Below are 55,843 nucleotides of genomic sequence, written 5' to 3'. Positions count from 1 at the left end.
ATTGCGCTGTCCTTCCCGACTGCATGAGACCTCGTCCATGAGCTTCCAGATGATGAGCAGTCCGAATCCCCCTTCCGGATATTCAGTGATTTCGGGTTCAGGAGGGTGGATGTTGAACGGGGCGTTCATGTCTGTCACGCTGGCCGTCAGTGCGTTGCTTTCCTCCTCAAAGCCGATTGTCACGGTAATGTCTTTGATGCTCGGATCCCTGTAGTTGACGGAGTTGGTGAACGCTTCGCTTACGGCGAGTTCAAAGGTGTGGCCGAACTCCTGGACATTTCCGGAAAAGTGGCGCTCTTCGGCAAAAACTTCAGCGGTTGAGCGGGCGATATTTGCGGCGATCCGGCTGTTTTTAAGTTCAGCTTTGAGGGTTGCCGAAAGAATTTGAGTCATACTATGGTCTCCGGTATTAGTTGCCGGCAGCTGCCTGAATGTCATCATATATGTCGAAGAGGCTGTGTGCCTGAGTAATCTCGAACACGCGCTTCACCCGGTCATTCATCTTTGCCAGCTTCAGGGCTTCATTGGCCGATTTTTTCTGTCTGGCAAGCCTAACCAGCAGCCCCAGCCCGCTGCTGTCAATGAACTCGACCTGCTCCAGATTGATGATCATGGGTCCGGAGTGATCTGCCGTTTCAAGATAGGCTTTGAACTTTGGCGATGAAGCTGCGTTGAGTACTCCCTCCAGTGAGAGTACCTTTATGCCGTTGATGGTGGATTCTGCAATATTCATGTTTCCTCCCGTGTTACATGTGTTTTTTGTTCAGTAAAGCCTTCAGAAGCAGGCCGATGTCGTTAAGCGAGCCGCTATGAAGAAGATGATAATGGTCGACCATCAGTTCATCGCGCTCATTTTCGGGCCACTCTTCAGTTTCTGCATAACCGAAAACGGCAGGGTTCATGGCGATACAGCCTGAAGAGATTGTTGATGTATCCGAAGATACTGCCGGACGGTGCCCGATCAGCCGGAGTTTTCCGCCGAGTACCTGGAAAAGCGAGGGATATCGATCGATGGATAGTGCAATGGCGAGTCTGCCGTCTGCTCCCTCGGGTCTGATCACGACCTGTTCAATGGTGAGTTTTTTTGCTGTTGCTCCCGGCGGGAAGAGGCGTTTCTTCGTATGCCAGTTCCTGCGCAATCCGAGCAGGGGACGGAGAACGAGGAACGGGAGGGCAAGGACGATGAGCAGGGCGAGGGCTGCAAGGGCGTGGATAAGGCGGCGGATGATCTGCTTTGTCGATGCACCGGGCTGGATGACGCTCATCAGATGAGGGTCTTCCATCTGCAGCGTCGCTCCGCTTTCAGGATCAATGAGGAGGCTGCCGTCAGCAATCCTCCCTTTGACTTCAAGCTGCTCGCCAATGAAGGTGTTGTCCATGAGGATGCTTCCGGAAACAACGCTTTCCCTGTCGATGATGATGTTGCTGCCGATGATGGCCCCGGGGCCGATGATCGAGCCTGCCGAGATCTGTACATTGTTGCCGATCATGACGGGCTTGCGGATCTCTGCCCCTTTCTGGATGACCACATTTCTTCCAAGAAAACAGTCGGGCTCGCTGCTGTAGCCAGGGAGGATGTAGCGATCTGCGTTCTTCAGTGTGTCGTCAGCAAGGCGGTAGTATTCCCCTATGGTGAGGAGCATTGGAAGAGATGGCCCGGGACCGGGTCCCGGTATGGCGTTCTCTTGTTTGTTACCCAGGATGGTGATTGATCCGCTCGTGCCGGAAACCGCGACTCCTTCCGGACAGGCCCTGAGCCATAGTCTGTAGTCGTTTTTTTTGTCGTAGGCCACAAATAGCGTTTTTTCAATCAGCATCGTCTTGCCTCTGGAGCAGAACTGTCGGTTCTTTTCGAGGAGCCGTTCCTGGTCATCTTCGGGAAGAATATGTGCATAGTCGATGGTGATGCCCCAACGGCTTCCGTTCCTGCAGTAGTTTTCCAGATCGGTGATCGGGCTGTCGCTTGCGATCCTTAAGGCTTCGCTGCCGGAAAGAATGGCAAAGTCGATAAGATACTCTATGAAGGGCTTGTTGCAGAGTGTCACCAGCATCGGGTGGCGGCTTCTGAACAGGTCCTGGAGCCATGCGTGTTCCTCTTCCCGCAGCACGATGAGGGTCTGCACTGATCCTGTGTTCATTGCCGCACTCCTCCATGGAAGGCCGCTATGGCAGATACGGCATCAGGATGGATTGAAAAGAGCCGTTTTGCCTTGGTGAGCTCCATCAGCATGGAGGCTTTCATGCCGAGGCAGGCAAGTTTGAGATCCCCATCTTGCTCAATGGTCTTTCTTAGGGTCGAAACCAGAACACCGAGGCCGCTGCTGTCGATGAAGTCGAGGCCGGAGCAGTCAAATACCAGGTTTGCCGTCTGTTTCAGCCACCCCGCAGCCGCTGCCTGAAGCTCTGCACAGCTGGCAGCGTCGATGCGTTCGGGAAGGATGGCCACTCCTACCCGTACTCCAGCTGATGTGTCGACAGTGAATTCCATAGCGGCTCTCGTTGTCAATATGCGCCCCTTCCAGTAAGCACTGCAGGAACTGTCCTGAGAAGCAGGGCGATGTCGTTGGTGATGCTGGAACTTTGAATATACTGCATGTCAAGCAGGACCTGTTCGTTGAACGGGATGTCGCTTCTTCCGCTTACCTGCCAGAGACAGGTGATGCCTGGCATGACATGCAGCCGTTTGCGTTCTTCGAGGGTGTATTCCGCGACTTCCCGTGGAAGCGGAGGCCTCGGGCCCACCAGACTCATGTCACCTTTCAGCACATTAAGCAGCTGAGGGAGTTCATCGATGCTCAACTTACGGATTATACGCCCTACTTTCGTAATCCTTGGGTCTTTTTTCATCTTGAAAATCACTCCGGCCGCTGATTCATTCATTGCGGCAAGCTGATCTTTCATGCAGTCGGCATTGACTACCATGGAGCGGAACTTGAAGAACCTGAAGTGCCTGCCGTTCCGACCCACCCTGGTTTGGGCAAAGAGTACCGGTCCGGGGTTCTCGATCCAGATTGCTGCCGCCGTGATGAGGAAAACCGGCATGAGCAGGATGGTCGCAGCAACCGATACGGTGATGTCGAGCAGCCGTTTCAGTCTATAGGAGACCCGGACTGTCGCTTCCCAGATGTATACCCGCATTGCCCTGTGTCTCTGGGCTGCAGGGCTGATGGTCTCGCTGATTTTCTCGATCAGCTCTTTTCTGACGGTCGGGTCGAGTTCCATGGTGTTCCTATTGCAAGTCACGTATCAGCGCATTCCACTGCATTACGCTGTTGTGGTCAGGCGGATTCGTATCAATGATTGAGAGTTTCCCCAAAAGAATCAGGACTGCGAGCGGAATGTCGCGAAAAGCATGTCCGGTGGAATGGAACCGGTAGGCTTTCACTGCCGTTCCTGTTGATGTCCGTATTGAAACGGTATCGAGTACCGGCGTTCCCTTGAGAAGCTTTCTTGCCGCCAGCACCAGCAGGACAGGCAATCCTGTCAGGGTAAGGAGCGTCAGTGCCATAAGTACTTCCATTGAGCGACCCGCTATTGTAACTGCACCAGTTCTCACGGCGTGTATTTGGCGCCTGAGGCTGTTCAAAGTGAATGGTGGGGGGGTAAGAAGTCGTTGCTCAAGCATTTTTGCCGATGCCGCCCTCTTGTCGCTTGCTCTTGATCCGGATGCGGCCAATGACGATTGGATGATCCGGTCAGCCTCTGCAATGAAACTTTCGCAGCTGCCATAGAAAACCGGGCCTGATGACCGGATCAGGCGCTCCGTTTCAGGGCTGTCCCCACTGCAGAGGCAGATGATGTTGCCGGGCTGGCAGGACATTCTGATAGTGGTCAGCAGCGAGCTATTGAGTGCATCATCGAAGCTGTCGGTCAGTATGGTTATCTCGTAGGGGGGCTTTGCTTCGATGGCTTCTATATATGCAGCATGGTTTCCGGCAACCGATACCATATGGCCTTTTTTTCCGAGCAGGTCCTGCAGCTGCACGGTTTTGTGTGAGCATCCCAGTATCATGATGTGTCCTGTTCGGGTCATGGTCATGTTGAGCTGTTCGTTAGCCATCCGTATTGTTTCGGTTTAAAGGAAATGGGCTCGTTCTTATCTTGAAAAATATAGCAAGAACAGTGCCAAATTGAGGGGAGGGCTTCAGAGCCTTTGTCTGCGTGCTGTTCGGGTGACTTATGTCTTCTTTGATGCGGACCTTCGCTTTCAGAATGCAAGTCAAAGTGGATACTATCTCTCATCGAGAGAGGTGCTTGTGCGTGTGTGGAGAGGGGGGAGCGGAGCGGGTCAGATGCTGTAGGTCTTGAGTCTGCGGTACAGGGTCGCTTCGCTGATGCCGAGAAGGTCGGCGGCGGCACGTCTGTTCCCCGAGGTTTTCTGCAGGGCTTTCTGGATAGCCTCTTTTTCATGTGAAGCCATGCTTCCGGGATTGACATCGCAGGCTTCAAGGGCAAGCATGTGGCCAGATTCAAAGGACAGTACATCTGTATCAATGGTGTCGCCATTGGTGAGCATGGTGGCCCGGCGCATCACATTTTCGAGTTCCCTGACATTGCCGGGCCATCCGTAGGCCGAGAGCATGGTCAATGCCCGTTCTGAAATAGTTTTTTGTGTAAATCCCTCGTTCTCTAGGCGATTGAGGATGTGGCGGCAGATCAGCGGGATGTCTGAAGCTCTTTCGCGCAGGGGGGGGGCATAGATGGTGATGGCATTGAGCCGGTAGTAAAGGTCTTCACGGAACTCCCCGTTCTTGACCCCTTCGGCGAGGTTTCGATTTGTTGCTGCGATAATGCGGATGTCGACGGGGTAGATCCTGCTTTCGCCTACCGGCTTGACGGCTCTTTCCTGAAGAGTCCTTAGGAGTTTGGCCTGCATGTTCATCGGGAGTTCCCCGATTTCGTCAAGGAATAATGTTCCCTTGTCGGCTGAGCGGATCATGCCGAGCGTGCTGCGGTCCGCTCCGGTGAACGCTCCTTTAGCATGGCCGAACAACTCGCTTTCGATAATCGTGCCGCTGATTGCTGCGCAGTCAACAGGGATGAACGGCCTGTCGCTGCGTGCGCTGCTGCGGTGGATGGCTCTGGCAAGAACCTCCTTCCCTGTACCGCTTTCCCCCTGCAGCAGAATAGTCGTGCCCGTCGGCGCGATTTTTTCTATCAGGGTCTTTACCTTCTTCATTTCCGGCGACTCCCCGATGAGGCCTTCGAAGCGGGACGGGAGTGCACTCGTAACCGTTTTTTCTTTCTCCGGCAGAGGCGCGGTGCTGCGGGTAAAGCTGTTGATGTCCCCGGGAGTGAGTCCTGCAAGCCAGGAAAGTATCTCCTGCAGTTCGTCATCACCAGCAACTAACATTACTTTTGCCGGTGGGGTGGCTTCCAGCAGGCTGTTGCATAAGGGGAGAACGGCGGGCCCGGTTTTGCTGAGGGTGATGATGGCAAGCTGGAATATTTCGTCGTCTCTGACCAATGCCGCAGCATCCCCGGCATCATCCACATAGGTGACTTTGAAGGGGGGCCGGGCGGTTTGGCGGAAGGTTCCGGGCTTGCCGCCGATGATGAGGATGGAGGATATGCCCATAGTCGATTCAGCTGATGCGGATGACAATGCACGAGGCATCGTCTTCAAAGGTAGTTCCGCCTGTTGCGGAAGAGAGCTCCTGGCGGATAGCGAGCAGTATATCGTCTGTGCAGGCCTTTTGGTGCCGGGTAACGAGTTCGATGAGGCGATCTTCTCCGAAAAACGAGCGATCGGGCAGCTGGGCTTCTGTGATCCCGTCGGAGTAAATGACGATGGTATCACCGTGCTCGATCGGCACATCGACGCAGGCGAAGTCCTGCTCCTCAACCATTCCAATCGGAAGGTTCGATCCTTTCAGAAGGGAACATGTGGCGTCAGCTGCATGGACATGAATGGTTGAAGTATGCCCGCAGTCAATCATCGAAAGTCTCTTGTGTTTCAGGTCAAGCCTGAAGAAGAGCATGGTCGCATAGATTTCTATGTCCAGCAGGTCATGAATGCACTCCCTGTGGAGATCGGTGACGATTTCTTGTAGTTCAGGAACGGTTGTTCTGAAGCTTTTCCTCGCAATCGTCCTCAGGTAGAGTGATTTCATGCCCGATCCCACCAGGGCCGACAGGATACCATGGCCCATGACATCGCCGAGCAGGATATCAGCCAGCTGTTGTTCATAGACGATGAAGTCTGAAAAATCACCGTTCAGGTGTCCCGAGGAGAGCATGAAGTGGCTGATAGAGGCGCCCTCAAGCGTAATCGGGACATGTCGCTGCAGGAGTCGTCGTTCAATCTGGGATTCAAGCGTCTTCTGTACTTTTTCCAGTTCAAGCCGGCTTTTCTCTTCCTGGGCCCGGAGCGTGTTGTCTCTGGCAATCATGATGATATGCGGAACCGAGAGGATCTTGGCCGTGTTAACTGAAATCCCGATGTTTACATCGGTTCCATCTTTTTTAAGGCAGTCTATCTCCAGTTCCTTCGGTGCCGTGTTCAGCGACGTAAGCAGTTTTTCAATTATTCCTGCTTTGATATTTTCCGGAGTCATCAAATCGCCAACCAGGAGCGACAGAAATTCTTTGCGGGTATACCCGAAAATGGTTTCGGCCGCCACATTCGCATAGACGATACGGCCGGCTGCATCAAGAAGGAAAATAGGGTCGAATGCCGCATCGTTCATGGCCCGGAAGCGCTGTTCGCTGTCCTGAAGCCGTGTTGTCATGAGTCGCAGCTCATCATTGATCTGCGTAAGATACCGGTTCTGCTTTTCGGCCAGGGCAGACATCTCCCGGTGTTCCAGCTGCATCCGGTAGAATGCTATGGCATCCCTGATGATTGCCTTCATGCGTTCCGGCTCCATTGGCTTCGGGATGAAGCGGAAGATCACTCCTGAATTGATCGAGTCGATGATCATACCGATATCCTCGGTGCCACTGATGATGATGCGCACGATCAACGGGTGCCGCTCTTGGAGAGCGTCAAGCAGTTCTTTGCCGGACATGCCCGGCATACGGAGGTCGGTGACAACAACGGCGATATTGATTGTATCGCATGTCTCTAAGGCCTGCTCTGCGCTTTTTGCGAAATGGGTTGTATAGGGCTCAAGCCGCAGATATCGCTTCAGGGCAAAAAGAGTGTCCTGCTCGTCGTCGACTATCAGGATATTGGCATCGGTATTCATGTCCATGAGGGGCGTGGTCTGGCTAAATACAGCGGTTAGTAATAAGCTGGTTCATAGCGCTCCGCGCGTTTTTGCCTCGTAAGTATACGATAATAAATGGAACCATTTAAGCCAGGGCATTCTTTCGTACTTTCTTGGCAATGAGAAAGTTTCCTGCCATATTTTAATTCAAATTTTTTGAGCACCCCGGATGTGCGCAAATCAGATCAAACGATAGATCTCTGTAATCCCCACCCCCTTATGAGACACGCACTTGTACAGTCAGCTGAGCTCCTGTTGCAGAATATCGCAGAATTACACTCCCAACTTGCTATGGCAGGCCTCAGCTCTGATGCGATTCAGCCTCTTATGGAGTCGTTGGCGCGGGTTGAAACGCAGTCAGCCGCGATCTGCCGCCCGTTTATGGATGAACGAAAGACAGCTGAATATTTTCAGACACTTGAAAAATCGGTATTGCATGAAACCCTAAGTGACTGGCTCTGGCAGGTTGATGTGCAGGGTAACTATATCAGTGTTGGCTCTAAGGTCAAAGAGTCTCTGGGATATGAGCCGGAGGAACTGCTCGGAAAGCCACCCTTTGCATTCATGCCTCCAGAAGAGGCGGTACGCGTCAGCGGGATTTTTGGATCGCTTGTCGAGAGCCGGCAGCCGATTCATGCCATTGAAAACATCAATATCCACAAGGACGGCCGGCTGATAACCCTGCTTACCACCGGTATTCCGATCTATGACGACAACGGGGCCTTTGCCGGGTACTCAGGACTGGATCGCGATATCACAGAAGAGCGGATGATGGCCCGCGACCTTGAACGACTAGATAATGAAAACCGGGAACTGTCCAGCCGCATGAAGGCTGCCGTTGACAGTGCAGGAATAGGAATCTGGGAATATGACATCGCCGGCAGTTTGCTCGTATGGGACGACTGGATGTACCGGCTTTACGGCATTGAGCCTGATCGATTTTCCGGGGCATATGAGGCTTGGGAGCAGGGCCTTCATCCTGATGACATGGATCGTTCGGTTGGTGAACTCCGTGATGCGATTGGGGGTGGAAAGCCTTTTGACACTGAGTTCCGGGTCGTCCATCCATCAGGAGATGTCCATCATATCAAAGCCAGCGCGGTTGTCCTGTATGATGAAGCAGGAACGCCGCTGAAGATGATTGGCGCCAACTATGACATCACGAAGCGCAGGCACCTTGAAGATGAACTGGCCGCCAGCGTAGCGCAGCTTAATGCACTGTATGAGGGCATTCCCGACGCCATCGTGGTTGCTGATGTGGAAACGAAGAGAATCGTGCATTGTAACCATGCGGCAGAGGAGATGACGGGTGTCGGTGTTGCTGACCTCAAGCTTCGTACGCTTCATTCCCTTCATCCTGCCGATGTGCTTGATGAGACGCTGCAGGGATTTGAGCGGCAGTCGAGAGGAGTGCAGCGGGTGGTCGAGTCGGAGGTCATTACCGCAGCGGGAAGCCGCATCCCTGTCAGCATTGTAGCATCAGGAGTTCTCTTCGGTGACAGACCCTGTCTGATGGGGGTATTCCGTGATATCACTGAAAGTAAGGAGGCTGAGCAGGCAATCCGCCTCGCAAACCAGCAGCTGCAGGCCAGTGAGCAGCAGTTGATGGCGGCAAACCAGCAGCTGCAGGCCAGTGAGCAGCAGTTGATGGCGGCAAACCAGCAGCTGCAGGCCAGTGAGCAGCAGTTGATGGCAACCAACCAGCAACTGATGGCAAAGCATGGTGTTCAGGGCCTGCTAGCCAATGTCTCAGCGTATCTCATGACCCCGGTTGGTGAAGTGCTGGATGAGAGTATTGAGCATGTTCTGGGACTTGTCGGATCATTTACCAAGGCTGACCGTTGCTATATCTTCCAGTTCACGGATGACGGGATGATGGTCAGCAATACTTACGAGTGGTGTGCGGCAGGTGTGGCGGCGAAGAAACACGGGTTGCAGCAGCTTGCTGTTGACGAGTTTCCGTGGTGGATGGAGCGCATCAAAAGGCATGAACCGATTTTTATCCCGGATGTTTCGGCTCTTCCCGTGGAGGCGAAGCTGGAAAAGGAATCCCTTGAGCACCAAGACATCCGCTCTCTCGTTGCCGTGCCGGTTTCGACCGCCGGTTTCTCAGGAGGATTTCTGGGGCTGGACTGGGTCAATAGTTCAGTTCTAAACATTCATGAAGATCATATACCCCTCCTGCAACTAGCAAGTGATATTATTTTCGGATCCCTGAACCGTGAAAAGTCAGCGCAGCAGATTCGGGAACGGGAAGCAAAGTACCGTGCGATTTTCGAGAGCATTCAGGATGTCTATGTTGAAGTAAATCTTGCCACGGGTACGATTGAGGAGATCAGCCCCTCCATCAGTTCTTTCGGCTATACAAGAGACGAAATCCTGCACCGCCAGTCGCTCGATTATTATGTTAATCCGGAAGAAAGGGACCGCTTGATCAGCGCATTGGTTGATAGGGGCAGCCTCAGGGACTTCGAGGCCCATTTCCTCACGAAGAGCGGTGAGTCAATTACCGTATCACTGGCAATCAGCCTCATCAAGGGTGTACCTGACGGCTTGATGAAAATAGTCGGCACCATGCGCGATATCAGTGAGCAGAAAAAACATGAATGTCAGATCCAGGAAAACATCCGCCTCAAAAACGATTTTATTTCCAGCGTCTCTCATGAGCTCAGGACTCCGCTGTTTTCCATCCTTGGCTTTTCCAGCACATTGCTCAAAGAAAGCGGCTCGCTGGACCCTGCAACCCGTCTTGAGTTCACCTCAATCATCCATGACGAGAGCGTCCGGCTTTCAAGTCTTATCGAGGATATTCTCACCATTTCGCGCATTGACAGCGGCAAGGCGAAGTACAGCAGTCAAATCTTTGACCCCGTAAAGCCTGTTTCGGCCGTTGTTGCCATCCTGAGACGGCAGGCTGAGGAGAAAGGGATTGAGCTTGTTGAAGAGAAACCGGACAGGGAACACCGTGTCGTTTTTGACCAGGACTCCTTCAAGCAGGTCATGATGAATCTTCTTGGCAACGCGTTGAAGTTCACTCCGAAGGGTGGTCGGGTGAAGGTCAGTATCTCGGGGGCGGAAGAGATGGTTTCTATTACGGTTGATGATACGGGCATTGGTATAGCCGCATCGGATCACGAAAAGATCTTCGATCGATTCTACCGGAGCGTTCCTAGTGCTTTGCAAATCGAGGGCACCGGACTCGGTCTGGCCATTGTCAAGGATATTGTCGAAATGCAGGAGGGGAGCATCGGAGTGCAGAGCGAACTGGACCGGGGGAGTCAGTTTACCGTATTGCTGAAGAGAGCGGAAGAAGCGGCTGACGAGGTCGTCGTCCAGTCTCGGGTTACTGAATGAAGATATGCACAGGCCATCACATTTTCTGTGATTGAGCTTCTGAACATCTTGGATGGTTGTGCTGACCTACTCCTCATATCTCAGAGATCGACTAGTGGAAGATGCGATATTGGATTGATTTTCAACCGCAGTTTCCTTTCTGATTATTGCTGTTCTGTCTTTACTCGGACAGCCTTTGTCTGAGTGCCGGGCATACATTGAGTATGGTAAGGGTTGTACGATGCAATGTTGTCGCCCTGCCCCGTCCCCGCCTTCATGGCAAGGATGGCTTGATGAATTGAACTGATGAAGGAGTCCATGCCCATGACATTTGAACACAAACGCATCCAGAATCCTCCTCAAATTAATTGTTACGATGAAGCCGAACGGCGTGCTGATTATGAGGCCCATTCTGGACGGCACTACATATGGCCGTCTTCGGTTCCTCCCAAAGAAACGAGGGTTCCGCTCTATCGTTTTTATGTGTCGGACGACGACGAACTCTACTTCGTGAATGATTCGGAGGAGGTCATCGACAGGGTGAGTTATGCAACAGGGGGGTTCCAGACCTGCGATGACGATGTTGTTACTGTCGATTCTCCTGAAGACGGCGGGCATGTCTATCTGAATGTCCTTCCGCATGAGGGGGTGAAAATCGACGAGTACGACATGATCCTTGATTCCGATTTCCTTCTCCAACCGCAGGTGACCATTTACTCTGCATCCATGGGCGAACGATTGTTCCTTGGAAGTGCCTCAAAAGGAGGGTTCAGCGGCGAAGTACTGTTGTGGTCGGGGGAGGAACAGCACTGATGGGAGCGACAACGGATCCGCTCTCACTGTTGCGCGAACATGGTGAACCATGCTGATATTCGATGTTACATGCAGCAGCTGCCTTTTCAGCCCCGGAACCTTTGCCCGTGAAGGGTCGATGTATGTCGTCGATGATGACGGAACGAGGGTACGGTGCATGCATCCTTTGGAGCATAAGGCGATTGAGGCGGTGCTCGGAAAGGATGCCGGTGTGGATATAGTAAAACGCCGGACGGGCCGGCAGCACCAGTGGCTCTGTTTCAGGTGTTCCGGCGTGTCGGAGCTTGATTCTCAGGTTGATCGTGTCGGATGTGCCTTGTGCGGTTCTTCCGTGGGGAGATTTTTTTACGATCTGGACGGTCGGCCCTGCCCGTCCTGCGGAGAGGGACCGATGAAGGTGGTTGAGACGGGGCTGGTCTCTTGAATCATGCCACTTTTTCAACAACTCATTCTGCTATGTATATGAAGAAAGTTCTCTATCTGGATCTTGATGGAACCCTTGTGGATTTCCAGTCCGGCATCGACCGCCTGCCCATCGGCAAGCGGGAGGCATACAGGGATAATTATGACGATACGCCAGGGATATTTTCACTGATGGACCCGATGCCGGGGGGAGTGGAGGCGTTCCGCCAGCTTGCTGAAGTTTTTGATACCTACATCCTGTCCACTGCGCCGTGGAACAACCCTTCAGCGTGGTCCGACAAACTGCTGTGGGTGAAGGAGCATCTGGGCAAGCCGGTAGAAAAGCGGCTGATTCTGAGCCACCACAAGAACCTGAACCATGGGGACTATCTTGTGGATGACAGGCCCACAAAAAGAGGGGTCGAGAGGTTCAATGGCGAGGTGATTCATTTCAGGAGTTCGTTGTATCCCGATTGGGAGTCCGTGGTGCGGTATCTGCTTCCGGGTTGACTCCATATGTTGCTTTTGCAGTACAGTCGCTGATTTAACCACTACAACTTGCGGGCGACTTTAAAGAACATCGCTAAAGCGTCGTAGTCCCTGGTTTCCTCCATGGCCTGCAACGCAGGCCATACCACCAATCCACAGGAGGAAAACACAATGGGAAACAATGAAGAAAACACGGACGGGATTTTCTCAGGCAGTGATGTGCCCGGGAGGCGCGAGGCGCTTCATAAGGTCGTGAGCATTGCCCGAAGGCTGGCAGCTGAGGGAGCTCCTTACAGAACTTATGGGCGTCCGGCGCTCTACGGGTTTGCGAAAACTGTTCTGGAGATGGAGGAGATACTTGGCCGCTCCCGGAATCCCGAACAGAACGGGTTCTACTACCGGAAAGGGTGCGGCTGCTCAAAGGATCTTACGGCATATGATGATGCTCTCAAGAGTTTCGGGAAGATCCGGGAAATGGTGAATGTTGTGGCGGAGGGCGCCGTGCGTGAAGAACTTCAGGCACTGCAGGGTGAATACGATGCCCATGCCGTTGCGATGAAGGAGAATATGTCGATGGGGCGCGGGTTCATGATGAATTCCCTTTCAGCGCGGATGGGCTACCTCAAGTATATTCTCGAGCTCAGGTCTGAGCTTGGCCATATTGAGAAATTGGAATGCTATGTGGCGGCTGTGCGCTCTCGTTACAGGATCATCTAATTGATTTTAGCATTCGGGCAACATGTCCTCCCCTTCAGGAGTGATTGCAGTGACATGCAAAAAGGAGCCCGAAGGCTCCTTTTTGATGCACATCGGCCCACAGGGTTACATCTGCTTGAGTTCGCCGATCTTTTCCCAGGACTGATCCGGAGTCCGTGTGAGGGCAACAACAATGGTGTTATCCTGCACCGTGACAGAAGCACGATCAGACTTGCGGAGTTCAGCATTGAGCTGCTCCGGGTTCAGCTTGTACATCGAGCCGCTGATGGCGTCCACAGCCAATCCGACCAATCCGCCGAAGACGATATTGCCCCATACCCATCCGTTTGATTTTTTCGTGATGGTCATTTCATACGGATAATGACCGGCAAGCGCAATCTTTACCGTATGGTTGTCCTTTCTCTTCAAATCAACGGTAAGGGGAGTCGTGCCGATATTTCTGCCGTCAACCGTAACACCTGCTCCGGTCGGCGTGCTGGAAATGCTGAGATTCTGCGAAGAACCATCCATGATGGTTGCGCATCCCGAAAAACACGGTGCGATAAAGCCCAGCAGTAATGCTGTAATGATTGTTCTTTTCATGATGATGGTGGTTATGAGTTTAAAAAGCGCAGCCAACCGAAGAAGGCTGCGTACGCAAAGAACGGCACAGCTGACACATGTGTTATTGATGGAATAGTAGGGGGGTGGATGGGACAACGGCTGTCCTATACATTAAATAAATGCATCAATTCTCAAATGAGCCCGCCACCGCCAAACCGCCTACTGCTCTTGGGGGGGCGAGCCCTGCCGTGGCGCCCGATTTTTAGACAGCGGTTTAAGTTGGTAACTGTTCAGTTGCGTATATCCCCTTAATCGGTCACTTCAAAAGCCGGACGGCGCCTATCCGCTGCATAATCAGCTGGTTACCAGCTTAAACTCTGTCCCTGTTCTGTCTCCTTGGTGGGGTCCACTTCAGCGAGGAAAAAATCAAGCGGATTTCCGGAAAGGAGAGATGGTGCGGCTTGAAATCGCAGGGAAAACGGCATGATGGGTTCGTGTATTTCTCCTTTAGTCGGAGAGTGGCGAAAACTCCATTCCGGCCCGGGATGGGGAACCGTTTGCGGGATGTATTGATTATGCCTCGGCATTTTCAATGTCGAGGGTCAATGATGCATGCTGTCGATTGATACATGCTCCAGCAGTCGCTGCATCAGTGCTCTTGTGGCGGTGATGTCGGCTAGTGCGTCGTGGGCGTTTTCCAGCTTTACTCCGAAGTGGTCGCAGGCGGTCTGGAGGCGGTGGTTGGGGAGCGATATTCTTCCCATGTAGTCCATCAGGTTCAGGATTGGCTGTGGGTCAAGCATTCTCCAGTTGGTGAAGGAGCCAAGGCCGTATTGGTCGAAGCGTTTGAACATCCGGCTGAGGAATTCCAGGTCGAAGCGGACATTGTAGCCTGCGGGGTAGAATTTGTCGTTCCGGTCGAAGCGGGATACATGGCGTGCAAGAAAGTCATCGATCTGGCGGTAGGCTTCGGCGTGCGGGGTGAAGGTGCGTATTGCCTCCCTGGTGAAGCCGGTGACTTCAAGGGCTTCGTCGTCTATCTGTGCCCCTTCGTGCGGCTGCATCTTGATTTCGAAGGACTCAACTACTGCTCCGTCAATTTCAGCGAGGCCGGCGAATTGGATGATGCCGTTACGCTCGGGGTCTATGCCGGTTGTTTCGAGGTCAAACCATAGGACTTTTTTCATGCTGGTGGCGTCGTTTAGATTGCTGGAGGTGTTAGAGGATGGCTTTTTCCATCATGATATATTCGGCGGCAGTGATTAGCTGAAGGTCGGGCTGCGTTTCCGGCAGGTACCGCGGGGTGGTTGAGCGGTTGCTGGTGACTGGCGTGAGTTCATTCTTTTCTATCATCTCATTGATGGTTTCCTGTATCGCATGTTCTAGTTCAGGGCGGCTTGTGTGGGTGAGTCTGGATATTGTGTGACCGTAGGCTTCACGGTGGAGGCGGTCGGCAGTCAGGATTGTGTCTGCAATGCGCCTGTCGTCCATTTCGGGGTTTCCGGCGGTGCGCTGGAGGATGAAGAGCAGCATTGTGCGGAGCCGGGTGTTTGATGCTTTGTATTCCTCGCTGCTTTCAGAGGTCATCATGAATGAGTTGTCCATGAAGGTGCTGCTCATGCACATGACAGATGCGGGGCTTTCGTGCGGCTTTTCTACCAGTTCACTGATCGGGGTGCCGAGCGCTTCGGCAAACTTTTCCAGTTCGCGGAAGCGCAGCTCCTGGCTCCCCGACTCAATTTTTGTGACAGCGGTTCTCGGCAGCTCTACCCTCCTGGCGAGCTCTTCCTGCGACAGCCCTTTCTGGCTGCGGAGTTCTTTTATCCTGAGTCCGATTTGTTCGTTTGTCATTTGCTTTATTATACGATATGTTCTATAATAGAACAAGTGATGTTCTGAATGCGAACCGTCTGTTTCAGCCCGGGTTCTGGCTGGTTCGGCGGTAAGGCGGAGTATTCCTCTAAAATAACAACAATGGAGGAGTTATGGGCGGGTTGATTGCGGATGGGGAGATTTCAATGAAACCAACAGGAGAGGCAATGAAAAAGGGATATACGCACATTACGGTCATTCTTGACCGCTCGGGCTCAATGGCGAGCATTCGTGACGACACAATTGGCGGAGTGAATGCTTTTCTGGAAAAGCAGAGGGAGGCGCCGGGGGAGGCTACCCTTACGCTTGTGCAGTTCGATTCGGGTAATCCTTATGAGGTTCTTCGGGTGTTTATGGCAATCGGGGATGTTCCTCCGCTTGGCCGTGAGACCTATGTTCCCCGTGGTGGCACTCCTTTGCTCGATGCGCTGGGCAGGGGGATCAATGATATTGATGCGAGCATCGGAAAGCTTGAAGAGGGTGAGCGGCCGGAGAGGGTTGTTGTTGCGGTTGTGACTGACGGGCAGGAAAACTCAAGCGAAGAGTTCAGCAAAGAGCAGGTGGAGAAGATGATAAAAGAGAAGAGTGATGCGGGGTGGGCGTTCATTTTCCTCAGTGCAGATCTTGCTGCTATTGATGAGGCGGTAAGGCTGGGGTTTCATCAGGATTCCGCTCTTTCGTATGAGAAGAGTCCGGAGGGGATGGCGTGCTGTATGGACATGCTGTCGGAGAGGGTGATGGAGCAGCGGGTACATCCGAAAAAAATGTGAGCCGGGTTCATGCTGTTCTGCGGAAAGTTTTGGTGCTACGGGGAGCGGGGCGAATGAAGTGTTATATTTGATCTGACAGGTGCTGCCCGGGTGGGCGGGGTAGATTGATTAATTCTTATGACGGGGAAAAAATAGTATGGAGCTGACAGGGAAATTGGTTGCGGTGCTGCCGGAGCAGACGGGGAACGGGAAAAACGGTGTATGGAAGAAGCAGGATGTTGTGGTGGAGATGGATGGAAAGTTTCCCAAAAAAGTGTGTGTCTCCATTTGGGGGGATAAGGTTGACCGGTCGCTGCTGCAGATGGGAACGCAGTTACGGGTCTCTTTTGACCTTGAGAGCAGGGAGTTTAATGGCCGGTGGTATACCGATGTGAAGGCGTGGAAGGTGGAGTCTGCCGGTGGAACGGGTGGCGGCGGTGAGCGCTATAGTGCGGCTGAAGAGGGTTATGAACCGGGTCCTTCGGGTTATGACGACGGAGATGCTCCGTTCTGAGGGAAAAAGCCGAGAGTGGGGAGTGAAGCAGAGGCAGGGGTGACACCCTGCCTTTTTTTTGGCCGTATGCAGTAGGCTGAGGTGGGATGGTATGAATTTTTATTGTATTATTTATTGACTCAGGCGCCGAAGGATGCGCTGCAGTGCTTTCAGATACTATTCAGAACCCCATTCTAAAGACCTGGCTGATGCTTGAAAAGTTCACGCTCATCAACAATCCGCTTACCATCATCGGTGTTTTTGCGGCAGTGACCGAACTGGGGGCAACAATGGTGCTGCCTGTCCTGTCGCTTGAAAATCAGGGGATCTATCTCTGGTTTCTTATGGCGTTTCCCGTCCTGCTGGTTGTTTTGTTTTTTACTACCCTGCTTTTCAATCACCGGGTGATGTATGCCCCGTCGGATTTTGAGGATGAGTCGGATTTTTTCCGTTCGTTCCGACCGGCGTCGCAGGAGGCAAGAGAGCGGAAATTACTGGTGCAGCTCGGCCATCACGCAAAAGGACAGGAGGCGGGTGCTTCACCTTCCTGCAGTGGTGGCGTTGAGGGAATTTTGGGCGGGAATATTCGTGCCCGGTATTCATTGGCTGAAGAGCGGGCGATGAACCAGATTGCCATGGAGCTTCGGGTACCGGTAATGCGCAATATGAGTTGTTCGACGGGGGATGGTTCGTATGTATTCGACGGCCTGGTGAGGGCGCCGGAGCGGACTATTGCGGTTGAGGTTCAATATTTCGGGTATGGTGAGGCCGTTGCAGCGCGTTTCAAGAGGGAGTTTTCCCGCATTCTGGATTTGGCAGAACGATTTCCTGAAGCTATTCGCGGCAACTTTTCCCTGATTCTTGCGGTGGTGGTTGATGGGCCGGAGGATGATGTCGGGGAGCTTGCCTTGCGGCTGCGGGAGGGGTTGGGCGAAGTTCCTTTTCCGGTTGATGTGAAGGTGTTCAGTATGGCGGAGCTTCGGGGGAGCTCTTGGGACAGCAGTTCAGCAGATGCAGTAAAGGCAGGATAGATATTTTTGTATATTTATATGATGACGCAGTTGCCGTGTTTCCCCCATGACTGGCGCAACATTTTATGGGAACCAAACGCATACTGCCATGAAAAACGCTTTTCGCCTTCTCCTCCTTGCCCTTCTTCCCCTTTTCTTCTTTTCTGCCTGCAAAGGCGGTGGTGACATGAAAGAGCCGGTTGCTGCTGTTGATGCTCTTCATCCCTTCGAGGGGGTGATGCGGATGACAACGACCATGCCGGGAACCGGTTCGGCTGCCATGACCATCCATATCGGCAAGGAGGGTATTCTCACGGAAACGGAAACGACTCTTGCGGGTCTTTCGGGTCATATGCCGGTGAGGGTTCTTTCCCTGAATTCAGCTCCCGACCGTATCTATATGCTCAATGATGCGGCGAAGACCTATATGGAATTTGATACTGCGGCAGTTCCGGCAGCGGATTCAGCTGATGCTGCTGTTCCTTTCAGGGATGCTGTTGTGGAGCAGCTGGGAACGGAAACGGTCAATGGCTACCGGTGCAGCCATATCCGAATCAGCAGCATCGGCAGCGAGGAGGCTGTGGAAATGTGGCTGAATCCTGATCTGCTCGGTTATTTCACCTATGCCCGGATGCAGGCTTCGGGTCGCGAGTCGGTTGCTGCGCTTGCCGCAAAGCTGAAGGCTGAAGGCATTGATGGCTTTCCCGTAAGAACGCTGCATGTCAGGTCGGGTATTGTGACTGATCTTGTGAGTGTGGACAGGACGGTCCCTGATCCTGCGATGTTCGCCATACCTGCGGGGTACACGAAAACTGAGATGCCGGATATGGGCAAGGGAGTGCTTTCCGGTGAGAACCTTGAGAAGATGAAAGAGGCGGCCGAACAGATGCAGCAGCAGCTCATGAAGCGCTGAAGTGGGGGCTGGTTGCTCTCTGGTGTGTTGTTCCTTAGAGCTCGCCGAGATATGTTTTTATTGACTGGTGGAGCTTGAGGCCGAGTTTTTTGTGCATGCGGTAACGGATGCTTTCCATGCCTCTGGTGCTTATGCCGACCGATCGCGCTATTTCAATGGTGCTGTAGTTGAGCTTGATGAAGAGGGCTATTTTCAGCTCACGGCGGTTCAGACCGGTATGTTTTTCCTGCAGCCGCAGAATGAATGCATAGTCTGAGCGGGTGAGATCAACGCCAAGATGCTCTTCAAGTTTCTGCTGATCGGCCAGCTGCAGGCAGATTGAGGTCATGGACCTTCTTTTTTCCGGGTCAATGGGGAGTGCGTGCAACTGGTCGAGCAGCACAAGGAGTGCTGATCGACTGTTGCCCCGGGCGCCGGCGACCCGTTCCAGTTCAGCATCATTGTTTTTTACGGTCTGTCGGAGGCGGGCAACCTCATTCTGCAGGTCTGCTGCGTTCCGTGTGTTTGCCATGGTAGTTCCGGTTGGTTGTGGTTCACTCGCCTACCCCATATACTCTATGCATAATACAGAAAAGTTTTCAGATTTTCGTCCATCCGACAGCTTTTTTACTGTTTTTTGATTTGTTTGGGGGATTTGAGCCCCCTTTCCGTTTCCGCGCTGTGATGTGCTATATTTGTTCAGGAGATTTTGTTCATGTAACCCTGGAGAAGCTGCTATGGCGATGAAGGTGGAGATACGGGATGGGAAGCTGTGTATTGAGATTGATCTTGAGAAGCCGACTCTTTCCTCGTCAGGGAAGACGCTTGTGGTTGCCAGCACCCGGGGCAATGCGGTGACTGATGTGCTGGTGGATGGCAAGCCGGTAACAATCGGGCTGAATGCTTATATCAGCAAGAAGGGGTAAGGCCTATGATTATGCTTTCACGGGTTCGTTCAGGGTCGCCATTGGACTTTTATGTGCCTGATTTTTCAGTGCCTCTGCCGCTTCCGGTGGCGGGTTCGGCTGTTGCTGCGGGGTTTCCTTCGCCGGCTGAAGACCATGAGGAGATGTCGCTCGACTTGAACAAGGCGCTTATCCGTCATCCTGCGGCTACTTTTTATGCGCGGGTGAAGGGGAGCTCAATGATGGATGCGGGCATTGAGGATGGGGATCTGCTGATTATCGACAAGGCTCTTGAGCCTAAAGATGGCGATGTGGCGGTCTGTTTCATTGACGGAGAGTTTACGGTGAAGCGCATTCGTCTGGAGGACGGGGATCTGTTCCTGGTGCCGGCAAATCCTCTGTTCCAGCCTGTGCGGGTGACGGAGGAGAATGAGTTTCTGGTGTGGGGGATTGTGAGCTATATCATCCATAAGCCGCGGTAGGGGTGGGAACTATGTTTGCCCTTGCGGACTGCAATAATTTTTATGCTTCGTGCGAGCGGGTGTTCAACCCGGCTCTTGAGGGCGTTCCGGTGGTTGTGCTTTCCAACAACGACGGGTGCGTGATTGCCCGTTCGGCTGAGGCCAAGGCGCTTGGCATACAAATGGGTGAGCCGGAGTTCAAGTGTCGCGAGAGGCTTCGGCGGGGAGGGGTGGAGGTGTTCTCCTCGAACTATGCGCTTTATGGGGATATGTCGTCACGGGTAATGACTACCCTGACGGGACTGGTGCCGGAGATAGAGGTCTATTCCATTGATGAGGCGTTTCTGGATATGAGCGGGTTCGGCCGGTTTGATCTTCCTTCGTATGCGGAAGAGATGCGTCGGACGGTGAGGCGGCATACGGGCATTCCCATAAGCATTGGCATTGGGCCCACCAAAACGCTGGCGAAGGTTGCCAACCGGATGGCCAAGAAGAACCCTGCCTCTGGCGGGGTTGTGGTGCTGTCTTCGCCGGAGGATATTGCGGCGGCTCTTCGTGCAATGCCTGTGGAAGATGTGTGGGGTATTGGCAGGAAGTGGAGCCGTCGGCTGCAGGAGCGGGGAATTATGACGGCCGGGGATTTTGCGGCGGCTTCAGCTTCATGGGTCAGGATGCAGATGCATGTGGTGGGAGCGCGGGTGCAGGCGGAGTTACAGGGGGCCTCGTGCCTGCCTCTTGAGCTGGTACGGCCGGTGAAGCAGAGCATCTGTACTTCGCGTTCGTTCGGGCGGAGCGTTGTGCTTCTTGAAGAACTGCATCAGGCGGTGGCAACTTTTTCGGGGCGTTGCGCCGTGAAGCTCAGAGCAGAAGGGCAGCTGGCGTCAATGGTGACGGTGTTTATTGGAAGCAGCCCGTTTGCCGGTGAGGGTGGGCGGTGCTGGTTGAGCCGGACGGCTGCCCTCGGGGCGCCTTCAATGGATTCGTCGGTGATTCTGAAAACAGCGGCAGGAATGCTGGAGGGGCTGTTCCGGGAGGGGATTGAGTATCGCAAAGCCGGGGTGATGCTGAGCGGAATGGTATCGCGGAACCAGCCGGAAACGACTATGTCGCTCTTTGAAGAGAGGGCGGACGAGGATCGCGGCACGAGGCTGATGGCGGTGATGGATGAGGTCAACAGGCGTTATGGAAAGTCGTCGATACGGTTGGCGGCGGAGGATATGAATGCGTGGAGGCCGGTGCAGCAGCGTCTTTCACCGCGGTGCAGCACGCAGTGGGATGAAATTCTGACGGTGCGGTGAGCTTTTCTTCCTGGTGTGGTGTTGAGGCATAAACCAGAAAACGGCCTTTCGGCCGTTTTCTGGTGAGCATGCTTCCCCCATTACGCATGCTCCACCTCATTTGCATGAGGCTTTTTCCTTTTCCGCTTTAGCGGCGATTATCCATTATCTGCATCCTCGTCTTCTATGAGTTCAACAGGGCAGCAACGGTACTCCTGAGCTTGGTCGAGCAGTTCAATTTTGCGTTTCAGGAGTTCATTTTCAAGCTGGCGCCGCTCAAGGTCGAGTTCAATCTCTTTTTTAAGCGAAGCCTCACAGGTATCGCACTCATCAAGGCACCCTTTCACGATGATTCCCGGAGTGGGAAGAATTTCCGTCCGTTCCCATGAGAGTTCAGCAATTATTTTTTCTGACACCAGTCCGGTTTTGCGGTCAATCAGCCCTGCTTCCATAAGCTCGTTATCAACAGCTTTGATTGCGGCGTCGCGGGTTACTATGCTGTATGTCGGTTCGCTGAGGTCTGCTGTAACAGGTGTTGCCGTTGCTGCCGCGTAAGCGAAGGACTTATTGGATGATAAGCCCAGTCCCGATTTTGCTGCCTGCTGATGCTCAGCTGCGCTGGTATAGGCTACATGCTCAATCTGCAGGCGATCTTTGTTGGCTGCAGTAATATACTGGGGTTTGACCATAATGCGGCCGGTTGTATCAGGGACCACTTTCTGGTATGCCCCCGTGGGTACTTTGGGGTCGTCAACGCGGCGTTCTATGGCTTTGAGCCTGAACGACACGGTCTGGGTTTTGTTGATTTTGTGGAACAGGTAGGTTACTGCATGACACCGGTTCGGGTTACGGAAGCTGCGTGAGGAGGATTCATAGTGCGCTTCCGATTCTCCTTCAGCGTGTGTCCGCTGCTCAACTTCTCCAATTGCCGTGGAGCTTGCTGCTCTGACACCGGCTGCCGCATAGCTTGATGCAGCGTGGGCATGCTGTGATATGTTTCGGCTGAAGTCATAGGTTGATTTGGAGTCATAGCTGCCTCCGCCTCCTCCACCACCAATTTTGACGATTCCAAGGTTGAGGCTGGCGCCTCCGCCCCCTTTTGCCCATGAACTTTCAAAGGATGAATCAGCCTGAACTTCGTCGCTTGCCGTGATGTCGCTTATGGCCTCGGCCATGGCGTGCGTGTAGTATGACTCTTCTGATGTTGTTTCATGGCGGTAAGAGAGCTGCGATTCAGAGTCATATGACCACCGCGTGTGGCGGTCGCTGGTGAAGAGCCGTACCTGTTCGCCGGGGAGAAGGGTCGTGGAGTATATGGGGTCGCTAATGGTCAGGGGACCGGTGCACCGCGTCAATTCAAAATGAAGCACAACTTCCACTGGCACCCGCTGTGTGTCTTTTCCTGCTTTAGCCTGAAATGGCAGGCGGTAACGGAATGAGAGTGTGTCGCATACTGGTTTTTCCTGCAGTTCCGGGCAGCATTTGATTGCAGCTGCGCTTGTCCCTATGGTGCTCGTGGCCATAATCGTATCCCCCTCTTTTGGTTGATAGAGCTGCAATAGCTCCTTGCAGGGCCATTGAACAGTAACTGAAACCTTTACGACTGCTTGTTTAGATGGTATGGGGATGCAGGGGTTTTTGTGCGCAGGAAACGGGGGTTATTCCTGAAGAGCTGTCTGCATCTTGACTTCAAGTGTATTGTATATATTTTTTTGTCTTCTGTCAAGACATATAGATATAAAAAATTCATTTTTATTCCTGGCGGCACAAAAGCTTTGCTTGGTTTCATGATTACGGGTTCTTATATTACCGCATAGTAATATAGCGATTAAGTTATCTTTCGGGTGCTCTGTCGCGTCAACATTCATTTTGGCAGTCGCTTTGGCTGCAAAACAGGAGGCTTTCAGCATGGCAAAGAACATTGTTGTTTTGGGTGGTGGAACGGCAGGAACCATTATTTCCAATAATCTGCGAAGGCATCTGCCTGATGAGTGGACGATAACTGTCATCGATCGTGATGACCGGCATATTTATCAGCCGGGTCTGTTGTTTGTGCCTTTTGGGCTACAGAAATCAAAAACGCTGGTAAAGCCCCGCCAGAAGTATTTTCTGCCCGGTGTAACATTTGTGATGGACGAAATCACCCGTATTGATCCCGAGAAGAAGAGTGTGAAGACGAAGAAGCATGAGTTTGTGTATGATTTTCTTGTCATCAGCACCGGCTGCAAGGTTGTGCCGGAGGAGAATGATGGCTTGCTTGATGCATGGGGCAAGAATGCGTTTACCTTTTATTATCTGGAGGCGGCCGACATTCTCCACGAGAAACTCAAGGAGTTTGATGGCGGAAAGCTGGTGATGGATATTGCCGAGCTGCCTTTCAAGTGTCCGGTTGCGCCTATTGAGTTTGTTTTTATGGCGGACTGGTATTTCAAGAAGAGAGGGATCCGCAAAAAGGTGGAGATTGAGCTGGTGACTCCGCTTCAGGGTGCGTTTACCAAGCCGAAGGCATCGGCTGTGTTCAGCCGGTCGGCAAAAGAGAAGAATATCAAGATTACGACTGGTTTTGAGCTGAACCGGGTGGATGGCAAGGGGAAGTACATTGAGTCGGTTCAGGGCGCAAAGGTTGATTATGATATGCTGGTGGTTGTGCCTACCACAATTGGCGACAAGGTGATCAGTGATTCGGGGATGGATGACGGCATTGGCTATGTACCCACCCACCAGAACACGCTGCAGGCGCTGAAGCACGATGGGGTCTATGTGATTGGCGACGCTACCAATGTGCCGACTTCAAAGGCGGGTTCGGTTGCGCATTATGAAGCCGATGTGGTGGTGTTCAATATTATGGCGGAAATTCACGGGGTAAAGCCTGAGGAGATTTACGACGGCCATTCCACCTGTTTCATTGTGTATTCAAAAGGAACTTCCTCCCTTATCGACTTCAACTACAAGATTGAGCCTCTGCCGGGCAAGTTTCCCGCTCCCCATCTTGGCCCTTTCAGTCTGTTGAAGGAGACCAAGGCAAACTGGTACGGCAAGTTGGCGTTTGAGCCGCTTTACTGGAATGTGCTTCTGGGGGGCCGCCATCTGGGCATGCCTCCCACGCTTGTGATGGCAGGCAAAGAGGTGGGGTGAGAAAAACGGCAGTTCGGTTTGCATTAACATGAGCATATGCTTATATAGAAGTTCATGTTGAGTGGCGTACAGGAGGCGAAGAAAGCGGGTGTCGGGAATTATTCAGCACTTTTCCGTGTACTTGTACTTGTGGTTGCTCAAAGACCGTGTCTTCCATAATAATTGAAAAGAGAGTCCGTCTATGGCAAAGGTTGTCGTTTTAGGCGCTGGCGTTTCAGGACATACCTGCGCTTCATTCCTCAAGAAAAAGCTTGGGAAGAAGCATGAGGTTGTCGTAGTGACGCCCAACAGCTATTATCAGTGGATACCGTCAAACATCTGGGTTGGAGTGGGGCAGATGACGATTGACGATGTTCGTTTTGAACTCAAGAAAGTGTATGATCGGTGGGGTATTGTCTACAAGCAGGCAAAAGCCCTTGAAATTCATCCTGAAGGTGATGCTTCCACCGGGAGGGGGTTCGTTACCATAGAATATACAGATGCTGATAATGCCGGCACTCGGGAGAATGTTGAGTATGATTATCTGGTGAATGCCACCGGCCCGAAGCTGAACTTTGAGGCTACCGAGGGGTTGGGTCCTGATCAGAACAGTTACTCTGTCTGCACCTATTCGCATGCGGCCCACGCATGGGAGCATCTGCAGGAGAGCATTAAAAAAATGCAGGCGGGGGAGAAGCAGCGTTTCCTCATTGGTACAGGTCACGCAATGGCTACCTGCCAGGGTGCGGCGTTCGAGTATATCCTGAACATTGCGCATGAAATTTCTACCAGGGGGCTCAGCAAAATGGCTCAGATCACCTGGATTTCCAATGAGTACGAGCTTGGTGATTTTGGAATGGGCGGCGCGTTTATCAAACGCGGTGGCTACATTACTCCCACCAAGGTGTTTACCGAGTCGCTCCTTGCAGAGTACGGGATCAACTGGATCCGCAGGGCGGGCGTCTACAAGGTTGAAGAGGGCAAGGCCCATTACGAGACCCTGGATGGTGAAGACCATGTGCAGGAGTTCGATTTTGCAATGCTCATTCCTGCGTTTTCCGGCGTCGGCATGACGGCATTCGACCGCGAAGGCAATGACATTACCGATACGCTGTTCGCGCCCAACAAGTTCATGAAGGTTGATGGAGATTACTCCCAGAAGCCCTTTGAAGACTGGTCTGCTGATGACTGGCCGAGCACTTATCAGAACCCGACTTACGGTAATATCTATGCGGTTGGCATTGCATTCGCTCCTCCGCATGCCATTTCCAAACCGATGACAAGCGAGAAGGGCCGCGCGATTTTCCCGACTCCTCCCCGTACCGGTATGCCTTCGGGTGTTATGGGTAAGATTACGGCGCTCAATATTGCCGAGCGGATCCATGGCGCAACAGAGCATGCGCATAAGGCCTCAATGAGCCGTATGGGCGCAGCCTGCATTGTGTCGGGCGGGTTCGGTTCGTTTACCGGTCTGGGTGCGTCAATGACTGTGTTCCCTGTGGTTCCCGACTGGGACAAGTATCCTGAATGGGGCCGCGACATGAAATATTCTGTTGGCGAGGCGGGTCTTGCGGGCCATTGGCTGAAGGTGCTGCTTCATTACCTCTTCTTCCATAAGGCGAAGGGCTATCCGTTCTGGTGGCTTATTCCGGAGTAGTGTGACTGCGGGATACAGAGACAGAAACATATAACCATTCAGACAGAGACAATCATGAATAAATATCACATAAAGGCATATTTCGATGAGGCATATCCTCCCGTGCCCGAAAAGTCGACGCTGTTCTGGCGGAAGTTTGTGCCGTGGCAGTTCATTCGCTTCATCATTCTTAATGTCAAGATGATGCGCATTGTTGTAGGCGGCCACTCCTGATTTTGGTGTAGGGGAGCCTTTTCAGGCTTCCCTCCTGAAGAAAAGAGATAATGGGATCAGAGCAGGCGGGCAGGAGATGCCGTTTCAGCCTGTAGGGCCGGTTACCGGTAGGTTGTCATTTCGCTGAGCGACTTGCGGTTTTTTGGTACGGGAGTGAAGTCTTTCGTGGGGTAGCCGAGGGGGGTGAAGGCGAAAATTTCTTCTTTTTCATCCATCCCGAGAGCGTTTTTCAGAACCTGAAGGTCGAATGCGCCTATCCAGCAGGTGCCGACGCCTTCTTCTGCTGCGGCCAGAATCATGTGGTCGAGCGTTATGGCCAGGTCGGTTTCAAGTGAGTTATAGCTGTCGGCTGGACGGACCCAGGCGTTTTCATACCGTCCACTGACAATGAGAATGGCGGGGGCTGTATGGAACCAGTTGCGGGAGTAGCATGCGTGTACTTTTTCAAGCATGGCGGGTGTCTGCACAAGGGTAAAGTGCCATGGCTGAAGGTTTTTTGCTGAGGGGGCAAGCCGACCTGCTTCAAGAATGCGGCCTATTACCTCATCGGGGATTGGGTCTGTTCTGAAGCTGCGGGTGCTGCAGCGCTCTGCTGCAAGTTGAAGGAAGCTCATGGCTTTCGTCTGTTTGCTTTTCATGCGTGGTGGATACCACCGAAATCTTTTGATATGCTGTGAAACATCTTGTTCGTTGCCGTCTGCATGATCATCGACATGCCGGCATTGGTCATTGTCCGGATGATTGGCTCTGGCAGAATCCGGAACGCAGGATAGAGGACGAAGCTGACATCTATTCTGAGATCAAAGTGGACTTTGGTTTTTTCGGGTTCCATGGCCTCCATCACCATATCGGCAAATGCTTTGCCTTCAAAAACATGGTTTTTCGGGTCATCCACGGGGTTGGAAAGCTGGTGGTGGTTCCATTTGATTTTTCGGCCGACTGTGTGGCGGCTGATTGTGTCGTCGTCAAGTTCCGCAGGATCAAGAGTCTGGAGCTCTTCAGGCAAAGCTACGAGCAGTTCATGTGACTGATGGACATAAAAAAGGACATCAAACGGGTTGTTCTGGGGGTCGGTGACGCGGAAGTGCCACCGGTAGACATCCTCTTCGTCGGTGAGCTCTACATTGTGGCAGAAGGGGTTGAATCCCAGGATTTTTTTCTGGTCTGAGAGGTAGTCAACCGTGCGCTCGAAGGGAGCGGGAAAAATCCATTCACCTTTGCTTTTGCCTGTGGCTTCCATTTCCATTCTCTTGTGCGCCCTCTCTTCCTTCTAGGTTAATGGTTGTCTTGCGGGTGTTACTGCTGGGCGGCCTGAAGCCGCTCGGTCTGGTCGTGCATTTTCAGGGCGTCGATGAGCTCGCCGATCTCCCCCTGCATGAACTGCGGAAGTGCGTGCGTGGTGAATCCTATGCGGTGGTCGGTCACGCGTGACTGGGGGTAGTTGTATGTCCTGATTTTTGCGCTGCGGTCTCCTGTTGCCACCATGGTGCGGCGAAGGTCGGCCCGTGCCTGCTGCTGCTCGGCAAGCTGAATGTCGAACAGCTTTGCTCTGAGCATTTTCATGGCTCTTTCCTTGTTCTGGAGCTGTGAGCGCTCTTCCTGGCATGCAGCCACCATGCCAGTGGGCATATGGGTGATGCGTACGGCGGTTTCCACCTTGTTGACATTCTGCCCCCCCTTGCCTCCGCTGCGGTAGGTATCTAAGCGCAAATCCTCTTTTCGGATTTCCACATCAACCTCTTCGGCCTCAGGCAGCACTGCAACGCTTGCGGCTGAGGTGTGGATTCTCCCCTGGGTTTCTGTGTCGGGTACGCGCTGTACGCGGTGCACACCGCTTTCGTATTTCATTGTGCCGAATACATCGTGGCCGGTAATGGAGATGGTTGCTTCACGAAATCCCCCGGGTACGGAGCTTTCATTATAGTCAAGCATCTGGAAGTTCCATCCCTGTTTTTCAGCATAGCGCTGGTACATGCGAAAAAGGTCGGTTGTGAAAAGTGCGGCCTCTTCGCCTCCGGTACCTGCCCGGATTTCCAGAATGACATTGCGTGAGTCGGCTTCGTCCTTGGGAAGCAGTAGTACTTTGATTTCCTGCTCAAGAGCGGGTATCTGGCGCTGCAGTTCCTCGATTTCCTCCTCCACAAGCGCTTTCATCTCCTGATCCTGTTCGTTCTTCAGGAGCTGGCGGGAGTCTTCGAGCTGCTTTTTAATATGGGAGTAGCGATCATAGGTTTCAACAATTTCCCGCAGGTCGCTGTACTCTTTGTTGAGTTTTCTGAATCGCGTCTGGTCACCGGCTGCATCGGGGTCGGCGAGCAGACGCTCAAGGTCGAGGTGGCGCTCTTTTATGGACTGAAGGTTGTCGAACATGTGTTCAGCCGGCGGCTCAGGGGTTCAGGATGTCGTTGATGAGAATGTAGGCGAACAGTGTCAGGAGAAGCACCATGCCGATCTGCTGGATGCGCATTTTCACTGCAAAGGGGATTTCACGACGGATAATGCCTTCCACGGCATTGATTGCGAACTGGCCGCCGTCAAGTGCTGGGATAGGGAGCATGTTGATGATGGCCAGCGATATGGAGAGAACGGCAAGGAAGAAGAGGAAGCTGACTGGCCCCTGCTCTGCGCTGCGGTTGGCAATTTTGGCGATTTTGATGGGGCCGCCAACTGATTTGCGGAAGTCTTCCTGCCCGGAAAAAATTTTGCCGAATCCCTGGACGGTAAGGGCACTCATTTTCCATGTTTGAGTAAAGCCACTGGCAACGGCAGCAGGAAAGGAGAGTTTGACGCGCTCTGTGGTTGCAGGCTGGCGGAGCATGATGCCGATTTTGCCGTCTTTTCCGGGGGTGATTGCGGCGGAGAGGGTGGCTGCACTGTCTTTCCAGGTGAAGTTCAGTGCTTTGCCGGGGTGCGATGAAATAATGCCGACAACCTCAGTCCAGTCTGAAACAGCGTCGCCCCCAATTGCCGTAATGAGGTCACCCGGCTTCAGTCCACCCTGTTCAGCGGGGTTTCCTGCCATGACCTGGTCAATGACAGGAGGGACAATCGGGCGAATGCCAAATCCTTCTGCTTCGTTGAGTTTTGTGAGAATGTTCTTGGGGGCACTGATGGTGAATGTTGTGCCGTTGCGAAGAATGGTGTAGGTAAGGGCACCGGCAGTGAACCGTTCGGGATCAAGTGCGTCTTCCCATGTGGCAACGGGGGTTCCGTTGGCTTCCACAAAGCGGTCGCCGGTTTTGAGACCCATCTGGTCAAAAATGGATCCGGTTTCCACGAAGGCCGGGGTAGCCGTGCTGGTGCGTGATTCACCGAGGGTGTAGGTGACGCCAATGAATATTGCGGCGGCAAGCAGAAGGTTCATGGTGACACCTCCTGCCAGCACGATGAGGCGCTGCCATACCGGTTTGGCGCGGAACTCCCATGGCTGGGGCGCGGAGGCTTCAAAATCGGTGTCGAGGCTTTCGTCAACCATGCCGGCTATTTTTACATAGCCCCCAAGCGGAAAAACGCCGAGGCCGTACTCTGTATCACCGATCTTCTTTTTCCACAGCCGCATGTTATAGAAGTCGAACCCGATGTAGAACTTGTCGACCCTCATGCCGAAGAGCTTGGCTGTCAGAAAGTGGCCGAGCTCGTGGACGGTGACGAGAATGAATATGGCTACAATGAAAAAGAATATCGTGCTCAGAAAGTCCATGATTGTTGTCGTTTATCGTATCAGTGGTTCATCAATGCTTCAGGAAGAAATAAAGGTGCTGGCAGTTTGACGGGCCCATCGGTCGGCATGGATGTATTCGTCAAGCTCCATCGGGGTGTAGGCTTCGTGCGCCTGCATGGTTTTGTCGACGGTGTCGGCAATGTCGGTGAACCCGATTTGTTTGTTGAGGAATGCGGCAACGGCTATTTCGTTGGCTGCGTTGAGGACTGCCGGGTAGGTTTTGCCGGCCTTGAGGGCGTCGAATGCAAGCTGGAGCGCGGGAAAGCGAACCATGTCGGGCTCTTCAAAGGTGAGGGTGCCGATTTCTGCAAGGTTGAGTTTTTTGACGCCGCTTTCGCTCCGCTCGGGATAGGAGAGGGCGTAAGCAATCGGGGCGCGCATGTCGGGGGATCCAAGCTGGGCGATGACGCATCCGTCTCGATATTCAACCATGGAGTGGACAATGCTCTGGGGGTGGACAACAACGCCTATTCTGTCGGCGGGCATGTTGAAGAGCCAGTGGGCTTCAATGACTTCAAGCCCCTTGTTCATCATGGTTGCTGAATCAATGGTGATTTTTGCTCCCATAGTCCACTGCGGGTGCTTCAGGGCCTGCTCGGGACCGGCTTTTTTCATCTCTTCCAGCGGCGTGTTGCGGAAGGGGCCACCTGAGGCTGTAAGGATGATGCGCTCCACATCTTCAGCACGGTGGCCGAGGAGCGACTGAAAGATTGCTGAGTGTTCGCTGTCTACCGGAAGGAGCTCGACGCCGTTCTGCTTGACCAGGTCGGAAACCAGCTGGCCGGCTACAACAAGGGTTTCCTTGTTTGCAAGGGCTATGTCTTTTCCTGCCTTGATCGCCTTGATGGTGGGTGTGAGGCCTGCAGCGCCCACAATGGCCGACACCACCATGTCCGACCCTTCGGCGGCGGCAACGGTTCCTGCTCCTTTAATGCCGTGGACGATTTCGGGGCGGTCGGCTGGGCCGAGAAGGGTTTTCAGTTCGTCGGCAGCGTTCTCGTCCCTTACGGAGACTATTGTGGGCCGGAACTCTTTGATCTGTTCGGCAAGCGCATGCACATCGTGGCCTTCTGCAAGACCGACAACACTGAAACTCTCTTTATGCCGGCGGACGACATCGAGGGTGCTGAGGCCGATTGAGCCTGTACTGCCGAGAATGGAGAGAGCTCTCATAATGGTGGAGACAAAAGGTTGCAGGGTTTACTTGCCGTAAAAAGCTGAATTTAGCCTTTTTCAGCAAGGCTTACAAGAAGCAGGCCGTTCCCGGTGGAGGAACGGCTTTTTCTTTTTGTTTTTCTCGGAAATTAAGGTATAATAAGCCCCCTCAAGGGTCTCTAGCTCAGTTGGTTAGAGCAACTGGTTTACACCCAGTAGGTCGGGGGTTCGAATCCCTCGGGACCCACCAGTCTCAATTCTCAGAAGCATTTCTCGACTCCTTCAGCCGCTCTGCGGCTGCCTGGAGCTCCAGCAGTTCCTCTTCACTGATTTCCGGATCCTTTCCGTTCGAGTCTGCTGCAGGTATTTCCGGCTTCTCTTCTTCGGGTTTTTCGCTGCAGTCCACTTCGTGTTCGGAGTTTCCTCCGCCGGGACGCTTTCCGAGTATTTCCTCTATCTGGCAGTACTGAAGCATCTCTTTGGCAAGCAGTTCTCCGGCAAGCCGTTCAAGTTTGTCGCGGTTTTCTTCCAGCAGCGCCCTGACGCTTGCAGCAGCACTTCCCACAATCTCTTTTACCTCCTGGTCAATCAGGTGGGCGGTCTCTTCTCCGTACTTCTTCTCCATGCCCGGCGCCCCATAGTAGGGGTTGTTGCTTTCGTAGAAGGAGAGGTTGCCGAGTTTTTCGCTCATGCCGTACACGGTGACCATGTTGTAGGCTATGCCGGTGATTTTTTCAAGGTCGTTCTGGGCACCGGTTGAAATTTCTCCAAACACGGCCTCTTCTGCCAGTCTTCCGCCAAGGAGCCCGCAGATTCTTGCCCAGAGCTCTTTTTTGGTCATCAGGTAGCGGTCTTCCAGCGGTATGTTCATGGTGTAGCCGAGCGCGCTCATTCCGCGGGGAACAATGGATATTTTCTGCACCGGATCGTTTTCTGCCATCATCCAGCTTACAATTGCATGGCCTGCTTCATGGTAGGCGACAATCCGTTTTTCTTTGGGGTTGATGACCTTGTTCTTTTTCTCAAGGCCGGCAACAACCCGCTCAATTGCGTCTTCGAAGTCTTTCATTTCAATGCTCTCCTTGTTCCGGCGTGAGGCCAGAAGAGCAGCTTCGTTGGCAGCATTGGCAATTTCAGCACCGGCAAATCCCGGGGTTTGCGAGGCAAGGGCCTTCAGGTTCACATCGGGCGAGAGCGAAAGCTTGTTGGTGTGCACCCTGAAGGTGTCCATGCGCCCTTTCAGGTCGGGTTTGTCGACCATGATCTGGCGGTCGAAACGGCCGGGGCGCAGCAGGGCGGGATCAAGCACATCGGGGCGGTTGGTGGCGGCCATGAGGATAACCCCCTTGTCGGTGGCAAACCCGTCCATTTCAACCAGCAGCTGGTTCAGGGTGTTTTCGCGTTCGTCGTTGCCTCCCATCATGGCCCCTTTTCCGCGGCTGCGGCCAACAGCATCAATTTCATCAATGAAGATGATGCAGGGGGCTTTTTCCTTTGCCTGTTTGAAGAGGTCGCGGACTCGTGCTGCGCCAACGCCGACAAACATTTCAACGAAGTCGGAACCGCTGATGCTGAAGAAAGGGACATCGGCTTCTCCGGCAACGGCTTTTGCAAGAAGGGTTTTCCCTGTTCCGGGAGGGCCGACGAGCAGCACTCCTTTGGGAAGTTTTCCGCCAAGTCGGGTGTATTTTTTCGGATCCTTGAGGAAGTCGACTACCTCCATCACCTCAGCCTTTGCTTCATCAAGCCCGGCTACATCGGTAAAGGTGATACGGGTGTGTTCGTCAAGGTTTTCGTAGAGGGCCGCCTTGTTTTTGCTGATGTTCATGAACTGGGCTCCGGGGCCGCCGGCTCCACCCATGCGTCTGAAAATAAAGAAGTAGAGGCCGAGGAGCAGGGCGAAAGGGAGAATCCACTGAATGAGTTCGCCTATCCAGGTGGTGCCGGGAGTCCCCTCATATGTGACGCCGTGTTCTTCAAGCAGCGCTGTGAGCCCTTCGTCGCGCACGGGGTTGACCTCAACCTCGTTCGGGTTCTTTTTTCCGGTCGGCAGAAACTGGCGGGTTGGCTCGTTTTTTTCTTCAACCACGGGCAGGCCGCTGTCCACACCGGGCTTGAGGGTGACATAGAGTTTTTCCGGTGCAATCTTTACCGATTCCACCTTATTTTCAACTACAAATGTCCGGAACGAGCTGTAGGGAATTTCGCGGGTTGACCCTGACCAGAAAAAAGCAAGCTGTACGCCGATGAGAAGCAGAATTACCGCCACATAGTACATCATGGGGAGTTTCGGCCGCTTTTCGGTGTTTTCGGGTTCTGAATTATAGGGATTTGAGGGCTTCAGAGAATTTTTTGGCATCGATTCTGACAGTCATTATTATAATTGCATCGTATCATCTCCACCGAACGCTGATTCGGGGCAGTTTCCAATTTACTGGAATCTTCCATTAAATGAAGCATATCGTTGGAAAACATATCATATATTAGTTGATGAATCAATGCTTTCGGGTGGTTATTAGTTGCACCCCCGGTGGAGGGTGGTCTTGAGTCTTTTGTTGTAACGATCATGAAGAAAAAGAGTTATGAGTGCAGCCCGTAACAAGGCAAACCAGCGGATTGCAGCGCTGAAATCACTGCTGTGTGTTGGTCTCGATACTGACCCGGGGAAGATTCCTGAGGTTTTTTCATCCTGCCCGAATCCTGTTTTGGAGTTCAATCGCTCAGTCATCAGGGCTACCTGCGATTCAGCGGTATCATATAAAATCAATACGGCATTCTACGAGTCGCGGGGCATTGAGGGTTTGCGCGACATGGAGGCGACCCTTCGGGAGATTCCCGGGGAGTGCCTTACCATTGCAGATGCCAAGCGGGCCGACATCGGCAATACCAGCCGGATGTATGCCCGTGCTTTTTTTGAGCATTGGTCTTTTGATGCAATTACGGTTGCTCCGTATATGGGAGAGGATTCGCTTGAGCCGTTTTTCTCCTACAGCGACAAGCTGGTGTTTGTGCTCTGCCTCACCTCCAATGCCGGTTCGGCTGATTTTGAGGAGCAGCAGCTCGAGGGCGGAGAGATGCTTTACCACAGGGTTCTCGACAGGGTTTCGGGTTGGAGTTGCGGCGGCAATGGGGGCGTGGTTGTGGGCGCGACGAAAAGCGCAATGCTTGCCGATATCCGGAGCAGGGCTCCGGGGCTGTTTTTTCTGATACCGGGTGTGGGTGCGCAGGGCGGGTCGCTGGAGGAGGCGGCTGAAGCGGGCGTTGACGCCGACCGGTGCAGCGCGCTCATCAACATCAGCCGGAGTCTTATCTATCCGGCCGGCACTTTTGGCTCCATAGGGGAGTATGAGGAGGCAGTTGCCCTTGAAGCCCGCCGTGTGCACGAGGCTGTCAGGAAGGTACTGTAGATTTTTTCAGGCAGCGGATAGCTGCCGGGTCATCTAAATGATTGGAATGCCATGTGTGGAATTGTTGGATACATTGGAATGCGCGAAGCTGCACCGATTCTTCTTGCCGGTCTGCAGCGGCTTGAGTACAGAGGGTATGATTCTGCAGGAATAGCGCTGCAGAACGGGGGGCTCCCGTTCATGAAGCAGAAGGGCAGCGTTGGCGCTCTGCAGGCGGCTTATGAAGAGTCGCCCGCAAAGATGGCGGGAGCGACGCTTGGCATCGGCCATACCCGTTGGGCAACCCACGGCGACCCCAGCGACCGCAACGCCCATCCACACATGAACACCGATGAAGATATTGCTCTCATTCACAACGGCATTGTGGAGAACTATTCCCTGCTTCGCAAGGAGCTGATCAGCGAGGGGTATGTATTCCGCAGCGATACGGATTCAGAGGTTCTGGTCCATCTGGTGGACCGCATCTGGAAAACCGACCCTTCCCTCGGCCTTGAGTCTGTGGTGCGTGCAGCGCTGCGCCATGTTGAGGGAGCGTACGGGCTCTGTGTAATTTCTCCCCGTGACCCCGATAAAATAATTGTTGCCCGCAAGGGCAGCCCTCTGGTCATCGGCATTGGTGAAGGTGAGTATTTCATTGCTTCCGATGCTGCTCCCATTGTGGAGCATACCAATAAGGTGGTTTATCTGTCTGATGGTGAAATGGCAGTGGTTACCCGTGAGGGTTATCAGGTCAAAACCATTGAGAATATTGAGACTGAGAAGGTTGTTACCGAGCTCGACTTCTCGCTTGAAAAAATTGAGAAGGGTGGCTTTGAGCATTTTATGCTGAAAGAAATTTTTGAGCAGCCCGAGGTCATGCGCGATGTGATGCGCGGCCGGGTAAGAATTGAAGAGGGACGGATAGTGCTGGGCGGTATTGAGGATTATCTCGACCGGCTCAAGCAGGCAAAGCGGATTGTCATCTGCGCCTGCGGCACCAGCTGGCATGCGGGTCTTATCGGCGAGTATCTCATTGAGGACTTTGCCCGAATTCCGGTTGAGGTTGATTATGCCTCGGAGTTCCGGTACCGGAACCCTATCATTGGTCCTGACGATGTGGTGATTGTCATATCGCAGTCGGGTGAAACCGCCGACACTCTTGCTGCTCTTCGTGCGGCAAAAGAGAGGGGTGCCATGGTGATGGGCATCTGCAATGTGGTTGGCTCCACCATCCCCCGCGAAACCATGTGTGGCATCTACACCCATGCAGGTCCGGAGGTTGGTGTTGCGTCAACCAAGGCCTTTACCGCGCAGGTGATTGTGCTCTATATGCTTGCTCTTGCGCTGAGCAAAGGGAGGACCATTTCGCATGATGAAATGCGTCTCAATCTGAAGGAACTGTCGCAGGTTCCCGGGCATGCGGCAAAAATTCTGGAGCTGGACGCCCAGATTCAGACGATTGCTGAAAGCTTCAAGGATGCGCGGAACTTTCTCTACCTCGGTCGCGGCTACAACTTCCCTGTGGCTCTTGAGGGTGCACTGAAACTCAAGGAAATCTCCTATATCCATGCCGAGGGGTATCCTGCGGCGGAGATGAAACATGGACCGATTGCCCTGATTGACGAGGACATGCCGGTTATCTTCATTGCCACGCGCGACAGCTCATACAACAAAATTCTCAGCAACATTGAAGAGGTCCGGAGCCGCAAGGGCCGTGTGATTGCCATTGCCAGCGAGGGCGACACCGAGGTTGCCCGTCTTGCCGAACATGTCATCTACATTCCCCAGGCCTCTGCACAGATTATGCCGCTGCTCACGGTCATTCCTTTGCAGCTGCTCTCTTACCACATTGCCGCCCTCCGCGGCTGCAATGTGGACAGGCCGCGCAATCTCGCTAAATCGGTGACAGTGGAGTAATGGCAAAACGCATCAAGATGGATGAAGACGAGCGCTTCTCAGGCGTTCTTGCCGACCTGGAGGCAATCAGGCAGGATATTCTGGAGAGCGGCCGCCTGGTAGAGCTTACCGGTACAGAGGATTGTGATTTTGCTGTTGCCTTCGACCGTTATGGCCGTGGAAACACGGCTGAGCCTGCGATTTTCATCAAAATCCAGTCAGCCGGGGATTTTGATGTCGATGACGGAAGACTGGACGATTTTGAGGATTTTGTTGTCAGCCGGATTTCGGACGCTTCGCTTGAGTGGACGATGGAGGTGAAGGAGCTGCTGGGCGACGACAGGCTGGTTGTTCTTCTCATCAATGGCGAGGAGTGTTGAAGAGTACTGCTAAATTCCTTTCGTTTTTCCCTTCCGGGGTGCTATCTTCAGTATGAAGCCCCTTTGCAACCCCCAACATTTCAACGGATGCGGAATATTCGCCTGTATGCCGGCCTGATTGTCTGTCTGGTGCTCAGTGCCCCGCTGCTGCATTGCGGTGAGCTTGCGGCCGGCCAGAAGAAGGATATCCTGAAGTTCAACAAAATGTATGAGCGGGGGGAGTATGCTGAGGCTGCTGACTTTGAGCTTGATCGCATTGGCGACGACCGTTCGGACAAGGCGAAGCTGCTGCAGTCGCTGCAGGCAGCGGCAGCCTTGCGTTATGACAGCCGGCTGGAGCTGAGTTCCCGGCTGTTCGACGAGTCGGATGCCATTTTGAGGGAGCATGAGGAAAAACTTCTGGCCTCGACTGCCTCTTCCTCCGCAGGCGCCGTTCTGCTCAATGACAGCTCTTTGGATTACAAGGGAACGGTGTACGACGGGGTGATGCTCAATACCTATAACGCCCTGAATTTCTGGGAGGCAGGCAAGACTGATTTGGCTCGTATAGAATTCAACCGTGCGCTTGAGCGCCAGCGCAGGGCCGTTGAGCGGTTTGCTTCAGAAATTGAGAAAACGCGCCGCGCGCTTGCTGAAAAGCAGGCATCGGGTTCGGTTCCCCTCGATGTTGAGCGCAGGGCCGATTCGCCCGAGGTTGATGCCCTCATCCAGCAGAATTATTCCAACATCTTTGCGTTCGAGGCCTATCCTGATTTCGCCAACCCGTTTGCGAACTATGCGGCGGGGCTGTTTTTTCTTTCCCAGAAAGACTACCCAAGGGCTGAGGAGCAGCTGAAGCGGGTGGTGGGCATGAGCGGCATGGATTCCCCTGCAAAGGGCGATCTGGCGCTTGTTGTTGAGGCTCTTGGGGGTAAGGAAGATGTTGGCGCGTATACCTGGGTGATTTTTGAAAACGGATCGGGGCCGGTTCGTGAGGAGATTCGTCTTGACCTTCCGCTTTTCATTGTGAGCCGGACGGTGAAGTATACGGGCATTGCCCTGCCGACACTCGCATTTCGGGAAAAAGGGTGTGAGTATCTGAACCTGAAAACGGGCGACGAGACGGTGGGCCGCACTGCGGTGCTTTCAAGCATGGACCGCGTGGTGCAGACGGAGTTCAAAAAGAGATATCCGGCGGTGCTTCGTCGTGCCATTGCATCGGCAGCGGTGAAAACGGTTGCGCAGGCGCAGGTGCAGAAGCAGCTTGGCGATATTGGTGGTCTGCTCGGAGGCCTTGTGCAGCGGGCAACGACCATAGCCGATACCCGCATGTGGACAGCCCTCCCGAAAGAGTTTCAGGTGGCGAGAATCAAAACCCCTGAAGATGGCCGGCTGGAGATAGTCTCTTCCGAAGGCCGATCGTTTGCTGTGACTGTCCCGCCGGGCGCCAGATCAATAGTCTATATCAAAATCCCGTCCATGGAGGCCCGTCCCTATTGCAGTGTTACGGCTATGGATGCTTTACCTGCCAGAGATGCTGCGGTTTCCGTTTCGTCTGGCAAGGCCCTTTCAACCACAGAACAGTCATTGCCATGATCAAAAAAACCCCCGTGATTTTTCTTCTTCTCCTTCTTGTTCTTGGAGGGTGCGGCAGCTCAAAACTCAACGACCGCCGCGCGAGCATTATAGACGGCTCAATCAAGGGCAAGATTGTGCTGCAGGAACTTTCTTCGGTCATCAGTTCCGACGGGCTGATGTCTGTTCAGGTGACGGGAAAAAATACCACCGGCAGGTACAGACTTCTTGAATACCGGATGGAATGGTTCGGTATGGACGGGATGCTTGTTCCCACCGTCATGACGAGGTGGGTGAAGTTTCCGGCTTTTGAAAAATCCAGCTTCAGTTTCCGGGCTGTAGCTCCGAAGGCACCGGTCAAGGATTTCAGGGTCATTATCAGAAAAGCTCAACAGTAACAGTAAAACAGAGAGGAGAATGATATGAAAAAGCTTTCCGCAATACTTGCGCTGCTTTTTTTCAGCGGATGCGCCACACCGGTGACTCATATTGATACGAATAATGATAAGGGCAAAGCGGTTATGGGGCTTGATTACCGCGATTTCCAGACAGCAGCCGGTGAGGCTGTCAGCTCCATGCTTCAGTCCGGCGCGGTTGCCAAGCCGGGCGGGGGGCGCTATGTGCTGGCCATTTCGCGTATTGTCAATGATACCATGCAGCGGATTGATACCGACCAGCTTGTCAAGAAAATACGGGTTGATCTTCTGCAGAGCGGCAAGGTTGTGGTGACCACAGCTGTCGGACTTACGGGTCCTGAAGATCCGATGGCGATGAAGAGCCGCCAGCTTCGCCAGTCGGCTGAATTCAACCAGAGCACGGTTGCTGGTACCGGACAGATGATTGCGCCGGATCTCAGCCTCTCGGGAAAGCTTCTTCAGCGAAATATCCGCGTTTCAAGCGGTACCCAGCAGGTTGAATATTATTTCCAGCTTACTCTTACCGACATCAGTACCGGCCTGGCGCTCTGGGAGGGCGAGAGCTTTATCGGCAAGCGGGGAAGCAGCAAAAGCGTTTCCTGGTAACCGATGATGCACCGTGTGGCTATAGGCGCAGGGCTGCTGATGTTCAGCCTCTCTGCGCTCCCGTTCTGTTCGGGCGAAGTGATGGTTGTCGATTATCTTGATTCGGGTACCCGGCCTGACAGCCTTTTTCAATTCCCTCTTCCCCAGGGAGCTCTTGATGTTGAGCCTGCAGACTCTTTGGCAGTGACCCCGTTGCCGGTTCTGGCTGAACTGCAGAAGGTGCTGGCGGAAGCCCCGGTTGATTCGTCGGTAGCTATGCCTGACTCTTTGTCCGCCTCGTCTTCAGTTTCCGTCGGGGACTCTCTGGCAGTTTCTTTGCCCGACACGCTCTCTGTGCCGCCCCCTCCCCCGCCTGCTCCAGAGTATGATTTTTAATATCCTATCCCCCATATGGCCATGAGAAAATATATTCCATTCATTATTGCTCTGCTGTTTCTGCCCGGTATGGCCGGTGCAGCGGGTGCTGTGACGCAGGTTGAAATAACGGGTTACGGTGCCACCCGTCAGGAGGCTATACGCGACGGTCTGACTGAAGCCATACGCCAGAATAACGGCGTTCGCATCAGCTCCGGGAAAGAGTATCAAAAGAATGATGTTCCCCTGCCCTGGCCGGGTGATACCCTGGCTGTGAGGCCTGTTGGGGAAATGCAGCTTGTGGGCAGCGATGTGAGAGAGACAAGCAAGGGAACCGTCCGCCAGTACAGGGTGATGGATGAGCGCCAGCTGGAGGATGGCCAGTGGGCGGCGCGCCTTCTTGTTGCCTTTACCCATTACAGAAGCCCGGGAGTTGCCTCGCAAAACCGCCGTCGGATTGCTGTTCTGCCTTTTCAGGCTTCGCAGTTCTCTTTTATGTTTGGGGGCCGGGAAGTGCTTTCGGACGAGATTTCTTCGCGACTGTCGCAGCGTCTGGTTGCAGAGCTGACACAGAGCCGGCGGTTTTCGGTTCTTGACAGGGAGTACCTTTCTGCCTACCTGCAGGAGAAACATCTCATCCTTTCAGAGGATGCGGCCGATGATGAACTGCTCAAAATGGGGGCAGTGCTGGGTGTTGACTACATGCTTGTGGGCACCATTGCTGAGGCGGGGGAGCGTTCCTCTGGCGTTCTTATTCCTATGACCGGAGAACAGGTACAGGAGAGCAGTGCATCCCTTGTGGTTGACTACCGGATTATTGTTATGGCGACCCGGGAAATAAAATGGGCCGGGACGGAGACTGTTGCTCTTGACAAACCGACTGGCGGCCCCGATGCTCTTTGCCGTGAAGCTGCCCGGATGGTGGTTCAGCATGCAATGGCAAATATCTATCCGCTTCAGATTGTGGGAAGCAATGCTGCAGGAGAGGTGCTGATAAATCAGGGTGGCATTACCCTGCAGGTGGGCGAATTGCTGGATGTGTTCGCTGCCGGAGAGAAGGTTTTTGATCCCTATACGAAAGAGTCGCTGGGCGCTTCTGAGTCACGGATCGGCAGGGTCCGGGTGGTACGCGTCTCAGCGAAAAAGTCTTACGCTGAAGTTGTTGAAGGGGAGCTTGAGGCGATGGCCAGCGGCAGTATCTGCCGGAGGGGCGGGGAGACGGCCGCACTTCCTCCTGAAGGTGGCAAACCCTCCTCCATCCGTTTTTCGGGAAGCGGTGGAGTTCTTCTGCCCTTTGACCGGTAGGTTAGAATACTTCATCGGGAATTTTTCCCATTTCTTGCTGGTTAGCACATATTCCTGCCTCTTGTCCATACCTGGCACAGGGGGCGTCTTTTTTTCATACAAAAGAGAGTGTGGTTATGCAGGGTCAGGTTGTCATTACAGGCGCTACCGGTGTTATCGGGGCGGAGATTGTTGCAAAGCTTGCCGCAAGGGGAGAGGCTGTGGTGGTGCTGGCCCGGTCGCCCGAGTCGGCTGAACGGAATGTTCCGGGTGCACGGAAGTATGTCAGGTGGGATTCGGATATGCAGGACGGGGAGTGGCGGGAATATATCGATGGGGCCAAAGCTGTGATTCATCTGGCGGGAAAGCCTCTGCTCGAAACCCGCTGGACCCCGGAGCATAAAAAAGAGTGTTATGATTCCCGGATTCTGGGTACCCGTCATATCGTTGACGCCATTGCTCATGCGGCCGTGAAACCCGGCGTGCTCATTTCTGCCTCGGCCGTGGGCTATTATGGTTCGTTTGATCGGTGTGACGATACTCCCGGTATTACGGAGTCGGGCAAGCAGGGCCGCGACTTTCTTGCTGAAATATGTGTTGACTGGGAGCGGGAGGCGCTGAAGGCAGAGGGTGTGCGTCTGGTGCTTTTGAGAACCGGTATTGTCCTGTCATCAAAAGGGGGAATGCTTGAAAAGCTGCTTGGGCCATTCAACATGTTTGTTGGAGGCCCTGTGGGGTCCGGCAATCAGTGCATTTCATGGATACATCTTGATGATGAGATTGATGTGATTCTTGCGGCTCTTGATCATGATGGCTGGCACGGCCCGATAAATCTCGTTTCGCCGCGTCCTGTGTCGATGAGGGAGTTTGCTGATACACTGGGCAGTGTTCTTGGCCGGCCGGCTCTGCTTGCGGTGCCGAAGCTTGCCGTGAAACTGCTGCTTGGAGAGGGTGGTGAGTATGCCGCTTCGGGTCAGAAGGTTGTCCCTGCATTTCTACAGGAGAAGGGGTATGCCTTTCATTTCACGGATCTTTCCGTTGCACTGAAAGATCTTATTGACACTGGCAGATAGGCGGGAAGGAGGAAATAAAAAAGCCAGGCGGACAAGTGCTGTTCCGTCTGGCTGTAGACTTTGGTCCTTATGAAAGGATCAGTAATCTCTTCTTGCAGGGCGTTCTTCACGGGGTCTTGCTTCGTTGACCGTGATGGTGCGTCCGCTGAGCTCTTTCTCGTGCATTGACTCTATTGCTTCGCGTGCTTCACTGTCGTTAGGCATGTCAACAAAACCGAAGCCTTTTGAACGGCCTGAGAATTTGTCGGTGATGATGTTTGCGCTGTCGACCTGACCGAAAGCGGAAAAGGTGTCGCGAAGATCATCTTCGGTGATGGAATAAGGCAGGTTACCTACATAAATATTCATTGTTTGGTCTCGGTATACTCGTGCATTTGTAGAAAAAAGAAACGCTCAACAGGTAACCAAAGCACATATAACCTGTCAGCGATCAGCCAACCATTGGATGATTTCTAATCGTTAATTTACCGTTTTCCGTAATTTTTACCAAGAGGAAAATACACCCCCCCCCCTCTCGCCGGGCTTTATCATGGCGCAGGAATGAGCAGGCGCTTTCCTGTGCAATTGCTTTTGGTTGCCGGCAGGAATACGCGCTTATCTCCTGTTTGCCAAAACATCGCCCTTCTCTTTGTTTTTGGTTAGAAAAATAGCTATTTAAGGTCATTCGCCTTAAAATTTTAAGCAAACAGCAACTTCTTTATCTGCTTCTGGTTATGAAGAATAGACTGATTTCTGCCTTTCTGCTGCTCCCTCTTCTCCTGCATTCCGGCACCCCCCTCTATGGTGCTGAAGAGGTCTATACCGATTCGGGGACAACATCCTGGATGCTGACTTCCACGGCTCTCGTGCTTCTCATGATCCCCGGCCTTGCCATGTTCTACGGCGGTCTGGTGCGGACAAAGAATGTGATTGGCACCATGATGCACAGTTTCGGGGCAATGGTCATCATCGGTGTGCTCTGGCCGATGGTCGGCTACGCCCTGAGTTTCGGGCCCGGTGTGCTCGGTGGTTTTGTTGGATGGGATCCGCAGTTGTTCATGCTGCAGGGTATTGACGACACCATCATGGAGTCGCACATTCCCGAGTATGTGTTCGCCATGTTCCAGGGCAAGTTCGCAATCATCACCCCGGCGCTTATTGCGGGCGCGTTTGCTGAGCGGGTGAACTTCCGTGGGTATGCTGTCTTCATAGCGCTTTGGAGTATCATTGTCTACAGCCCCATCTGCCACTGGGTTTGGGCTTCCGATGGTTTCCTCTTCAATCTTGGTGCAGCGGGTGCGATTGACTTTGCCGGCGGTACGGTTGTGCATATCTCTTCAGGTGTCACCGCTCTGGTGGCCGCTCTCTATCTTGGTTGCCGCAGGGGTTATCCGCGTAATGTCATGCATCCCAACAATCTGGTGATGACCCTTACCGGGGCTGGCCTGCTCTGGGTTGGCTGGTTCGGATTCAACGCGGGAAGTGCCATATCGAGCGACCTTGCAACTGCCAGAGCTCTTACGGTAACCCAGCTTTCAGCGGCTGCAGGAGCGTTTACCTGGATGGTCATTGAAATGGTGCACCATGGCAAGGCGACCAGCCTTGGTGTTGCATCGGGCATTCTGGCGGGGCTTGTTGCCATAACCCCTGCTGCGGGTGTTGTACAGCCTGTCGGGGCTTTTGCGCTCGGTGCGCTTGCTTCTCTTGTCTGTTATGGTGCCATATTGCTGAAGAACCGTATGGGGTATGATGACAGTCTTGATGCATTCGGTGTGCATGGCGTGGGTGGTATTGTGGGGGCTCTTGCCCTTGTCTTTTTCATCCGTCCCTCATGGATGGCCGAGGCGGCAGAGCTTGCCGGAGGAAGCTGGAGCGTTTGGCAGCAGTTGGGCGTGCAGGCGACGGCTGTGGGTATTACGGTGCTCTATGCGTCAGTGGTGTCGCTGATTCTGCTTGTGCTTATTGAAAAAACCATCGGTCTGCGCATCAGCGAAAACGATGAAATGTCGGGTCTCGACCACAGCATGCACGGCGAGCATGGCTACGGCCTCATCAACCTAAACTGAACTTGATCCATGAAGCTGATTACCGCAATCATCAATCCCGACCGGCTCGACCATGTGCGTGAGGCCCTGATTCAGGCAGATATAACCCGAATCACCGTCAGCAGGGTGACCGGCCATGGTCGCCAGGAGGATATTGATATTTATCGTGGCCAGAAGATTGCGCCGAATCTGATTCCGAAAATCAGGATCGACATTGCCGTGAATGAGGAGTTTGTTGAAAAGACCATTGATGCCATCATCGATTCGGCAAGCCACGATCCTGTTGCCATTGGTGATGGTAAAATTTTCATTACCCCGCTTGAGGACTGCATCCGCATCCGTACGCGCGAACGGGGAGGCTCTGCTGTATAGGGTAAAGTGATCTTTATTGTGTAGTTTTCCTGTGGCGCGCATATACTTGCGTTTGTTCTTGCCCTCAACCAGATACAGGGAGACTGCCATGTACGCAATGAAGAAAACCGTGTCACTTTCAGGAAGTTCTCTGGCTGCCGTTGGCACGGGTTGGCTGATGCCTTTACCGGATATGCGCGACTACAGCGCTCTTCATCCCGAAGTTGCTCTCTTGAGGCAGCATCTTGATCTGCCGAAAACGAAAAAATCAGGGAGCGTTTCCCTTCCTCCCAAAGCTGACCTCAGAGAGTGGTGTTCCCCTGTTGAAACGCAGGGTGCCATCGGTTCCTGCACGGCGCATGCCGCCTCGGGGTTGGTTGAGTATTTTGAACGGCGAGCCTTCGGCCGCCACATTGACTGCTCCCGCCTTTTCATTTACAAAACCACCCGCAACCTCATGGGCACCACCGGCGACACTGGTGCGTGGCTCCGCAATACGATGGGCGCTCTTGCGCTCTGCGGCGTGCCTCCTGAAAAGTACTGGGCCTACACCGACAAAGATCCGGGTTTTGATGAAGAGCCAAGCGGGTTTGCCTATGCCGTTGCCGACAATTTCGAGGCACTCCGTTACTTCTGCCACGATCCTATTGCCTCAAGCGTCAAGAGGGAAGAGGTTCTTGTGGGGGTGAAAAAGTTCATCGCTTCGGGGATCCCTTCGGTGTTCGGGTTTTTCGGGTTCAGCTCTTTTGAGGACGGGGATGCCCGGGGACACATTCCGATGCCCTGCCCCAGCGAACAGGCGGAGTGGGGCCATGCTATTCTTGCTGTTGGCTATGACGATAAAAAAGTGGTTGAAAATACCCGGTGCGCTGCCAGGTCGCGCGGGGCGCTTCTTATCAGGAACTCCTGGGGAGCAGAGTGGGGTGAGGGGGGATATGGGTGGATGCCTTATGACTATGTGCTGAAAGGGCTTGCTCTGGATTTCTGGTCGCTTTTCAGTATGGGGTGGATTGATACGGGACAGTTCGGTTCCTGAGGTTCAGGAGCGTCCGGCAGTCCTGGCGGCATCTTTCCAGCCGGGGCAGTAGGTGTTGAGCCAGCTTTCAGCGGTACTGTCGCCAAGGCGTGCGGCCGCCTGAAAATCGGCCTGCCGTCCGGAAATATCTCCGCTTTTGCTTCGTGCTATGCCACGGTGGAAAAACGCCGGGGCCATTTTCCTGTCGAGTGCAATTGCTTCTGAAAAGTCTGAGGTTGCGCCGGTGAAGTCGCCGGTCAGGTTTTTGATGATCCCTCTGTTGTAATAACCGACAGCCCTGAAGTTGTTCTCGCCGCAGGTGATGCACATGGAGTAGTCCTGCATCGCCTTTTTGTATTTTTTCAGTTTCTGGTTTGCAGCTCCGCGCATCTGGTAGGCCATTGCAAAGACGGGGTCAATTTCAATGGCTTTTGTGTAAAAGTCAATGGCTGATTCTATATCGCCCTGCATCTGGTGGTTGAGGCCAAGGTCAAACCAGTTGTTGGCCGATTCAGCAGCCGCCGGTGAGGTGGTGCTCATGGCCAATGCGGCGGTAAGTGCAAGTGAAAGCAGCGTCTTTTTCATCGGTTCAGGGGCCCGGAAAATTGTTTCGGGAAAGTCGCGATTCGCCGGGTACTGTGCGCAATCGGACATATAAATAAATGTACGAATAGTTACGGGGGAATGAAAAAAATGCCCCACTTCATTTGCAGTCTTTTCCGTGCTGCAATTTTTTCAGGAGGTGTGGCATTTCACCCCACTTTGTCTATCTTGATGCAGAGCTTTCTCCAACGCTTCCCTGCAATCAATGTTCCGGATCAGCCTTGAGGAATTTGAAGGACCGCTTGATCTGCTCCTCTTCTTTATCAAGAGGGACGAACTTGACATCTACAATATCCCCATTTCGAAAATAACGACTGATTTTGTCAGCTACATCCATGATGCGCGGCGTTTCAAGCTTGAGGTTGCGGCGGAGTTCATTTATATGGCTTCTCTTTTGATGAGCATCAAGGCCTCTATGCTGCTTCCGCGTCAGACGGCAAACGATGAGGATACGGATGAGTTTGATCCGCGCACTGAGCTGGTGCAGCGGCTGCTTGAGTATAAGCAGATCAAGGAGGCGAGCGAAATTCTTGACCAGTGTGCCTTTGAGCGGGAACAGCTGTTTGCGAGGGGGCTGTTTGAGGAGTTTATGCCGGAGGTGGTTGATGAGCTTGATGAGCAGGTGAACCGCCCGACACTCTATCATCTTATGAGCGCTTACCGGGCTGTTCTGGACAATATCCCCAAGCCGATGAGCCGCAATGTCATGGACGCTCCGGTGACGGTGAAGGAGCAGATTGAGCTGATTATTTCAAAGCTTCAGGACCGGGTGCAGGTGTCGTTCAGTGATGTGCTTGAGGGGGTCAGTCAGCGGATTATTCTGGTTGTGACTTTTCTTGCGGTGCTGGAGATGTGTAAAAATGGCAGGATCCTTGTTCTGGTGAAGGAGGGTCATGATGATTTCTGGATTGCTCTTAAAGGTCCTGATCCCAGGAGCCAGTTGCTTTTATAATAATTATACCATAGTTGTATGCCTGAAATTGCGCCTTTTGAAGCTCTTCGTTACAGTGATGAACTGCTGCGCGATGCTTCCAGCCTTATCTGCCCTCCGTATGATGTGATAACTCCTCCTTATCAGAAGGAGCTGTATGCGGCTTCTTCATGCAATGCGGTGCGCCTTGAGCTTCCGTGTGAGGAGAGTCCGTATGAAGCAGCAGCTGCCCGTTTGCGCGAATGGCTGCTTGAGGGGGAGCTGGTGCGGGATCCGCGGCCGGCACTCTACCCCTATTTTCAGACTTTTGCGGACCCTGAGGGGAACCGGGTGACGCGGTGTGGTTTTTTTGCGGCGATGCGTCTGAGTGAACCTTCCGAGAAAAAGGTGCTGCCGCATGAAAAAACCTTGTCGGGGCCGAAGGCCGACAGACTGAATCTGTTCCGGCAGACGAGGGCAAACATCAGTCCGGTGTTTGGTATTTATGCCGATGAGTCGGGCAGGGGCGATAGATTGCTGAAGGAGTATGCGGCGACGCATGAGCCGGTTCTTGAGGCTGAGCTTCAGGGGGTGGAGAACAGGATGTGGCGGATTACGGAACCGGAGCTGCTGGCCGAACTCCGGGAGGTGCTGCTGGAGAGGACAGTGTACATAGCTGATGGTCACCACCGGTATGCAACCGGTCTGAATTACCGCAATGAGCGGGCTGATGGCAATTCCTGCCATACGGGCGAGGAACCCTACAATTTTATTCTGACCTATCTGGCGAACATGTATGACGAGGGGCTTCTGATTTTTCCGATTCACAGGGTTGTGCACGGGCTTGCGCATTTTGATGCCGAGGCTTTTCTTGGTAAGCTCGGTGAGCAGTTTGTCCTGAGGGAACTTGATGGGCGTGAGGCTTTGAAGGAGTTTATGGATAGGGAGCAGTCGAGCTATGCCTATGGAGTAGTGCTTCCCGGGCGGCTGGTCGGCATTGTGCTTAAGGGGCGTGCGGAGGATGTGCTTGAGGCTTCGTGTCCGGAGGCAATGCGGCGTCTTGGCCTGGTGGTGCTGCATGACGCAGTGCTTGGTGGTATGCTTGGCATTTCGCGTGAGGCCATGGCCAGCCAGAGCAACCTTGTCTACAGAAAAGATGAGGGTGAGGTGTTCCGGGCTGTTGAGTCGGGAGAGGCTCAGATTGGTTTTGTGGTGCATCCTACAACGGTTCGCCAGGTGCTTGATGTGTCGGACTCGGGTGAGGTGATGCCGCAGAAGTCAACTTTTTTCTATCCTAAAATCATGACGGGACTGGTGTTCCATTCTCTTGGATGAACGGTGCTTTCAAAGAGGTGTTCCATTCGGCTTCCGCATTGGAGACCCGTGCGGTGGGCCGGAAGTTTGCGGCTTCGCTCCCGGGTGGCGCTGTTGTGGCGCTTTCTGGTGACCTGGGGGCAGGCAAGACAGAGTTCATGAGGGGGGTGGCTGAATTTTTTTGTTGCGCGGAGCAGCTTTCCAGTCCGACATTTCCCATTCTCAATATCTATAACGGCCTGCTTCAGGGGGACGAGGTGAGCATCCATCATTTTGATCTCTATCGGATTGAGCGGCCCTCGGAATTGGATGCGCTGGGGTTCGGGGAGTATCTTTCTTCAGCGTGGTGTTCGTTTGTAGAGTGGGCTGAACGGTTCGGGGAGTATGGGGACCGCTACACTGCAAGGGTTCTGATTGAGTATGAGGGTGACGAGAGCAGAGTGATAACTATTGAAAGAGAGGAATGACGAATATTCTGGCTGTGGAGTGCACGCATGAAGTGCTCAGTGTTGCCCTGATGTGCCGGGGGCGGAAGCTGGAGCGCAGTGGCGGGGGCTGGCAGAAGACTGCGGAAAGCATTGTGCCGCTGATGGATGAGGTTGTGTCCGCCGGAGGGATTGCCCCCCGTGAATTGGACGCAGTGGCGGTTTCTTCGGGGCCGGGTTCGTTTACTGCTCTACGCATTGGCATGTCGGCGGTGAAGGGGGTGGCTTTTGCTCTTGATGTTCCGCTTCTCTCTGTTCCAACCCTTCCCGCCCTTGCGGCTTCCCTTCCGGCGGATGTTTCGGGGGATAGGGTTATGGCTGTTGTTGGATCGCGGAAGGGTGAGTATTTTTATGCCCTTTACCGGCGGGACGACCTTGCGGCATTCAGCTGGCATGATGAGGTAAGCCGTGGCGGGGTGGAAGATGTTGCCGTGGCTCTTCAGGATTGTGCCGGGAAGGTGGTGGCGGTTGGCCGGAATCTGGAGCCACTTCGGACTGTGCTTGATGCAGGTGGGGTTGCCGGGGTAAATGCCGATTTTTTTTCGGCTGCTTCGTTGTTTGATTTTGCGATTCGGGCCTACGCGGAGCCTTGCAGGACGGGGGCTGGCGAGGTGGAGCCTGATTATCGGCAGAGTTTCGGCTCGGGCGGTGCGTGATGTTTGCTATATTGACCGCACGAGAAGCTGTAGAGCCTTACAGATTGATGTTTCGAATGGTGAATTTTCTCTTAACGGTTGAATGACTGGAGCTATATGGGAGGCCTCAAAAAGAACGAAAAACCGGCACAGCCGGTGGTGCGCGAGGTTGAAGATGGTGAACTGCTTGCCCGAAGGGCGGCGGAGCTGACTCTTGAAAAGAAGTGTGAGGATGTGAAGATTCTTGATCTTCGCGAACTGACTTCCGTGACGGACTTTTTTGTGATTGTGACTGCAGATTCGGAGCGGAAAGCCAAGGCTGCGGCGGAGCATGTGATTGAGGAGCTGCGCGGGGAGGATGAACGGCCGCTTCATGTGGAGGGGCTTGATTCCATGCACTGGATTCTGTTGGACTATGTGAATGTTGTTGTTCATATATTCATGCCAGATGAACGAGGTTTTTATGATCTGGAATCACTATGGTCGGATGCACCTGTTGTTGCTGTAACCTGAATGGTTATGGTAACTTCTCTCTTTTTTCTCGATTTCCGATGATGGTTATTGACGGTATTTATGCCGGTTTTTCATACATTGATCTGTCGGATTCTTTATAGCAAATATCACTTCTGATTGCCTTATGCAGCGCCAACGAATACTCCCTGTTACGATTGAAGAAGAGATGCGGGGCTCCTATCTCGATTATTCCATGTCGGTTATTGTCAGCCGTGCTCTTCCCGATGTGCGCGACGGATTGAAGCCGGTTCACCGCAGGGTGCTGTACGGCATGCATGAACTGGGTCTTCAGGCTGGAAAGCCGCACAAGAAATCGGCCCGTGTTGTTGGTGAAGTGCTTGGTAAGTTTCATCCGCATGGTGATTCGGCCGTGTACGACAGCCTTGTGCGAATGGTGCAGGATTTTTCGCTGCGCTATCCGCTGATTGACGGTCAGGGAAACTTCGGTTCTGTTGATGGTGATTCTCCTGCGGCCATGAGGTATACGGAGGTCCGCATGAAGGCCATTGCCGGCGAGATGCTCAAGGACCTTGATAAGGAGACTGTTGAGCATTCACTCAATTTTGATGACTCCCTTGAGGAGCCTACCGTACTGCCGTCTTCAATTCCGAACCTTCTTGTGAACGGGGCTTCTGGTATTGCGGTGGGTATGGCTACCAATATTCCGCCTCAGAACCTGCGCGAGGTTGTTGATGGCATGACGGCCTTGATTGATAATCCGGATATTGAGATTGAGGAGCTCATGAAGCATGTGATTGCTCCTGATTTCCCCACCGGTGGCATCATTTACGGGTATGAAGGGGTGCGTCTGGCCTATACAACAGGACGGGGCAAGGTGGTTATTCGTGCCCGCGCTCTGGTTGAGGTGACACAGAAAAACGGTCGTGAGTCAATTGTTGTCACAGAGCTTCCCTATCAGGTCAACAAGGTCCGGCTGATTGAGAAAATTGTGGAGCTGGTGCACGATAAAAAGGTTGAGGGCATTGCCGACATCCGTGACGAGTCTGACCGTGACGGTATGCGCCTGGTCATTGAGCTGAAACGCGATGCTGTGGCAAAGGTTGTGCTGAATAATCTTTACAAGCACACGCCGATGCAGGATACCTTCGGCGTCATTATGCTTGCTCTTGTTGATGGGGTGCCCAGAGTGCTGAATCTCAAAGAGATGATGCAGTTCTACATCCAGCACCGCAATGAGATTGTTCTTCGCAGAACCCGATACGACCTGACGGCTGCTGAAAAACGGGCTCATATTCTTGAGGGTCTGAAGATTTGTCTCGACAATCTTGATGAGGTCATTACCACCATCCGCGAGTCTCCCGATGCAAATACCGCTCAGGCGCGCCTTATAGAGCGTTTCGGGCTGTCGGAGTTGCAGTCGAAGGCGATTCTGGAGATGCGTCTGCAGCGCCTGACCGGCATGGAGCGCAAGAAGATTGATCTTGAGTATGCTGAAACCATAGCCCTTATAGAGGAGCTTCGCGATATTCTTGCAAGCCCTGAGCGGCAGATGCAGATTATCCGCACAGAACTTCTCAAGGTGCGCGAAGTATATGGTGATGAACGACGCACTGAAATTGTGCCGCAGGAGGGTGATTTCTCTATTGAGGATATGATTGCCCAGGAGGATGTGGTCATTACCATCACCCACGACGGATTCATCAAGCGGTTCCCTGTGTCGGGCTATCGACGCCAGGCCAGAGGCGGCAAGGGTGTAACGGGGGCGCAGGCCAAAAATGACGACTTCATCGAACACATGTTCGTGGCCTCTACCCATAATTATATACTGTTCTTCACCAGCAACGGCAGATGTTATTGGCTCAAGGTCTATGAAATTCCGGAGGCTGGCCGTGCCGCAAGAGGCCGTTCGCTTGCCAATATCATGGAGCTGAACCCTGGTGAAACCATTAAAACCTATATCAATATCCGTAACTTTGATGAGCCCGGCTTCATCATGATGGCGACTGCCGACGGTATTGTTAAAAAGACGGCGCTTGAGGAGTTTTCCCGTCCGCGGCGCAACGGCATTGCGGCCATTACCATTGATACTGGCGACGCGCTGCTTGATGCCCGTTTGACTGATGGTGATCATCAGGTGATACTGGCCAAGAGCTCCGGCCTCGTGGTTCGATTCCCCGAGTCGCAGGTTCGGCCGATGGGAAGGACTGCCATGGGTGTCAAGGGCATAACGCTTGACCGTGGAGAGAAGTGCATTTCAATGGTCACGACCAAGCGGCTTGATACCGCTCTGCTTGCAGTAACCGACAATGGATTCGGAAAACGGAGCAAGGTGGAGGATTACCGCCTGACCAAGCGTGGAGCAAGAGGGGTCATTACCCTTAAGGCGCATGAAAAGATAGGGGCGCTTGTGGGGCTGCTTGATGTAAATGACGATGACGATCTCATCATCATTACTTCACACGGGATTGTGAACCGCCAGCATGTTTCCGACATCCGCATTACTGGAAGGAATACTTCCGGCGTCAGGCTTGTGAGGCTGATGGAGGGTGATGCGGTTTCGGCTCTTGCGCGGGTTCCCAAGACTGATGAGGATACCGATACGGAGACGCTTCTGGAGGATCCTGATGGCCAGCTGCCACTGCTCTGACAATGGAATGGTTGACCGAAAAACGCAATACTACACCAATAAACGACAACGATGTCATGGCTCGACCGAAGAATGTGAAATATGTTTTTGTGACTGGCGGGGTTGTCTCGTCGCTCGGCAAGGGGATTCTCTCCGCTTCGCTCGGGATGCTGCTGAAGTCGCGGGGACTGAGGGTTGCCATACAGAAGTACGATCCCTATATCAATGTTGATCCGGGGACAATGTCGCCCTATCAGCATGGTGAGGTCTATGTGACCGATGACGGTGCCGAAACTGATCTTGATCTTGGCCATTACGAGCGTTTTCTCAACGAGTCCACTTCACAGGTTTCAAACCTGACCATGGGCCGTGTCTACAAGTCGGTTATAGATAAGGAGAGGCGCGGTGCGTATCTGGGTGGTACGGTGCAGGTTGTGCCGCATGTGATTGACGAAATCAAAGACAGGCTCGCCGAGTTGGCAAAGAACGGCAATTATGATGTGATCATCACTGAAATCGGTGGAACTATCGGCGATATCGAGTCCCTGCCTTTTCTTGAGGCCATGCGCCAGATGAAGCTGGATATGGGAGATCGCAACCTGCTGAACATCCATCTGACCTTTGTGCCCTATATCAGAGCTGCGAGTGAGCTTAAAACCAAGCCAACCCAGCACAGTGTGAAAATGTTGCTGGAGACTGGTATTCAGCCCGATATTCTTGTCTGCAGGAGTGAAAAACCACTTTCCTCGGAAATCAAACGGAAGGTGGGCCATTTCTGTAATGTCAACAATCTTGATGTCATCGGACTCAACGACTGCGATACCATTTATGAAGTGCCGTTGACTCTTCTGCAGGAGCAGCTTGACCTGCGGGTGCTGAAAAAGCTGGGGCTGAAAAAATTCAAGGAGCCCGATCTTGTCTATTGGCGCGAGTTCTGCAATAAGGTGAAGCATCCGACCTCTGGTGAGGTTACCATAGTTGTCTGCGGTAAGTATACCGAGTATCCCGATGCCTATAAATCTATTCTGGAAGCCTTTATTCATGCCGGCGCGAGTAACGATGTGAAAGTGCATGTGCGGCTCATCGGGGCTGAAGCGGCGGAGAATGAAGCGTATGATTTTGCACGGGAGCTTGAGGGGGTGCATGCTATTCTTGTTGCTCCGGGTTTTGGTGATCGTGGCATAGAGGGCAAGGTGGCCTTCATCCGTTACGCGCGGGAGCAGGGGATTCCTTTTTTTGGAATATGCCTCGGAATGCAGTGTGCGTCGGTTGAGTTTGCCCGCAATGTGTGCAATCTTGCAGAGGCCAACTCTACAGAGTTCAACAAGAGGGCCCGCTATCCGGTCATCGACCTGATGGAGCAGCAGAAAAAAGTCAAGGAGAAAGGTGGAACAATGCGGCTGGGAAGTTATCCCTGCATCATCAAGGAGGGGACGAAGGCCAATGAGGTGTATGGCAAGTTCCTTATCAATGAGCGCCACCGGCACCGTTTCGAGTTCAACAATGCCTATCGGGAGACTTTTGAAGAGCATGGTATGGTCTTCTCGGGAACTTCGCCCAATGGTGAACTTGTGGAGATTATTGAAATCAAGGATCATCCCTGGTTTGTGGCTGTGCAGTTCCATCCGGAGCTTAAGTCAAGGGTGCAGGCTGTTCATCCTCTGTTCCATGGTTTTGTTGGTGCTGCCAAATCCTATGCTGCGGTCGGTCATCAGCCGGAGTTAGCGGCAATTGAACCCCACTTCATGCCAGAGCCGACTGCAGAGGCCTACGCCGCCTATTCTGAGGAATCTTCGGCGGAAAGCAAGTCATTTTTCCCTGACAATGGTGGTCATGATGAGGAGAGGGATTCCGGGCAGTAACTGCCCGGATGCAGCCGGTTCAAACAGTAAACTGCCTGTCCATTATGCCCAGCATGCTCTCGCTGCCTGATGCCTTTCTTCATGCGCATCGTTTTATTTCCCGTCCCCTCTTGACAATAGGGCAGTCTCAAATTTCATTCTATACTATTCTTGCCATAGTGCTGGCCGTCAGCATTCTCTATGTTGCGGCGCGGCTTCTTAAGCGGTTTATTGTCAACCGCCTGCTGGTTGACACCGTCAAAGACGAAGGAACCAGACTGGCTCTTGGAACCATCACTCAGTATCTTGTTGTTTTTTTTGGGTTTTTTGTGGTGCTGCAGTCGGCGGGGATTGATTTGAGTGCACTGACAGTGCTTTCGGGCACCATTGGCATAGGAATCGGATTTGGTCTGCAGAACATTGCCAACAACTTTTTCAGCGGCGTCATTATTCTTCTGGAACGCCCGGTTAAAGTAGGCGATCGAATCCAGGTGGGCGAGATCAATGGCGATGTTGTGCGAATAGCCATTCGTTCAACAACCATTCTTACCAACGACAACATCAATATCATCATCCCAAACTCGGAGTTTGTGTCCAATCAGGTCATAAACTGGAGCCACAACGACCGCAATCTGAGGGTTACCGTTCCGGTGGGTGTTTCCTACAGTTCGGACCCGGAGGAGGTGAAGTTGGTTCTTCTTCAGGTTGCCGACGATCACCCCGATATTCTTCAGACTCCGCGTCCGGATGTTATTTTTTCTGATTTCGGTAGCAGTTCACTTGATTTTGAGCTTCGTGTCTGGACTAAAACGCGCATCCAGACTCCAAAAATTCTTCGAAGCGAGATGAATTTCAGAATATTCGAGGCCTTTAAAAAGAGGGGGATTGAGATTCCTTTCCCTCAGACCGACCTCCATTTCAGGAGCAGTGATGTTCCTTTTTGGGAGAAAAAAGATGAGAGCTGCGGGAAAGGCTGAGAAAAAAGTCAATTATTTTCAATAGCACAACACTGCGGAAAGCTGCTTCGGGCAGCTTTTTTTAATGCTGTTTCCGCAGCTTCATGCGCCATCCTGCCAGATGGATAACAAGGGCATGCTCTCAATGGTAGATGATAAAGCGTGATATTGTGATGGTTATGATTTCTGGGCGAAATCTGTAAAGTGTTGTTAAAAAATGGCATACAGGGGTAAAATTTAATTGTGGAGATAAAAAGCCGAAACAGTTTGCGGAAGTCGGGAAAAGAGATAGATTGGGCTCCCTTGATGAAGGAAACAGTTCTTTGATTCTCCGGTGTGGTGGCCAGACAGTGCTTTCTGCAGCGGATGAAATAATGAAAAAAGATTTTGCAGGAACCCGAGAAAAGAATACATTGGGTTCCCTTGATGAAGGAAGCAGTTCTTTTGACGACCCGAGATGGTGAAGTTTGTATGATTTGACTGTCAGGCGGGAAGAAAAAAAGGAAAAAAGTTTTTGCAGAATCGGGACGACAGTGTTACATTGATGTCCCTTGATTTCAACAAGGAAGTTCTTTGAATTTGTTGCTAAGTGAACGCCAAAGTCAATTGCTTTGCAGTTGTTTACAACTCAAG

General features: G+C 53.1%; 56 protein-coding genes and 1 tRNA gene (1 of these 57 cut by a window edge). 36 read left to right on the top strand and 21 right to left on the bottom strand.

Annotation, left to right across the window (positions count from 1 at the left end; all coding sequences use genetic code 11):
* From EKD02_RS06460 to EKD02_RS06425, 8 genes are all read right to left on the bottom strand, one after another.
* Positions 1-393: the 5' portion of an ATP-binding protein gene (locus EKD02_RS06460; protein ID WP_185805709.1), read on the bottom strand. Its footprint begins 36 nt before the window's first position; 393 of the gene's 429 nt are visible here — the first part of the coding sequence; it begins with the start codon at positions 391-393; its stop codon lies beyond the left edge, outside the window.
* A 16-nt stretch (positions 394-409) separates the two neighbouring features.
* The gene (locus EKD02_RS06455; RefSeq protein WP_011358097.1) at positions 410-733 is read right to left on the bottom strand and encodes an STAS domain-containing protein; all 324 of its coding nucleotides are present in this window, start codon (positions 731-733) and stop codon (positions 410-412) included.
* 13 nt (positions 734-746) lie between these two features.
* Positions 747-2,138: an LbetaH domain-containing protein gene (locus EKD02_RS06450; protein ID WP_126384586.1), complete on the bottom strand. Its 1,392-nt coding sequence runs from the start codon at positions 2,136-2,138 to the stop codon at positions 747-749.
* Entirely contained in the window at positions 2,135-2,488 is a 354-nt protein-coding gene (locus EKD02_RS06445; protein WP_126384583.1) for an STAS domain-containing protein, read from the bottom strand. The genes EKD02_RS06450 and EKD02_RS06445 overlap by 4 nt, the downstream gene beginning before the upstream one ends.
* Before the next feature lie 14 nt (positions 2,489-2,502).
* On the bottom strand, positions 2,503-3,222 hold the full coding sequence (locus tag EKD02_RS06440) for a sugar transferase (protein WP_011358094.1): 720 nt from the start codon (positions 3,220-3,222) through the stop codon (positions 2,503-2,505).
* 7 nt (positions 3,223-3,229) lie between these two features.
* Positions 3,230-4,060 carry a hypothetical protein gene (locus EKD02_RS06435; protein ID WP_126342674.1) on the bottom strand — a complete coding sequence of 277 codons (831 nt, stop codon included), beginning with the start codon at positions 4,058-4,060 and terminating at the stop codon, positions 3,230-3,232.
* A 228-nt stretch (positions 4,061-4,288) separates the two neighbouring features.
* Positions 4,289-5,578: a sigma-54 interaction domain-containing protein gene (locus EKD02_RS06430; RefSeq protein ID WP_126342672.1), complete on the bottom strand. Its 1,290-nt coding sequence runs from the start codon at positions 5,576-5,578 to the stop codon at positions 4,289-4,291.
* A 7-nt stretch (positions 5,579-5,585) separates the two neighbouring features.
* Complete coding sequence (locus EKD02_RS06425) at positions 5,586-7,196, bottom strand: SpoIIE family protein phosphatase (RefSeq protein ID WP_126384580.1); 1,611 nt, start codon at positions 7,194-7,196, stop codon at positions 5,586-5,588.
* 306 nt (positions 7,197-7,502) lie between these two features.
* On the opposite strand from EKD02_RS06425, the gene EKD02_RS06420 reads away from it, so the two are divergent.
* The 5 genes from EKD02_RS06420 (at position 7,503) to EKD02_RS06400 (ending at position 12,965) form a co-directional block, all read left to right on the top strand.
* Positions 7,503-10,565, top strand: coding sequence for a PAS domain S-box protein (locus EKD02_RS06420; protein ID WP_185805708.1), 3,063 nt, complete (start codon positions 7,503-7,505; stop codon positions 10,563-10,565).
* Positions 10,566-10,868: 303 nt separating this feature from the next.
* Positions 10,869-11,357: a hypothetical protein gene (locus tag EKD02_RS06415; protein ID WP_126342666.1), complete on the top strand. Its 489-nt coding sequence runs from the start codon at positions 10,869-10,871 to the stop codon at positions 11,355-11,357.
* Between the two features lie 49 nt (positions 11,358-11,406).
* On the top strand, positions 11,407-11,781 hold the full coding sequence (locus EKD02_RS06410) for a hypothetical protein (RefSeq protein ID WP_011889369.1): 375 nt from the start codon (positions 11,407-11,409) through the stop codon (positions 11,779-11,781).
* A gap of 38 nt (positions 11,782-11,819) precedes the next feature.
* Positions 11,820-12,269, top strand: a complete 450-nt coding sequence (locus tag EKD02_RS06405) for a 5' nucleotidase, NT5C type (RefSeq protein WP_185805707.1) — start codon at positions 11,820-11,822, stop codon at positions 12,267-12,269.
* 150 nt (positions 12,270-12,419) lie between these two features.
* On the top strand, positions 12,420-12,965 hold the full coding sequence (locus tag EKD02_RS06400) for a hypothetical protein (RefSeq protein WP_126384574.1): 546 nt from the start codon (positions 12,420-12,422) through the stop codon (positions 12,963-12,965).
* 105 nt (positions 12,966-13,070) lie between these two features.
* On the opposite strand, the gene EKD02_RS06395 is transcribed toward EKD02_RS06400, so the two are convergent.
* The 3 genes from EKD02_RS06395 to EKD02_RS06385 all read right to left on the bottom strand — a co-directional run bounded on the left by EKD02_RS06395 (position 13,071) and on the right by EKD02_RS06385 (position 15,359).
* Positions 13,071-13,547 (bottom strand): PEGA domain-containing protein, encoded by a 477-nt coding sequence (locus EKD02_RS06395; RefSeq protein ID WP_202127092.1) that lies wholly within the window; start codon positions 13,545-13,547, stop codon positions 13,071-13,073.
* A 563-nt stretch (positions 13,548-14,110) separates the two neighbouring features.
* Entirely contained in the window at positions 14,111-14,695 is a 585-nt protein-coding gene (locus EKD02_RS06390; protein WP_126342660.1) for a 3'-5' exonuclease, read from the bottom strand.
* Positions 14,696-14,726: 31 nt separating this feature from the next.
* Positions 14,727-15,359: a helix-turn-helix domain-containing protein gene (locus EKD02_RS06385; protein ID WP_126384571.1), complete on the bottom strand. Its 633-nt coding sequence runs from the start codon at positions 15,357-15,359 to the stop codon at positions 14,727-14,729.
* Positions 15,360-15,526: 167 nt separating this feature from the next.
* Here EKD02_RS06385 and EKD02_RS06380 point away from each other — a divergent pair, with 167 nt between their 5' ends.
* The 4 genes from EKD02_RS06380 (at position 15,527) to EKD02_RS06365 (ending at position 18,545) form a co-directional block, all read left to right on the top strand.
* Complete coding sequence (locus EKD02_RS06380) at positions 15,527-16,150, top strand: vWA domain-containing protein (protein ID WP_223267032.1); 624 nt, start codon at positions 15,527-15,529, stop codon at positions 16,148-16,150.
* A 136-nt stretch (positions 16,151-16,286) separates the two neighbouring features.
* Complete coding sequence (locus EKD02_RS06375) at positions 16,287-16,643, top strand: DUF3127 domain-containing protein (protein ID WP_126342654.1); 357 nt, start codon at positions 16,287-16,289, stop codon at positions 16,641-16,643.
* A 188-nt stretch (positions 16,644-16,831) separates the two neighbouring features.
* Positions 16,832-17,653, top strand: coding sequence for a hypothetical protein (locus EKD02_RS06370; protein WP_126384568.1), 822 nt, complete (start codon positions 16,832-16,834; stop codon positions 17,651-17,653).
* An 88-nt stretch (positions 17,654-17,741) separates the two neighbouring features.
* Complete coding sequence (locus EKD02_RS06365) at positions 17,742-18,545, top strand: DUF4412 domain-containing protein (RefSeq protein ID WP_185805706.1); 804 nt, start codon at positions 17,742-17,744, stop codon at positions 18,543-18,545.
* 34 nt (positions 18,546-18,579) lie between these two features.
* On the opposite strand, the gene EKD02_RS06360 is transcribed toward EKD02_RS06365, so the two are convergent.
* A complete protein-coding gene (locus EKD02_RS06360; RefSeq protein WP_126342648.1) occupies positions 18,580-19,056 on the bottom strand; it encodes a helix-turn-helix transcriptional regulator in 477 nt (158 codons plus the stop codon).
* Between the two features lie 205 nt (positions 19,057-19,261).
* Here EKD02_RS06360 and EKD02_RS06355 point away from each other — a divergent pair, with 205 nt between their 5' ends.
* From EKD02_RS06355 to EKD02_RS06345, 3 genes are read left to right on the top strand one after another with little or no spacing between them, the layout of a single operon-like run.
* On the top strand, positions 19,262-19,450 hold the full coding sequence (locus tag EKD02_RS06355; RefSeq protein ID WP_011889380.1) for a hypothetical protein: 189 nt from the start codon (positions 19,262-19,264) through the stop codon (positions 19,448-19,450).
* A gap of 5 nt (positions 19,451-19,455) precedes the next feature.
* Positions 19,456-19,911, top strand: a complete 456-nt coding sequence (locus tag EKD02_RS06350) for a LexA family protein (RefSeq protein WP_126342646.1) — start codon at positions 19,456-19,458, stop codon at positions 19,909-19,911.
* An 11-nt stretch (positions 19,912-19,922) separates the two neighbouring features.
* Positions 19,923-21,188, top strand: coding sequence for a Y-family DNA polymerase (locus EKD02_RS06345; RefSeq protein ID WP_011889382.1), 1,266 nt, complete (start codon positions 19,923-19,925; stop codon positions 21,186-21,188).
* Between the two features lie 137 nt (positions 21,189-21,325).
* Here the strand turns inward: EKD02_RS06345 and EKD02_RS06340 are convergent, their stop codons facing one another.
* Positions 21,326-22,690 (bottom strand): hypothetical protein, encoded by a 1,365-nt coding sequence (locus tag EKD02_RS06340; RefSeq protein ID WP_126384565.1) that lies wholly within the window; start codon positions 22,688-22,690, stop codon positions 21,326-21,328.
* 385 nt (positions 22,691-23,075) lie between these two features.
* On the opposite strand from EKD02_RS06340, the gene sqr reads away from it, so the two are divergent.
* The 3 genes from sqr (at position 23,076) to EKD02_RS06320 (ending at position 26,151) form a co-directional block, all read left to right on the top strand.
* Positions 23,076-24,302: a type III sulfide quinone reductase, selenoprotein subtype gene (gene sqr / locus EKD02_RS06330; protein WP_126342638.1), complete on the top strand. Its 1,227-nt coding sequence runs from the start codon at positions 23,076-23,078 to the stop codon at positions 24,300-24,302.
* Positions 24,303-24,483: 181 nt separating this feature from the next.
* Positions 24,484-25,938, top strand: a complete 1,455-nt coding sequence (locus EKD02_RS06325; RefSeq protein ID WP_011889385.1) for an NAD(P)/FAD-dependent oxidoreductase — start codon at positions 24,484-24,486, stop codon at positions 25,936-25,938.
* Positions 25,939-25,992: 54 nt separating this feature from the next.
* Positions 25,993-26,151 (top strand): hypothetical protein, encoded by a 159-nt coding sequence (locus EKD02_RS06320; RefSeq protein WP_011889386.1) that lies wholly within the window; start codon positions 25,993-25,995, stop codon positions 26,149-26,151.
* Positions 26,152-26,252: 101 nt separating this feature from the next.
* On the opposite strand, the gene EKD02_RS06315 is transcribed toward EKD02_RS06320, so the two are convergent.
* Genes EKD02_RS06315 through EKD02_RS06295 form a run of 5 tightly spaced genes read right to left on the bottom strand, consistent with a single transcriptional unit; the run spans position 26,253 to position 31,045 of the window.
* Positions 26,253-26,765 (bottom strand): nitroreductase family protein, encoded by a 513-nt coding sequence (locus EKD02_RS06315; protein ID WP_041469984.1) that lies wholly within the window; start codon positions 26,763-26,765, stop codon positions 26,253-26,255.
* 20 nt (positions 26,766-26,785) lie between these two features.
* Positions 26,786-27,397: a DUF1997 domain-containing protein gene (locus EKD02_RS06310; RefSeq protein ID WP_126342636.1), complete on the bottom strand. Its 612-nt coding sequence runs from the start codon at positions 27,395-27,397 to the stop codon at positions 26,786-26,788.
* 50 nt (positions 27,398-27,447) lie between these two features.
* On the bottom strand, positions 27,448-28,521 hold the full coding sequence (prfA, locus tag EKD02_RS06305) for a peptide chain release factor 1 (RefSeq protein WP_011889389.1): 1,074 nt from the start codon (positions 28,519-28,521) through the stop codon (positions 27,448-27,450).
* Positions 28,522-28,537: 16 nt separating this feature from the next.
* On the bottom strand, positions 28,538-29,851 hold the full coding sequence (rseP, locus tag EKD02_RS06300) for an RIP metalloprotease RseP (protein WP_126342634.1): 1,314 nt from the start codon (positions 29,849-29,851) through the stop codon (positions 28,538-28,540).
* 39 nt (positions 29,852-29,890) lie between these two features.
* Positions 29,891-31,045 (bottom strand): 1-deoxy-D-xylulose-5-phosphate reductoisomerase, encoded by a 1,155-nt coding sequence (locus tag EKD02_RS06295; RefSeq protein ID WP_126342632.1) that lies wholly within the window; start codon positions 31,043-31,045, stop codon positions 29,891-29,893.
* Positions 31,046-31,200: 155 nt separating this feature from the next.
* On the opposite strand from EKD02_RS06295, the gene EKD02_RS06290 reads away from it, so the two are divergent.
* Positions 31,201-31,277, top strand: a tRNA-Val gene (locus EKD02_RS06290).
* Between the two features lie 3 nt (positions 31,278-31,280).
* Here EKD02_RS06290 and ftsH read toward each other — a convergent pair.
* Positions 31,281-33,386, bottom strand: coding sequence for an ATP-dependent zinc metalloprotease FtsH (ftsH, locus tag EKD02_RS06285; RefSeq protein WP_126342630.1), 2,106 nt, complete (start codon positions 33,384-33,386; stop codon positions 31,281-31,283).
* A 223-nt stretch (positions 33,387-33,609) separates the two neighbouring features.
* Here ftsH and pyrF point away from each other — a divergent pair, with 223 nt between their 5' ends.
* From pyrF to EKD02_RS06240, 9 genes are all read left to right on the top strand, one after another.
* Positions 33,610-34,434 carry an orotidine-5'-phosphate decarboxylase gene (gene pyrF / locus EKD02_RS06280; RefSeq protein ID WP_126384562.1) on the top strand — a complete coding sequence of 275 codons (825 nt, stop codon included), beginning with the start codon at positions 33,610-33,612 and terminating at the stop codon, positions 34,432-34,434.
* A 51-nt stretch (positions 34,435-34,485) separates the two neighbouring features.
* The gene (gene glmS / locus EKD02_RS06275) at positions 34,486-36,330 is read left to right on the top strand and encodes a glutamine--fructose-6-phosphate transaminase (isomerizing) (protein WP_126384559.1); all 1,845 of its coding nucleotides are present in this window, start codon (positions 34,486-34,488) and stop codon (positions 36,328-36,330) included.
* On the top strand, positions 36,330-36,689 hold the full coding sequence (locus tag EKD02_RS06270) for a hypothetical protein (RefSeq protein ID WP_126342628.1): 360 nt from the start codon (positions 36,330-36,332) through the stop codon (positions 36,687-36,689). Before glmS ends, EKD02_RS06270 begins: the two co-directional genes overlap by 1 nt.
* Before the next feature lie 87 nt (positions 36,690-36,776).
* Positions 36,777-38,264, top strand: a complete 1,488-nt coding sequence (locus EKD02_RS06265) for a COG3014 family protein (RefSeq protein WP_126384556.1) — start codon at positions 36,777-36,779, stop codon at positions 38,262-38,264.
* On the top strand, positions 38,261-38,641 hold the full coding sequence (locus tag EKD02_RS06260; protein ID WP_126342624.1) for a YcfL family putative periplasmic lipoprotein: 381 nt from the start codon (positions 38,261-38,263) through the stop codon (positions 38,639-38,641). The genes EKD02_RS06265 and EKD02_RS06260 overlap by 4 nt, the downstream gene beginning before the upstream one ends.
* Before the next feature lie 24 nt (positions 38,642-38,665).
* Entirely contained in the window at positions 38,666-39,265 is a 600-nt protein-coding gene (gene lpoB, locus EKD02_RS06255) for a penicillin-binding protein activator LpoB (protein WP_011889410.1), read from the top strand.
* A 3-nt stretch (positions 39,266-39,268) separates the two neighbouring features.
* On the top strand, positions 39,269-39,640 hold the full coding sequence (locus EKD02_RS06250; RefSeq protein WP_011889411.1) for a hypothetical protein: 372 nt from the start codon (positions 39,269-39,271) through the stop codon (positions 39,638-39,640).
* A 21-nt stretch (positions 39,641-39,661) separates the two neighbouring features.
* Positions 39,662-40,924, top strand: coding sequence for a CsgG/HfaB family protein (locus tag EKD02_RS06245; RefSeq protein WP_244924411.1), 1,263 nt, complete (start codon positions 39,662-39,664; stop codon positions 40,922-40,924).
* Between the two features lie 116 nt (positions 40,925-41,040).
* Positions 41,041-41,976: a TIGR01777 family oxidoreductase gene (locus EKD02_RS06240; RefSeq protein WP_126384550.1), complete on the top strand. Its 936-nt coding sequence runs from the start codon at positions 41,041-41,043 to the stop codon at positions 41,974-41,976.
* A 78-nt stretch (positions 41,977-42,054) separates the two neighbouring features.
* On the opposite strand, the gene rbp is transcribed toward EKD02_RS06240, so the two are convergent.
* Positions 42,055-42,324 (bottom strand): RNA-binding regulator, encoded by a 270-nt coding sequence (gene rbp / locus EKD02_RS06235; protein ID WP_011889414.1) that lies wholly within the window; start codon positions 42,322-42,324, stop codon positions 42,055-42,057.
* Between the two features lie 365 nt (positions 42,325-42,689).
* Between rbp and EKD02_RS06230 the strand changes: the two genes are divergently transcribed.
* The 3 genes from EKD02_RS06230 to EKD02_RS06220 all read left to right on the top strand — a co-directional run bounded on the left by EKD02_RS06230 (position 42,690) and on the right by EKD02_RS06220 (position 45,387).
* Entirely contained in the window at positions 42,690-44,021 is a 1,332-nt protein-coding gene (locus EKD02_RS06230; protein ID WP_126384547.1) for an ammonium transporter, read from the top strand.
* A 9-nt stretch (positions 44,022-44,030) separates the two neighbouring features.
* The gene (locus EKD02_RS06225) at positions 44,031-44,372 is read left to right on the top strand and encodes a P-II family nitrogen regulator (RefSeq protein WP_011889416.1); all 342 of its coding nucleotides are present in this window, start codon (positions 44,031-44,033) and stop codon (positions 44,370-44,372) included.
* Between the two features lie 88 nt (positions 44,373-44,460).
* On the top strand, positions 44,461-45,387 hold the full coding sequence (locus tag EKD02_RS06220) for a C1 family peptidase (RefSeq protein WP_011889417.1): 927 nt from the start codon (positions 44,461-44,463) through the stop codon (positions 45,385-45,387).
* A gap of 3 nt (positions 45,388-45,390) precedes the next feature.
* Here EKD02_RS06220 and EKD02_RS06215 read toward each other — a convergent pair whose 3' ends face one another.
* A complete protein-coding gene (locus EKD02_RS06215; protein ID WP_011889418.1) occupies positions 45,391-46,020 on the bottom strand; it encodes a tetratricopeptide repeat protein in 630 nt (209 codons plus the stop codon).
* A gap of 154 nt (positions 46,021-46,174) precedes the next feature.
* On the opposite strand from EKD02_RS06215, the gene EKD02_RS06210 reads away from it, so the two are divergent.
* The 8 genes from EKD02_RS06210 to EKD02_RS06175 all read left to right on the top strand — a co-directional run bounded on the left by EKD02_RS06210 (position 46,175) and on the right by EKD02_RS06175 (position 55,231).
* The gene (locus tag EKD02_RS06210) at positions 46,175-46,921 is read left to right on the top strand and encodes a segregation and condensation protein A (RefSeq protein ID WP_126342619.1); all 747 of its coding nucleotides are present in this window, start codon (positions 46,175-46,177) and stop codon (positions 46,919-46,921) included.
* Positions 46,922-46,939: 18 nt separating this feature from the next.
* The gene (locus EKD02_RS06205; protein ID WP_126342617.1) at positions 46,940-48,214 is read left to right on the top strand and encodes a DUF1015 domain-containing protein; all 1,275 of its coding nucleotides are present in this window, start codon (positions 46,940-46,942) and stop codon (positions 48,212-48,214) included.
* Positions 48,211-48,660, top strand: coding sequence for a tRNA (adenosine(37)-N6)-threonylcarbamoyltransferase complex ATPase subunit type 1 TsaE (tsaE, locus tag EKD02_RS06200; RefSeq protein ID WP_126342615.1), 450 nt, complete (start codon positions 48,211-48,213; stop codon positions 48,658-48,660). Before EKD02_RS06205 ends, tsaE begins: the two co-directional genes overlap by 4 nt.
* The gene (gene tsaB, locus EKD02_RS06195; RefSeq protein ID WP_126342614.1) at positions 48,657-49,334 is read left to right on the top strand and encodes a tRNA (adenosine(37)-N6)-threonylcarbamoyltransferase complex dimerization subunit type 1 TsaB; all 678 of its coding nucleotides are present in this window, start codon (positions 48,657-48,659) and stop codon (positions 49,332-49,334) included. The genes tsaE and tsaB overlap by 4 nt, the downstream gene beginning before the upstream one ends.
* Before the next feature lie 96 nt (positions 49,335-49,430).
* Positions 49,431-49,826 (top strand): ribosome silencing factor, encoded by a 396-nt coding sequence (gene rsfS / locus EKD02_RS06190; protein WP_011889423.1) that lies wholly within the window; start codon positions 49,431-49,433, stop codon positions 49,824-49,826.
* Positions 49,827-49,950: 124 nt separating this feature from the next.
* Positions 49,951-52,434 carry a DNA gyrase subunit A gene (gene gyrA / locus EKD02_RS06185; protein ID WP_126384544.1) on the top strand — a complete coding sequence of 828 codons (2,484 nt, stop codon included), beginning with the start codon at positions 49,951-49,953 and terminating at the stop codon, positions 52,432-52,434.
* Between the two features lie 56 nt (positions 52,435-52,490).
* Positions 52,491-54,275 carry a CTP synthase gene (gene pyrG, locus EKD02_RS06180; RefSeq protein WP_126384624.1) on the top strand — a complete coding sequence of 595 codons (1,785 nt, stop codon included), beginning with the start codon at positions 52,491-52,493 and terminating at the stop codon, positions 54,273-54,275.
* Between the two features lie 44 nt (positions 54,276-54,319).
* Positions 54,320-55,231, top strand: a complete 912-nt coding sequence (locus EKD02_RS06175) for a mechanosensitive ion channel family protein (protein ID WP_126384541.1) — start codon at positions 54,320-54,322, stop codon at positions 55,229-55,231.
* Positions 55,232-55,843: the final 612 nt, after the last annotated feature.

The organism is Chlorobium phaeovibrioides (assembly GCF_003968655.1).
Classification (GTDB): domain Bacteria; phylum Bacteroidota; class Chlorobiia; order Chlorobiales; family Chlorobiaceae; genus Chlorobium; species Chlorobium phaeovibrioides.
This window is presented reverse-complemented; position numbering and strand designations above follow the sequence as displayed.

Coding starts and splice junctions, on each gene's coding strand:
- EKD02_RS06240 (WP_126384550.1), top strand. CDS start 41,041: ATGCAGGGTCAGGTTGTCATTACAGGCGCTACCGGTGTTATCGGGGCG.
- gyrA (WP_126384544.1), top strand. CDS start 49,951: ATGCAGCGCCAACGAATACTCCCTGTTACGATTGAAGAAGAGATGCGG.
- EKD02_RS06450 (WP_126384586.1), bottom strand. CDS start 2,138: ATGAACACAGGATCAGTGCAGACCCTCATCGTGCTGCGGGAAGAGGAA.
- EKD02_RS06205 (WP_126342617.1), top strand. CDS start 46,940: ATGCCTGAAATTGCGCCTTTTGAAGCTCTTCGTTACAGTGATGAACTG.
- EKD02_RS06365 (WP_185805706.1), top strand. CDS start 17,742: ATGAAAAACGCTTTTCGCCTTCTCCTCCTTGCCCTTCTTCCCCTTTTC.
- sqr (WP_126342638.1), top strand. CDS start 23,076: ATGGCAAAGAACATTGTTGTTTTGGGTGGTGGAACGGCAGGAACCATT.
- EKD02_RS06230 (WP_126384547.1), top strand. CDS start 42,690: ATGAAGAATAGACTGATTTCTGCCTTTCTGCTGCTCCCTCTTCTCCTG.
- lpoB (WP_011889410.1), top strand. CDS start 38,666: ATGAAAAAGCTTTCCGCAATACTTGCGCTGCTTTTTTTCAGCGGATGC.
- EKD02_RS06440 (WP_011358094.1), bottom strand. CDS start 3,222: ATGGAACTCGACCCGACCGTCAGAAAAGAGCTGATCGAGAAAATCAGC.
- EKD02_RS06295 (WP_126342632.1), bottom strand. CDS start 31,045: ATGAGAGCTCTCTCCATTCTCGGCAGTACAGGCTCAATCGGCCTCAGC.
- EKD02_RS06455 (WP_011358097.1), bottom strand. CDS start 733: ATGAATATTGCAGAATCCACCATCAACGGCATAAAGGTACTCTCACTG.
- EKD02_RS06375 (WP_126342654.1), top strand. CDS start 16,287: ATGGAGCTGACAGGGAAATTGGTTGCGGTGCTGCCGGAGCAGACGGGG.
- EKD02_RS06395 (WP_202127092.1), bottom strand. CDS start 13,547: ATGAAAAGAACAATCATTACAGCATTACTGCTGGGCTTTATCGCACCG.
- rbp (WP_011889414.1), bottom strand. CDS start 42,324: ATGAATATTTATGTAGGTAACCTGCCTTATTCCATCACCGAAGATGAT.
- EKD02_RS06420 (WP_185805708.1), top strand. CDS start 7,503: ATGGCAGGCCTCAGCTCTGATGCGATTCAGCCTCTTATGGAGTCGTTG.
- pyrG (WP_126384624.1), top strand. CDS start 52,491: ATGGCTCGACCGAAGAATGTGAAATATGTTTTTGTGACTGGCGGGGTT.
- EKD02_RS06360 (WP_126342648.1), bottom strand. CDS start 19,056: ATGGCAAACACACGGAACGCAGCAGACCTGCAGAATGAGGTTGCCCGC.
- EKD02_RS06435 (WP_126342674.1), bottom strand. CDS start 4,060: ATGGCTAACGAACAGCTCAACATGACCATGACCCGAACAGGACACATC.
- EKD02_RS06410 (WP_011889369.1), top strand. CDS start 11,407: ATGCTGATATTCGATGTTACATGCAGCAGCTGCCTTTTCAGCCCCGGA.
- EKD02_RS06315 (WP_041469984.1), bottom strand. CDS start 26,765: ATGAGCTTCCTTCAACTTGCAGCAGAGCGCTGCAGCACCCGCAGCTTC.
- EKD02_RS06430 (WP_126342672.1), bottom strand. CDS start 5,578: ATGGGCATATCCTCCATCCTCATCATCGGCGGCAAGCCCGGAACCTTC.
- pyrF (WP_126384562.1), top strand. CDS start 33,610: ATGAGTGCAGCCCGTAACAAGGCAAACCAGCGGATTGCAGCGCTGAAA.
- EKD02_RS06225 (WP_011889416.1), top strand. CDS start 44,031: ATGAAGCTGATTACCGCAATCATCAATCCCGACCGGCTCGACCATGTG.
- EKD02_RS06405 (WP_185805707.1), top strand. CDS start 11,820: ATGAAGAAAGTTCTCTATCTGGATCTTGATGGAACCCTTGTGGATTTC.
- EKD02_RS06175 (WP_126384541.1), top strand. CDS start 54,320: ATGCCCAGCATGCTCTCGCTGCCTGATGCCTTTCTTCATGCGCATCGT.
- EKD02_RS06210 (WP_126342619.1), top strand. CDS start 46,175: ATGTTCCGGATCAGCCTTGAGGAATTTGAAGGACCGCTTGATCTGCTC.
- prfA (WP_011889389.1), bottom strand. CDS start 28,521: ATGTTCGACAACCTTCAGTCCATAAAAGAGCGCCACCTCGACCTTGAG.
- tsaE (WP_126342615.1), top strand. CDS start 48,211: ATGAACGGTGCTTTCAAAGAGGTGTTCCATTCGGCTTCCGCATTGGAG.
- EKD02_RS06310 (WP_126342636.1), bottom strand. CDS start 27,397: ATGGAAATGGAAGCCACAGGCAAAAGCAAAGGTGAATGGATTTTTCCC.
- glmS (WP_126384559.1), top strand. CDS start 34,486: ATGTGTGGAATTGTTGGATACATTGGAATGCGCGAAGCTGCACCGATT.
- EKD02_RS06345 (WP_011889382.1), top strand. CDS start 19,923: ATGTTTGCCCTTGCGGACTGCAATAATTTTTATGCTTCGTGCGAGCGG.
- EKD02_RS06445 (WP_126384583.1), bottom strand. CDS start 2,488: ATGGAATTCACTGTCGACACATCAGCTGGAGTACGGGTAGGAGTGGCC.
- EKD02_RS06370 (WP_126384568.1), top strand. CDS start 16,832: ATGCTTGAAAAGTTCACGCTCATCAACAATCCGCTTACCATCATCGGT.
- EKD02_RS06245 (WP_244924411.1), top strand. CDS start 39,662: ATGAGAAAATATATTCCATTCATTATTGCTCTGCTGTTTCTGCCCGGT.
- rseP (WP_126342634.1), bottom strand. CDS start 29,851: ATGGACTTTCTGAGCACGATATTCTTTTTCATTGTAGCCATATTCATT.
- EKD02_RS06320 (WP_011889386.1), top strand. CDS start 25,993: ATGAATAAATATCACATAAAGGCATATTTCGATGAGGCATATCCTCCC.
- EKD02_RS06400 (WP_126384574.1), top strand. CDS start 12,420: ATGGGAAACAATGAAGAAAACACGGACGGGATTTTCTCAGGCAGTGAT.
- EKD02_RS06260 (WP_126342624.1), top strand. CDS start 38,261: ATGATCAAAAAAACCCCCGTGATTTTTCTTCTTCTCCTTCTTGTTCTT.
- EKD02_RS06425 (WP_126384580.1), bottom strand. CDS start 7,196: ATGGACATGAATACCGATGCCAATATCCTGATAGTCGACGACGAGCAG.
- EKD02_RS06340 (WP_126384565.1), bottom strand. CDS start 22,690: ATGGCCACGAGCACCATAGGGACAAGCGCAGCTGCAATCAAATGCTGC.
- EKD02_RS06385 (WP_126384571.1), bottom strand. CDS start 15,359: ATGACAAACGAACAAATCGGACTCAGGATAAAAGAACTCCGCAGCCAG.
- EKD02_RS06220 (WP_011889417.1), top strand. CDS start 44,461: ATGTACGCAATGAAGAAAACCGTGTCACTTTCAGGAAGTTCTCTGGCT.
- EKD02_RS06325 (WP_011889385.1), top strand. CDS start 24,484: ATGGCAAAGGTTGTCGTTTTAGGCGCTGGCGTTTCAGGACATACCTGC.
- EKD02_RS06265 (WP_126384556.1), top strand. CDS start 36,777: ATGCGGAATATTCGCCTGTATGCCGGCCTGATTGTCTGTCTGGTGCTC.
- EKD02_RS06250 (WP_011889411.1), top strand. CDS start 39,269: ATGATGCACCGTGTGGCTATAGGCGCAGGGCTGCTGATGTTCAGCCTC.
- EKD02_RS06415 (WP_126342666.1), top strand. CDS start 10,869: ATGACATTTGAACACAAACGCATCCAGAATCCTCCTCAAATTAATTGT.
- EKD02_RS06390 (WP_126342660.1), bottom strand. CDS start 14,695: ATGAAAAAAGTCCTATGGTTTGACCTCGAAACAACCGGCATAGACCCC.
- rsfS (WP_011889423.1), top strand. CDS start 49,431: ATGGGAGGCCTCAAAAAGAACGAAAAACCGGCACAGCCGGTGGTGCGC.
- ftsH (WP_126342630.1), bottom strand. CDS start 33,386: ATGCCAAAAAATTCTCTGAAGCCCTCAAATCCCTATAATTCAGAACCC.
- EKD02_RS06350 (WP_126342646.1), top strand. CDS start 19,456: ATGATTATGCTTTCACGGGTTCGTTCAGGGTCGCCATTGGACTTTTAT.
- EKD02_RS06355 (WP_011889380.1), top strand. CDS start 19,262: ATGGCGATGAAGGTGGAGATACGGGATGGGAAGCTGTGTATTGAGATT.
- EKD02_RS06215 (WP_011889418.1), bottom strand. CDS start 46,020: ATGTCCGATTGCGCACAGTACCCGGCGAATCGCGACTTTCCCGAAACA.
- EKD02_RS06270 (WP_126342628.1), top strand. CDS start 36,330: ATGGCAAAACGCATCAAGATGGATGAAGACGAGCGCTTCTCAGGCGTT.
- tsaB (WP_126342614.1), top strand. CDS start 48,657: ATGACGAATATTCTGGCTGTGGAGTGCACGCATGAAGTGCTCAGTGTT.
- EKD02_RS06380 (WP_223267032.1), top strand. CDS start 15,527: ATGAAACCAACAGGAGAGGCAATGAAAAAGGGATATACGCACATTACG.